47 protein-coding genes and 1 pseudogene (2 of these 48 cut by a window edge) are annotated in these 57,671 nt (G+C 45.9%); all 48 read left to right on the top strand.

What is annotated here, in order from left to right; genetic code table 11:
* Positions 1-2,600: the final stretch of a hypothetical protein gene (locus P364_RS36150; protein WP_024630455.1), read on the top strand. 2,608 nt of this gene lie to the left of the window's left edge; the window shows 2,600 of its 5,208 coding nt (coding positions 2,609-5,208); its start codon lies off the left edge, out of view; the stop codon is at positions 2,598-2,600.
* 58 nt (positions 2,601-2,658) lie between these two features.
* Complete coding sequence (locus P364_RS0112495; RefSeq protein ID WP_024630454.1) at positions 2,659-3,279, top strand: S-layer homology domain-containing protein; 621 nt, start codon at positions 2,659-2,661, stop codon at positions 3,277-3,279.
* Positions 3,280-3,282: 3 nt separating this feature from the next.
* Entirely contained in the window at positions 3,283-4,326 is a 1,044-nt protein-coding gene (locus P364_RS0112490) for an S-layer homology domain-containing protein (RefSeq protein ID WP_024630453.1), read from the top strand.
* A gap of 14 nt (positions 4,327-4,340) precedes the next feature.
* A complete protein-coding gene (locus tag P364_RS0112485) occupies positions 4,341-7,829 on the top strand; it encodes a peptidoglycan DD-metalloendopeptidase family protein (RefSeq protein WP_024630452.1) in 3,489 nt (1,162 codons plus the stop codon).
* Between the two features lie 85 nt (positions 7,830-7,914).
* Positions 7,915-8,331: a hypothetical protein gene (locus P364_RS0112480; RefSeq protein ID WP_024630451.1), complete on the top strand. Its 417-nt coding sequence runs from the start codon at positions 7,915-7,917 to the stop codon at positions 8,329-8,331.
* Between the two features lie 3 nt (positions 8,332-8,334).
* Positions 8,335-8,721 (top strand): hypothetical protein, encoded by a 387-nt coding sequence (locus P364_RS0112475; protein ID WP_024630450.1) that lies wholly within the window; start codon positions 8,335-8,337, stop codon positions 8,719-8,721.
* Between the two features lie 15 nt (positions 8,722-8,736).
* The gene (locus P364_RS0112470; RefSeq protein WP_024630449.1) at positions 8,737-11,397 is read left to right on the top strand and encodes a PKD domain-containing protein; all 2,661 of its coding nucleotides are present in this window, start codon (positions 8,737-8,739) and stop codon (positions 11,395-11,397) included.
* A 48-nt stretch (positions 11,398-11,445) separates the two neighbouring features.
* Complete coding sequence (locus P364_RS0112465; protein ID WP_024630448.1) at positions 11,446-12,924, top strand: hypothetical protein; 1,479 nt, start codon at positions 11,446-11,448, stop codon at positions 12,922-12,924.
* An 88-nt stretch (positions 12,925-13,012) separates the two neighbouring features.
* Complete coding sequence (locus tag P364_RS0112460; RefSeq protein ID WP_024630447.1) at positions 13,013-14,833, top strand: major virion structural protein; 1,821 nt, start codon at positions 13,013-13,015, stop codon at positions 14,831-14,833.
* 26 nt (positions 14,834-14,859) lie between these two features.
* Positions 14,860-18,729 carry a hypothetical protein gene (locus P364_RS0112455; RefSeq protein ID WP_024630446.1) on the top strand — a complete coding sequence of 1,290 codons (3,870 nt, stop codon included), beginning with the start codon at positions 14,860-14,862 and terminating at the stop codon, positions 18,727-18,729.
* Positions 18,730-18,739: 10 nt separating this feature from the next.
* A complete protein-coding gene (locus tag P364_RS0112450; protein ID WP_029880952.1) occupies positions 18,740-19,822 on the top strand; it encodes a hypothetical protein in 1,083 nt (360 codons plus the stop codon).
* 14 nt (positions 19,823-19,836) lie between these two features.
* Positions 19,837-20,676 (top strand): hypothetical protein, encoded by an 840-nt coding sequence (locus P364_RS0112445; protein ID WP_024630445.1) that lies wholly within the window; start codon positions 19,837-19,839, stop codon positions 20,674-20,676.
* Positions 20,677-20,780: 104 nt separating this feature from the next.
* Positions 20,781-22,013: a hypothetical protein gene (locus P364_RS0112440; protein ID WP_024630444.1), complete on the top strand. Its 1,233-nt coding sequence runs from the start codon at positions 20,781-20,783 to the stop codon at positions 22,011-22,013.
* Between the two features lie 171 nt (positions 22,014-22,184).
* Positions 22,185-22,658 (top strand): hypothetical protein, encoded by a 474-nt coding sequence (locus P364_RS0112435; protein ID WP_024630443.1) that lies wholly within the window; start codon positions 22,185-22,187, stop codon positions 22,656-22,658.
* Between the two features lie 38 nt (positions 22,659-22,696).
* On the top strand, positions 22,697-23,311 hold the full coding sequence (locus tag P364_RS0112430) for a hypothetical protein (protein ID WP_029880951.1): 615 nt from the start codon (positions 22,697-22,699) through the stop codon (positions 23,309-23,311).
* Between the two features lie 33 nt (positions 23,312-23,344).
* A complete protein-coding gene (locus P364_RS0112425) occupies positions 23,345-25,384 on the top strand; it encodes a hypothetical protein (RefSeq protein ID WP_024630441.1) in 2,040 nt (679 codons plus the stop codon).
* A gap of 17 nt (positions 25,385-25,401) precedes the next feature.
* Positions 25,402-28,320 carry a LamG domain-containing protein gene (locus P364_RS0112420; protein ID WP_024630440.1) on the top strand — a complete coding sequence of 973 codons (2,919 nt, stop codon included), beginning with the start codon at positions 25,402-25,404 and terminating at the stop codon, positions 28,318-28,320.
* A 25-nt stretch (positions 28,321-28,345) separates the two neighbouring features.
* The gene (locus P364_RS0112415; RefSeq protein ID WP_024630439.1) at positions 28,346-30,664 is read left to right on the top strand and encodes an RCC1 domain-containing protein; all 2,319 of its coding nucleotides are present in this window, start codon (positions 28,346-28,348) and stop codon (positions 30,662-30,664) included.
* Between the two features lie 101 nt (positions 30,665-30,765).
* A complete protein-coding gene (locus P364_RS35280) occupies positions 30,766-37,332 on the top strand; it encodes a DNRLRE domain-containing protein (RefSeq protein WP_024630438.1) in 6,567 nt (2,188 codons plus the stop codon).
* A 410-nt stretch (positions 37,333-37,742) separates the two neighbouring features.
* A complete protein-coding gene (locus P364_RS0112400; RefSeq protein WP_024630436.1) occupies positions 37,743-38,054 on the top strand; it encodes a hypothetical protein in 312 nt (103 codons plus the stop codon).
* 1 nt (position 38,055) lies between these two features.
* Positions 38,056-38,397 (top strand): hypothetical protein, encoded by a 342-nt coding sequence (locus P364_RS0112395; protein WP_024630435.1) that lies wholly within the window; start codon positions 38,056-38,058, stop codon positions 38,395-38,397.
* A 17-nt stretch (positions 38,398-38,414) separates the two neighbouring features.
* Positions 38,415-39,194, top strand: a complete 780-nt coding sequence (locus P364_RS0112390) for a peptidoglycan recognition protein family protein (protein WP_024630434.1) — start codon at positions 38,415-38,417, stop codon at positions 39,192-39,194.
* A complete protein-coding gene (locus tag P364_RS0112385) occupies positions 39,194-39,496 on the top strand; it encodes a hypothetical protein (RefSeq protein WP_024630433.1) in 303 nt (100 codons plus the stop codon). The genes P364_RS0112390 and P364_RS0112385 overlap by 1 nt, the downstream gene beginning before the upstream one ends.
* Positions 39,497-39,573: 77 nt before the next feature.
* Positions 39,574-39,822 (top strand): DUF3846 domain-containing protein, encoded by a 249-nt coding sequence (locus P364_RS35275; RefSeq protein WP_024630432.1) that lies wholly within the window; start codon positions 39,574-39,576, stop codon positions 39,820-39,822.
* A gap of 587 nt (positions 39,823-40,409) precedes the next feature.
* Entirely contained in the window at positions 40,410-41,384 is a 975-nt protein-coding gene (locus tag P364_RS0112375; RefSeq protein ID WP_161634211.1) for a helix-turn-helix domain-containing protein, read from the top strand.
* Complete coding sequence (locus P364_RS0112370) at positions 41,384-42,160, top strand: ATP-binding protein (protein WP_024630430.1); 777 nt, start codon at positions 41,384-41,386, stop codon at positions 42,158-42,160. The genes P364_RS0112375 and P364_RS0112370 overlap by 1 nt, the downstream gene beginning before the upstream one ends.
* Before the next feature lie 528 nt (positions 42,161-42,688).
* Positions 42,689-43,972: a DnaB-like helicase C-terminal domain-containing protein gene (locus tag P364_RS0112365; protein WP_024630429.1), complete on the top strand. Its 1,284-nt coding sequence runs from the start codon at positions 42,689-42,691 to the stop codon at positions 43,970-43,972.
* Between the two features lie 19 nt (positions 43,973-43,991).
* The gene (locus P364_RS37545) at positions 43,992-44,171 is read left to right on the top strand and encodes a hypothetical protein (RefSeq protein WP_024630428.1); all 180 of its coding nucleotides are present in this window, start codon (positions 43,992-43,994) and stop codon (positions 44,169-44,171) included.
* On the top strand, positions 44,164-45,252 hold the full coding sequence (locus P364_RS0112355; protein ID WP_024630427.1) for a toprim domain-containing protein: 1,089 nt from the start codon (positions 44,164-44,166) through the stop codon (positions 45,250-45,252). The genes P364_RS37545 and P364_RS0112355 overlap by 8 nt, the downstream gene beginning before the upstream one ends.
* A gap of 104 nt (positions 45,253-45,356) precedes the next feature.
* Positions 45,357-45,887, top strand: coding sequence for a sigma-70 family RNA polymerase sigma factor (locus P364_RS0112350; protein WP_024630426.1), 531 nt, complete (start codon positions 45,357-45,359; stop codon positions 45,885-45,887).
* Between the two features lie 490 nt (positions 45,888-46,377).
* The gene (locus tag P364_RS0112345) at positions 46,378-47,034 is read left to right on the top strand and encodes a hypothetical protein (protein WP_024630425.1); all 657 of its coding nucleotides are present in this window, start codon (positions 46,378-46,380) and stop codon (positions 47,032-47,034) included.
* Positions 47,035-47,146: 112 nt separating this feature from the next.
* Positions 47,147-49,732, top strand: a complete 2,586-nt coding sequence (locus P364_RS36610; RefSeq protein WP_063870637.1) for a DNA polymerase — start codon at positions 47,147-47,149, stop codon at positions 49,730-49,732.
* A gap of 103 nt (positions 49,733-49,835) precedes the next feature.
* A complete protein-coding gene (locus P364_RS0112330; protein WP_152532701.1) occupies positions 49,836-50,249 on the top strand; it encodes a hypothetical protein in 414 nt (137 codons plus the stop codon).
* A 106-nt stretch (positions 50,250-50,355) separates the two neighbouring features.
* Positions 50,356-50,739 (top strand): hypothetical protein, encoded by a 384-nt coding sequence (locus P364_RS0112325; RefSeq protein WP_024630423.1) that lies wholly within the window; start codon positions 50,356-50,358, stop codon positions 50,737-50,739.
* 220 nt (positions 50,740-50,959) lie between these two features.
* Positions 50,960-51,163, top strand: a complete 204-nt coding sequence (locus P364_RS0112320; protein ID WP_024630422.1) for a hypothetical protein — start codon at positions 50,960-50,962, stop codon at positions 51,161-51,163.
* 10 nt (positions 51,164-51,173) lie between these two features.
* Positions 51,174-51,356, top strand: coding sequence for a hypothetical protein (locus tag P364_RS0112315; RefSeq protein ID WP_024630421.1), 183 nt, complete (start codon positions 51,174-51,176; stop codon positions 51,354-51,356).
* Between the two features lie 178 nt (positions 51,357-51,534).
* Positions 51,535-51,939, top strand: coding sequence for a hypothetical protein (locus tag P364_RS0112310; protein ID WP_024630420.1), 405 nt, complete (start codon positions 51,535-51,537; stop codon positions 51,937-51,939).
* On the top strand, positions 51,939-53,057 hold the full coding sequence (locus tag P364_RS0112305) for a hypothetical protein (protein ID WP_024630419.1): 1,119 nt from the start codon (positions 51,939-51,941) through the stop codon (positions 53,055-53,057). Before P364_RS0112310 ends, P364_RS0112305 begins: the two co-directional genes overlap by 1 nt.
* Positions 53,058-53,254: 197 nt before the next feature.
* The gene (locus P364_RS0112300; protein ID WP_024630418.1) at positions 53,255-53,473 is read left to right on the top strand and encodes a hypothetical protein; all 219 of its coding nucleotides are present in this window, start codon (positions 53,255-53,257) and stop codon (positions 53,471-53,473) included.
* Positions 53,470-53,781, top strand: coding sequence for a hypothetical protein (locus P364_RS0112295; RefSeq protein WP_024630417.1), 312 nt, complete (start codon positions 53,470-53,472; stop codon positions 53,779-53,781). Before P364_RS0112300 ends, P364_RS0112295 begins: the two co-directional genes overlap by 4 nt.
* An 88-nt stretch (positions 53,782-53,869) precedes the next feature.
* Entirely contained in the window at positions 53,870-54,226 is a 357-nt protein-coding gene (locus P364_RS0112290) for a hypothetical protein (RefSeq protein WP_024630416.1), read from the top strand.
* The gene (locus P364_RS0112285) at positions 54,204-54,533 is read left to right on the top strand and encodes a hypothetical protein (RefSeq protein WP_024630415.1); all 330 of its coding nucleotides are present in this window, start codon (positions 54,204-54,206) and stop codon (positions 54,531-54,533) included. The genes P364_RS0112290 and P364_RS0112285 overlap by 23 nt, the downstream gene beginning before the upstream one ends.
* A gap of 626 nt (positions 54,534-55,159) precedes the next feature.
* A complete protein-coding gene (locus P364_RS0112275) occupies positions 55,160-55,657 on the top strand; it encodes a hypothetical protein (protein WP_024630413.1) in 498 nt (165 codons plus the stop codon).
* Positions 55,658-55,964: 307 nt separating this feature from the next.
* Complete coding sequence (locus P364_RS0112270; RefSeq protein ID WP_024630412.1) at positions 55,965-56,147, top strand: hypothetical protein; 183 nt, start codon at positions 55,965-55,967, stop codon at positions 56,145-56,147.
* Between the two features lie 165 nt (positions 56,148-56,312).
* Positions 56,313-56,606 (top strand): hypothetical protein, encoded by a 294-nt coding sequence (locus P364_RS0112265; protein ID WP_024630411.1) that lies wholly within the window; start codon positions 56,313-56,315, stop codon positions 56,604-56,606.
* Positions 56,603-56,845, top strand: a complete 243-nt coding sequence (locus P364_RS0112260; RefSeq protein WP_024630410.1) for a hypothetical protein — start codon at positions 56,603-56,605, stop codon at positions 56,843-56,845. The genes P364_RS0112265 and P364_RS0112260 overlap by 4 nt, the downstream gene beginning before the upstream one ends.
* A 138-nt stretch (positions 56,846-56,983) precedes the next feature.
* Positions 56,984-57,226, top strand: coding sequence for a hypothetical protein (locus P364_RS0112255; RefSeq protein WP_024630409.1), 243 nt, complete (start codon positions 56,984-56,986; stop codon positions 57,224-57,226).
* 429 nt (positions 57,227-57,655) lie between these two features.
* A pseudogene (locus P364_RS38710) lies at positions 57,656-57,671 on the top strand (hypothetical protein); its annotated part runs 104 nt beyond the window's last position; the annotation flags it as partial.

Genomic DNA, 57,671 nt, shown 5'->3' with positions numbered 1-57,671 from the left:
TGATGCTGCTTAAGGGAGTTAAGTGGGGCGCTGGGAAGATTGGTGCAAACTTCGAGAGGGAGTCTGCACGTACTTCATTTCTGGAGAACGTATCGGGCATGAATGTTGATAATTCTATCAAGAACATGACGCGTAAAGAGGTCGGGGAGATGCAGAAAGACCCATTACTTGGTGGTTATTTACGTGATTTGAACGGATTGACGGAAAAGCAACGCAAGCACTATGAGAACTACCTGGATTCTAATAAGGTAGAGGTTAAAGACTTGCCGACTCTATTTAGCACGATGGACGAAGCTAAAAATTGGAATCCGGGCAAGGAGTTGACGGATGATGAAAAATTCGACCGGACGAAGCAGTACAACAGCCGCCTAAGTACCCGAACTGAATTGGCTTCCGTCATTACCCCTACCCTCCTGACCACCCTGAACAGCAGCACCGCCAGTCGGGGAGTGTTTGATACACAAAGAGCAAGCGATACCAATTACTCTGAACTGTCCAATAGGATGTCCCAAATGTCTCAAGGAGAATTCCAGGGCTTTGAAAACCACTTGGTGGACAGGCAGCGGAACGGATTACCTCCGATTGACGATATCCAAAAGCTGAATAATGCGATGGATGATTACGAGAAGACCCAGCGGGAAGCCGCTGCTTCTGCTCGACAAGCCTCCCCTGCCTTCGGAGATTTGTCCAATGCTGTACGAGGCATGAACTCTGGAATGTCTTCTACGGCGTCCCTCAAGAATGGGTTCAAACAGTTCTTGAAGGATATTCCAGACTTAAGCAAGGGGGCTCTGGTTTCTGTTAAAAACTTGGCGGGAGGTTTCGCTAAGATGGCTATGGAGATTGCCGGGGCAATCGGTCTCGCTCAAGCGGCTAAAGGATTGACAGAGTCCTACCTGTCAACAGATGACGAAAGGTTACTTGCTCAGGCTGACGACCGTGACAACGACCTGAAAGGCATGTCTAACAAGATTAATGCGCAGGCTGAAGGCGAAGCCTCTTGGGCTTTGGCTCGGAATACCGCGACAGGGCTTTACTACTCCGCAATGAACGGGATATCTTCCGCATTCGGTGGAACTCCATCCAACTTCGGTTACTTTGAAGGCGACGACATGATGGGCGAGATGATGGATTTTTTCAAATTCTCGGGAAGTCAGGTGGATTTTTCAAAATGGCTCAAACAACGGGAAGCCAGCGGCGGACAGACAGTAGAGGAAGCCGTTGCTGAGTTTAACACCAAATCCGGACGTTCTGCGGAAACAGAAAAGATCCGTCAGAAAGCCATTACCAAGCAGTACGAAGCATCAAAGCTTGAAGAGGCAGAGCAGAAGAGACTCGAAGAGATTGCGAAGAAGAATTATGAGGAGAAGTACAAGAAAGGTGCGGTCAACTCCCCTTCCATCGACTCTGACTCTGTTCTAAGCCGTGTCTCTGACCGTATCAATGAGATTAAGGACACTAGCCAAATTGACACGCTTCGTGCCCTCATGAGTGGAATGAAGACTGACTCTGACGAGTACATTGCACTGCGTAAGAAGCAGACTGAATCCATGCGTCAGGTATTGAATGAAGAACTGGATATCATTGACAAGTATATCGCCAACGCCAAGACGGTCATGGACAGCGCTGACCCTGAGTCGCAAGAGTACAAAGATGCCAAAACTGCTTACGATAACCTTACTTCGACAAGAGATAAAGTGGCATCGGAAGGGGAAGTTGACATTCTTCGGGAAGAGTGGAACACAAAACAAGATTCGTATCAAAGTCAGGTTCGTAAGGTTAACAACAGTTTGTCTCGCATTGACCTTATTGCTCAAGCAAAGGAACTGGCGGCGGCGTACAACATGGACACTCAGTCTCAAGAATACTTGGACACCATGAAGAAGATTACACTGACTAAGCTATCTCAGATGAAAAATGAGTTGGCGAATCTTCAAGCAATCCAAGCCATCGGAGACCTATCCGAAGACCAAGCAACGCAGGTTTTACAGCTTCAGAATGAAATCGCCAATGAGCAAGCCCTTATTAAGGAGTACAATCTTGCTTCCATCGGAATTGGCAGGGCTAAGATTCAGGACAACAGTTCTGAACGTGAGAATGAGTTGCTGGAACTCAAGTTACGGACTGGAAACCCTGACGACTCCTCGCCTATTCTTCGTAACAAGCGGATTGCCAATGCCAAGGAAGAGGTATCTGAAATCAACCAAGTCATTGCCGATCTGAAAGCTAAACTTCCTTCGGCTGGAGCGGACGAAACAACTAAGATTAACGCTGAAATTCGAGACTTGCAAAAGCAATCTTTACAGGCTCAGTTGGGCATCTTGGATGAAATGAAATCCACAGCGGGAACGTTCAACATGCCTAATGGAGTAAATGCTATGAGCCGCTACGAGTACCTTACCCGTGGCAACACTCACAACACGACAACCATCGGTACAGGGGATGTCACCGTCAACATCACGCTTCCTAACATCACCAACGGCATGACAAACCGCCAGTTGCAACAAGTCGGACAATCCATTGGACAAGGCTTGTCTGTAGGGCGGGTAGGAAACCTTCGTAGCCAACAGGCTATGAATCCTAGCAACTATAGAAGTTAGCGAAACCACTCCCCGTCTTATAATGAGATGGGGAGTTATTTTATAAGGAGGTACGACCATGACACAACAAAATAACCTCTTGTCAGAGGATTCGGTATATAAGAAGAAACTGTTTTACGACAACGGAGTCCAGTTTAATCAGGTCAAAGCAAAGCTGATTACGGAGTACAAACCGCCGGCGCCTTACCTGAAGACCCATGTCAACCAGACCTTGGCATCTTCTGCGGGACTTGTGCAGAACGGAACGTCTCATTATAACGCTACCCTAACCATGCTGTTTTATTCTAAGAAGGAATATGCCGACTGGCTTCAGTTCATCGGCTCTCAACATAAGTATTACGACGAGAAGGGTACAGTTTACATCGGCATCGTGACCGGAGAACCCGATATTAAGACCGCTGAGATGGAAACGAAGTACATCGTAACCATCGGCATGTCTCTTGTCCGCAAGCAAGATTTTGAATACAAGTACATGACAGAGTTCATTGATATCGAAGATCATTGGGCAAACAAGTATATCGACAATATGCAACAGCTTGGACTTATCGCAACGAACTGGGAAGCAGACGGGGAGTCTGTTGTTTACTTCCGTCCGGACGAAGCGGCTACAAGAGCAGAATCCATTACGTTCCTTATGCGGACGTACCGACACGTAGACAAGTTGCTGAGGGGGTACTAAGAAATGAAAAGATGGATTGACGTAGATCCGCTGGATTGGTATTACCGTGACACACTTGAGATTACTCGTATGAGAACGGATTTGACAGGTGACGTAGAAGTCTTAAGCGGCATGACGTACAACGTGTTCAAAGAAGGGTACGAGAGAATGGTTAAGCGCTTCGTGACCGTAAGCGGACAGCAAGAGTTTCTTGTACCTGATTACAAATACCACATGAGTAATCCGGTGTTCGTTATCGTGAACGGGGTAGAGGTTCTTCCTGAGAAGGTAGAGAACGGAAAAGTCACAATGACCAACCCACTGTCGGCGGGTATCGAAGTCGTGGTCATTGCTTATGGCATCCCTGACCGGAAAGATATCGGGTGTGTCAATACCCCATACAATGGAGTAGGCGACTACCGGATGCCACACGCAACCCTGAAGTACGCTTCTACATACTACTTCAGCTACAGCAACCAACCGGAGTCTTGTACAGTCCTTGGGGTTAAGCTGAAGAGACTTTTCGTTACTGTTGGCGCAGGAAGTGATGCAGGCGTGGTCATCCGGAACGCTATCGGATTTCAGCGTGACGTGTTTGTAATTCATAAAGGTGAAGTTTACCTACCATACATGTACAATGGCTTCCCTGCTGTCATAGGGTATAACGCCGTAATTAATGGGGTGAATAGACGTACAAGTGAAACGGTCGTCGTGGAATCAGGGCGGGTGACATACAACGACCGATTTTTCGGAGACGTTCGTATTCGTCGCGGAGACTTCTTCGCACTAATGAGCCGTATTTACGAGAACCTGCATAATCGGTACACCGACCGTGCGTTCACATACAATGATACGCCGCTGAGACCGATTGTGGATAAGGATGTTATCCTTTCCAAATGGTACTCGAACGATGTACTGACCCTGTTAGATGAAAAATTCCATGACGGGTGTTATGTGTTCCCACTTTATGAAGATGGCAAGTTTGAACCGGAAGCATGTATTACAAGAGCGGAAGCGGTAACCTTCCTCAATAGATTTATCGAGTGGATTACGGAGAAATATAGATAAGGTAGGTGGCTTAAGTGGCTTATGTATCTAACGGTAATTACCCTTCAAGGCAATTGCTACAAGGAATTATGGAGCGTGTAAACGCGCTAGGGAACGAGCCGAAGGTAATCGTAGAGTTGGACAAAACATCATACGTGCGGGGCTTCCGTAGAAAATACGATGCAGTCCAGTACGTGGTAGACAGTGCAGTGAATGATATGCTATCCATCGACAAAGCGGAGAAGATTACGAATTACGTTGACGGTACGCTGGTTGATACCAGCACCGACCTGAGAAACGCAGACTTCTCAATGCCAATAAAAGCTAGTTCAACGATGCATGGGAAGGAGAATGGGGAGCGTACCATCAACGGGATGTATATCACCGACTGGTTCGAGACAGACCCTCGCTGTTCCCGGAAGAAGCATAAAGGGATTGACCTTGACCTTGCGATGAACGACCCTGTATACGCTGTGTGGACAGGTACAGTAGCCATCGCCAGCACCTTGAGAGGGTACGGTAAAGTCGTCTACGTCAATCACGGAAACGGATGGCAGACAAGGTATGCCCACTTAAACAAAATCAGTGTCAGTGTGGGGGACAAGGTTAACGCAGGTGGTCTTGTAGGTCTTGGAGGTAATACCGGACACTCCATCTCCAGTGGTGGCGGTGACGGAACACACTTGCACTTTGAAGTACGATTTAACGACGTAGCACAGAATCCTGAACCGTACCTTCGGGGCAAGAAAACTATTCAGACAGCAAGCAAGAAAATTGACCCAAGGAACATTCAGGATGCTTCTGTTCTAATGGACGCTTCAGGGGTAATGGCAGACTCGACCTCCTACGTGGAATACAACATGGAAGCAACGGCATATGTAGCAGACTGCCCCGGCTGTATTGGAATCACACGGGGCGGTACAGACGTTCGTACATGGAAGAGCTGGAAGATTATTGCGGTAGATCCCTCTGTCATCCCTTTGAAGAGCAAAGTGGAACTGATTGTCAATGGAACGAGTTGGGGAGAGTATCTTGCAGATGATACGGGCGGGGATATCAAAGGCAACCGAATTGACATTCTTTATGATACGAAGGCGAATGCCCTCAAGTTTGGAAGGCAGCCCGTTGTTGTAAGAGTCAAGTCTTGGGGCGATGGTAAACCAAGAACGGCAGACTCGACTGGAGATGCCAGCATCGATAAGGAAATCGTCACGTACCAATACAACAGGACAACCACTAAACAAACCTACTTTAAGGATTTTACGACCAAGAAGACTACGCTTGATGTCAAGAAGTACACAGAGACAAACGGTGCAGTGCAAATGACCGTTGTTGATGACAAGACTTCGATGAACGTTCTCGGATTTAACGGAACGGGCGGGGCAGGGCAGGCAAAAACGCTGGTTTTCGAGCACGATTGGTTTAAGGCAGGAAACCTTGGCTGGGCATACTTCTCTGACCTTGAACTGGATGACACAATTATTGTCACAGTTAATGATTACGAAGTAGTTCGTATCAACGGGGTTAGCGCTAAAAACGGAGTGGCATACCCACCTTCCATCCCGATGCCCAAAGGACATAACGTGGTGAAATTCACTTTCGCCAATTCCTCGAAAGCATCGAGAGGAAAGTTCGGTATCTTGTGGCTCAGAGCGAAAGAGTTCGATGTAGAGACCATTGAGTCGAAGGCGATGTGGGACTTTGAAGATGAAATGAACAGTGCCAACAAATGGACACCGTACAGCACAGTTGTACAGAAGGACAAGGGAGATTATCAAGCAATCTCAACCAGCGGAGGCGAAGCAGGTATCGAGCGGTTAGGTAAAATCAAGAAGTTTCCGTTTACGATTAACTTTAGCCTGAAGACAGCCGCCGGTACCAGCGGCAAGTTAGTTATTAGTAATGGAACGAAGGGGTTTCTTCTGAACATCAAGGATGACCAAATTTATACATCTGGTGGCGGCACGTATAAGCTAAACACGACTTCTGATTTTATCGAGTACACTGTAGTCTGCCATGACCAAACGGATATCGATGTATATGTGAAGATAAATGATGTCTGGGTTAACACCGGAATCCGTGGGGCGGCATTCGACTATCCGTACCAAAGCAGAATTCTGTTTGCAGTGACGGATGGAACGATGTATCTCGACAGTGTGAAGTACGCTGCCAACGACTATGCCATCGAGCAACTAGCTACTGCCATCGGTGACACGTATGACGAGAAGTGGTATGAAGTTGGGGACTTCGTTTATGAAGACATGTACACCATTGAGAAAGATGTAATGAGTTGGGAAATCAACACCCACCTTGATACGACTATCAGCACCGCACGGCTAACGCTGGACAACTCTTCGGGTATTTATTCTCCATCTTGGGAGCGTAGACCAGAGTTCCCTGACTCATTTAAGACGGACAAGTCTCCGTTGAGCTATTACGAAGAAGGAGAACTGCGACATGTTATTAGCGAGTACACTCCAATCAGGATTTATGCGGGATACGGGGAAGAAGTTGTCCGTGTATTCACTGGAATGATTAAAGGCGAAATTACGGAGAACTCTGACGAGAAGACCGTCTCGTTTATCTGTGTGGACAGGTACGACATGCTTGAGGAATTTATCTTCTACAAGCCTATGCATTACCCGCCGGAAGAAGCTTATGCAGGAGATGGCGGGGCATTCTCCTGGATTAAATCAAGCATTGTAGAAGACATTGTTGTCCATGCAGGAATGAGCGCTTGGAAGTTTCATTCGGAGGATATGAGCAACCCTGACTACGTGATTGAGGACACAGTTTACATCGACGTGAACAAAGGGAAGAACACCTTCATGAAATTTAATAAGGAGAGCGGAGAACTTGAGGCCGTGACTCAGGAGAATATTATGGAAGTGGGCGGCTGGCAGAATCCGTTCGTGGCAAGTGTATCCTTCCCAATAGGTACGAACGCTTCAGATGCCGTACAGTCCCTTATTCAAGATATTCCTTACCGTGCCTACTGCGACAGGTATGGGACGTTTCGAATGGAGAAGATGGACTTCCTCGATTCACCAGACTGGGCTATGGTAGCGGGCATGAAGTGGGAGTTCATTGATGGAGAGAATCTACTGGAAGTTACTTCTTCTACGGATTACTCGCGTGTCAGAAATCACTTGATGATTTCCGGTACAGCGGGTATCGTGGAACACTTCTTCGACAAGTCTCTGATTATCGCAACCAAGGGTAATATCCGCACGGCGGGCGCTCAGTTGGACTGGATTGAAGAGATCGATGGAAACTCCTTGAGAGACTTGAAGGAGGACGTAGCCAATAAGATTTTCTTTGATTACAAACGTCAGGCAAGGACGAAGAACGTAGTCGTCAAAGGTAATCCGTTAATCGAACTGCTTGACTCTGTTTACGTATACGATTCCAATACGTTCACTGCCAATTACTTCCTGGTTAAGGGGAACAGAATCGTCGGTAACAGCGATGGCATCGTCAATTACCTCGAGTTGACGTGGCAGTCTTTATCAGAATTAGGATAACCACATAGGCAGGGAGCACTTACGCTTACGGCGCTAATTGTTCCCTGCTTTTTCTTATAATGCTATTGAAGGTGAGGTGTATACTTTGGACACTAGGAACTTTGTAAACTCGAATGAAATCTATCCCATACTCGATTTAATTCGTAGGGAGATGAAGAAATCCGGTCTTTACACTGGCGGCGATGAATTAACTGTCATGGATGCACTTGTAGAACCGAATGTAATTAACGTGGAAGCCCGCAGAGAATTGGCAGGTTATTCTGCTCTCGTAACTTCTGTGGTATACACATACGATAACGGTGTAATCGAAATTCTGACCCTTGAGAGGGATGCCAATTTAATTGTGGAAGGCTTCCTGATAGAGATTACATATCCTGCCTTGGTCAATGAGGAATTAGAAGAGGAAACAGATATCGCATCTTTCAGCACAGTTAGAGGGACTATTATTAGAGAGAACGGATTATTTAAGAATCTGGAACTCGAATATATTAAGGCGGTGTAGTGAATGTCTAGCGGAGCAAATTTTGCGAGTTATCTGGTAGGCGGTAGACTCGACCCTCCTTTTATGCCTACCAAAACGAACCCGTACATTGAAGGGATTATGATAGAGTCCCCAATGGCGGGCAAGGTCGAACACAAGTTGACCATTCAAGAGGATTGTGAGTTGCTTTCCGTTGCAGTCGGCGTATCCAACTATGAAGCAAGAGACTATTGGAACTTGTACGTAGGGGAACGGCTGGTATGTAAGAACATTTACACGAAGGATTTACCGGAGGGGATGTACCTGACGGCGATTATCCCATGTAAGCAGGGAACACAACTTCACTTTGAGTTCTTTAATGAGGGCGGCAAGCCTAAGGTAGTATGGGCAAACTACCAAACGCTCAAATAGAAAGGAGGTGATTAAATGGCAGATACGTCATACCAGCCAACGCCTTGGCTCGACACGACCATAAATGAAGAGTTTTTGCTAGAAGGGCTTGCTGGTATCATGACAACCAACGGCTGGTCAAAGGTAGCTGAGTTTACTAAGGTAACCTACTCCAACAAGCTGACCAAGCCAACAATCAAGCGTTTCTACCTTCCGATGGCTAACCCTGAAATAGACTTGCCTAAGGTACTGAACGATGATTACTACATCTTCCTTGATGGAGAGATTGCTCCAACATCCTATTACATAGCGGTCAAGAACACTGACGAAACCATCACGATTACCTTTGAAGCAGGGGTATCCGGTCAGGTAGCAATTTACTACAGCACGGTCGGGTCAGCAGACACCTTCGACTTCTATGTGACCAAGCACATCGTCGTCAAAAATATATCGGGAAACCTGTTTGGCATGGCAATGCTGGCTCACATTAATGAGCAGATTGGACGGACGGACTGTAAAGTACCATTCGCAATCTATGACAAAAATGCCGATTACGGTACTCAGTTAACACCGCAGGACAGCGGCGTATTCTCTTGGGCGATTCAGAAGGCTAACGAAGATGCCCTCTTTGAGCGGCATACGCTTTACTTCTACCAGCTTGAGAAGTGGATTGGAAACGGGAAGATGTTGGTTGGGTGGGAGAACGTCAATGAATTGAAACGGGTGGCTTTGGATGTTGAAGTGCAGACAAGCATGTGGGGGCTGGACGATAATACAAACGCTCTTCAGTCACGAATTACTGATTCCTTCCCTCAGATGTACCAGTCGCCAATAGTCACGTCCCATACAAGAATCCCTCAGCTTGAGCACACAGAGAAGATTGCCTTCGTTGACGTAAAATTTACGAACTGGTGGGACGACAGTAAGGTGTTCGTCAAAGGGTTCGTGGACGGTAAGTCGCTCATGCTGATTATAGTTGCGGACACTGCTCCCGTTTGGGATGACAACGCCGTACCTGCGATTCCTCTCTACATGGGAGACTTCGATGTTAACGGCTTGACAGAAGAGGTTATTAATCGGGATATCACGTTCGACTTCTACCGGAAGCAGACGAAGACTTCCACAATTATCTCAGGCAAGCCAATGGTTAATGCGGGGTCATATGTAAAAGTATGGCTAATGGGTGACACGGACGGCGACATGCCTGACGAAGCTGTCACGCTGACCATCGCAGGACAGGAGATAGGGAAGTTCAATACCATCGGGGCGGTAGAGCCGACAAGTAACAGGAACGATGCTCAGTTGATGGGGCAATTCGATATCACGGGAATCGAGGGCATGTCCTCTGTGACCATTGAAGCAGTGAGTGGAGATGGAGTGAGTGGCTACACTCCGGTATCCGGTCGGATGTTTCTTGAGATTCATATCGAGACCAATCGAAACGCTGAAGGCACACCTTCTGCCTTATTCTCAGGGACGGCATACAACAAGGACGGGGCTACTGTAGAAGACGCTCTCAAGCAGTCTGGTAAATTTAATTATGACGATGCAAGCATCAAGCAAGAGGTTTTGCTTCCTGTTATGAAGGAGTATCCGCACTTCCCAAGTAACGGTATTGACTCCATTATGGTCAAGCGAAATAAGTTCGGTGCAAGGTATCAGGCGCATTACCTGTCTTGGAATGTTCCTTCTAATTCTATGCCACCGCTAAGGGAAAATGCTGACAACCGTAAGCACCCAAGGGCTTGGAAAGATTACATGAACGAGCAATACAAGTACCAGTTCAGTCCGTCAAGGTACAGCGGGAAAGCCCATTCATCCCGTGCACTTCTGGTTCATCCTGAAGATGGTACGTTCGGAACACTGCGAAACGTTATTTTAACCTCTCCCTTAACTATAATGAATGGTGACGAGTTAAAGGCTGTGAGAGATTACTGTGACGACGAGAATAGGTATGAGGTTTACTCTTACTACTTGGTCGAAGGAATTTCGCCACTGACAAAGAGGCCTGCAACGCCATACAGACCTGCCGCTCTCGGCATTCTAAAGGCGGGGTACACTCTTCCTGAGATTCCTCCTGCACCGCCTGAATCTCCAGCTCTGATTCTGTCAATCGACCCTGGTTATTCAAGCATAGAAGAGGACACGTCAATCAAGTTCACATCGCTGTACAGTAAGCACTCCCCTATTACGAATTACAGGTGGGAAGTGACGAGTGACGTGAAAAAGGGCTTGTATACAGTCGATAATGCAACGTTTACGTTCAGCAATGTCGGCACGTATTCGGTCAAGCTTACGGTGTGGAATGAAATAGGTCAGCAGGCAACGGCTACGGCAACCATAACGGTAACTGCCAAGTACGTGCCCCCACCACCTCCACCACCCCCACCGGCTAATACATTGCAGTGCGGTAAGCTGAACGATTCTGGCGGCGGTGCTTATACGGAGAAACTGCATGAGATGGGCAATTCATCTGGACGAGTCGTTATCACCTACAACATGTATGGGGTAGCTGACCGTATGGATGTTTACTATCAGAACCAGTTGCTTGCCAGCACCAACATGGAAGTATCTAACGGAGGTTCACTCCAATTTCAATACAGTCCTGTTGGCGGCGTAACACAAATAAAGGTGGTCATGTCCTCCAGTTCGGGGTCAAGTTCGTCGTGGGAATACCTGGTAAACTGTCCTGTGTAACAGCAGGACTTGCTATATAAAGCTAATAAGTAAAGGGGTGCTATTTAAATGCCATTTATCGACACAACTCCTGCATCGTTTACCCCGAAAGTAACGGAACAGGATATTCAACCTCGGTTAGGAGACCTACTTGCTACTCAAGGATGGGATACGGTCGCTAATTTTAAGAAAGTGGTTTTTGATGCAGGTATTATGCGAAGCACGTACACCGGTCTTGATTCGGCCGACATTCCAATCTACGTGGCGGAGCACTTCATTTACAAGAACACTGCGGGCAAGATGTTTGGCGTTGCTGTTCTTGGTACATGGAATCAGAACCTTGGTCAACTTCGGAAGCTAAACAAGTCACCTGATTCTAAAGCTCCGGCTCCTGCAACACTTGCGGTGTTCTCAGAATGGGCTACAAACGAGTTCCGTAAGTATCGTTCCCCTCAGACTCTGTACTTCTATATGGTCGAGAATTTGGCGGGACTTATGCCTAACTACTCTGACGTAACACTGCCTTGGATTAACTCGGGCGACCTTAAACGGGCGGCTCTGGATATCGAAGTAGAAGCGGCAGGTTGGGTAGGCACAGGCTCGACGGCTACCTTCACTGTATCTAAAGCTGAAGGGAATCGGATGCAGTCTCCAATCATGCAAGCTGGTCTTCGCACCAACCTTTTGGAAAAATACCACGACGACGATATCAACTATGCGATTCAAAATACGAACTGGTGGGCTGACTCAGAAATCTCTATTAAAGGTCACTTGAACGGAGATAGCCTGTTTTTCATCATCCAATGTGACAACGTACCTGCACCGGAAGGAAACCTTGTTCCAATCATTCCTCTCTACTTCGGTAAGCTGGATGCCATTGAAGAAGGTGATGATGCCTACGCAATGTTCGCAGGTAGTGTACCTATCGTGACACAGACAGGTTCAGCGGGGTTGACTGCTATCGCTGAGTACGACTTCGATGATACGACGAAGAGACAACCGAACATCATGCCGCTGATGAAAACCTACCCTAAGAATCCTGCGAACGGATTGGACAACGTTATGGTCAGCCGTGGTAAACTCGGTGCTCGATATCAGGCGTACTACCTGTCTTGGAACGCACCAGCCAATGCCATCCCTCCAATGCGTACTTCGCAGGATGGCAAGCGAGACTATCCGCGGGCTTGGAACAACGCTGAGAATCCTCTTTACAAGTATTCCTTTAACCCTTCCCGATACAGCGGTAAGGTTCACACTTCCAAGCTGTACGTGGTTCATCCAGAAGAAGGGGTGCGGGGAGCACTGAAAGACACCATCGCATTATCGGCGCTGTCCTTTAACGCAAACAAACTGCGTGTGAAGAAGGATCACTGCCCAGATGAATTCGATGTATTCCGTTACTTCTTGGTTGAGGGTGTATCCCCACTGACAAGTAAGCCGGGAACTCAGTACCGTCCAGCGGGTATTGGATTGTACTTAAATACTGTAGATGATGAAGGCGTGGAGGTCACTCCGACACCTACACCGACACAGCCTACAACCCCATAACAATATAGCCCTGGCATAAATTCCTATTAAATAAGTATATTTAGTCAGGATAACCGGCAGGGTAATTCCAAACGAGAGGTGATTTATCGTGAGTTGGTTTGATGGAGATTCCACGATTCAGCTATTCCCTAAAGACCTTGAAGCACTGTTTAACTCCAAGGGATGGGATACATTCATAAAGTACCGCTCCGTATCTCAAGACGGTCAGAAGTTCGCAGATGTCCGCTTGTTCCGGTCTCTCGGCTCGGACAACCAAATGCGGAACTTCGGCATGGTTTACGGATACGGCAAGAAAAGCAATCCAACCTTGGGCGAGCAAGAGTTTATTTCTCAGAACTCCGTACTTGGTGCGTTGATTGAAAACGAGACATTAAACACGAAGTTCCACTTCCAAGTGTTCCCTGTACTCAGAGATTCTGTCATCGTCTATAAGAACGGTAACGCTGTTGCTTCTACAGACTACGTTCTTGATGAAACGAACGGTATCATCACATTCACGTCTGCACCATTGCCGACTGACGCAATTACAGCAAACTACTCCCCATCTCCAATTGCACCTCAGCCAGTGAAGCGCATGTACTTCTTCACATTCGATGATGTGCGGGGCGAACGAATCGTACAAGGTGTTAGCGGTTCTGTAGTCGTTGGTGACCCTGAATCCATTTTACCGGATGGTGATGGAACTCGTAAGTTGTTCCAAATCCCAACGGTGGCGACGATTAAAGCGGACACTGTAAGGGTTTATGTGAATCAGGTTGAACAGGATTCAACGTTATACACAGTTGACTACACTAAAAATAGTGTAACGTTCGTTGGCAAAGCACCAGACGCAGGCGCAGAATTACACGCATCCTACATCAGAATTCTGAATGCCACTGGAAACCAAACGCTGAATTACGGTGACATCACAGTCAAGAACTTTGACCCCGATAAACCGAATGATCTAATGAATGCTGTTTACTCATCCATTTATTACATCTATCCATCCCTGCCAACGGCTCTGTCCTTCACTCCGTTGCAGAACTTTGATAGAGGATGGCAACGTGATAGTACGATGTACTATTGGGGGAATGTGACCAAAGACCGAATCGTAATGTTTTTCCGTCCAGATCCTACTCCGGGCGCTGAGAATACTTACTTCGCTCCATTGTACATCGGGCGGCTAACGACTCTTGGTAAGTCCCCTCGCAAAAACAATGTCATTATCTCTGGTTGTCGGGAAGCAGACGAAGTTGTATGGAAGAAAGACATGAAGTTGGGTGCGATTTACGTCGACTACGGTAACAACACATCCAACGGAAACCGCGGGGTACAGCTTCAACAGTCCATCGGTGGTACATACTACCAACAGCATTACCTCGCGTTCATAACGCACGATAAGAACGTTGATGCGGGTGAGTCCCGATTTAATCCATCGGTTTATAGTGGTAAGTATCACATCTCCCCGATGTACATTGTTCACCCGAATGATGGTTTTGTAGGTAAGCTGGATGAATGTTACGCCGTACACCCTAAGAACATTTCCCAACTCGATGAACTTGAAGTAGTGGAGACATCCGACCATGAAGAAGTGGGCAAGGGCACAGGCGTAAACAAAGTCTTCCATATGGCGCACTCGCCTTCTCTGAAGGATGACGGAACTCCGTTTAAGTTGGAAGTTCAGGTGGATTGCGTAGACCAAGTGCTCGGCACAGACTACACAGTTGATATCGAGACGAAGACAATCAACTTCCTTGACGGAAAAGCACCTGTGGCTGAATCGGAAGTCCTTGCTACTTACGAGTACAAGCAACTTTACCGCTACACGTTGGCAGACACACCTGTCAGTCCGTTCACATTGGCTAACATGTCGCCGTTTGCCCCAATTGGTCTCGGCATCCTGAAAGAAACGTTGAAGAAGAACTCGTAATAAATAGCAAGGGAGGTTGGCGGTGAATGATGAACGGTAAGAAATCTTACCTGATCAGCTTCACCGCCCTTTTTTCTAAAAAGGGCTATGAACTGACAATTGGGTTTGAGCAGATTATCAATGCAAACAATCAATATCACCTGACCGCTCCCGTTAACAGTACCTATCGAACACTGATTGAAGATACCATGAAGGGCGCAAATAAAGTGCCTCACTCGGCTACTGGATTATTCGGGCGGCTAGGGAGTGCTGAGTACGTCACTCAGTATGACGGTTTTGAGGTGGAGACTGTAGTCGCATCTATCGTATCGTATTTGTCGGGCATACATAAGTATTTTAACGGCGAAACAGTCACGGACGTAACAACTGGAGAGCAACAGAGCGTACGCAGGCTAGAGCAGGTACTTGATGCTGAAGGTGCGGCGGTGAGAGAAGGCAGTCGAACAGACCATCTGGCACTTCTTGACGAATTATCCTCCGGTGATCTTTATGACGTGAAGGTCTCCATTGAGGAAGGGAACAGAGTATCCATTTCACTATCTAACAAGCAGAGTGTTATTCATGCCTTGGAGTCCAATACCTCAGGAATATCAGCGGACGCTCAAATGTCAGGCTTCGACACGGCTGAGAATGGGGTTCGCCTTAATGCGGAAAAAGGTCGGGCGGTTTTGTCGAACATTGTAAGAAACATCTTGGACGGGGAGATTGCTTTACTGAGCACTGCTACCCATGACCCTAACATCACGATGCAAGGAGAAACTGCCCGTTTCAAGTCAGCAGAGGTTGGTATGTACAGGGCAGACAGAGAATCCTATCCGGTTGAGTATGCAATCATTGTGAGTGAAAGTAAGGAGTTCGGTTACGAACTTGCTGAGATTAGTACCAAGGATTCTTCCCTTAAAGCGTACGAATTGGCTGATACAAGGCAAGAGGGACCTCTTGAAAATATCGAAGAAGCACGGCGGCTGGAAGTCACGGAGGACGCATTTCTGTCACAGACAGAGAACGCAGTATCCGACATGGCTTTTGATGCACAAGACGTAGCGTATATTCATGCAGAGAAGCAGAATGAAGCAGACCTGACGCTAACTACGCTGACAGATACTTACGGCGGCGGGGATGCAGAGGTAAACGAGCGCACTGTAACAGAGACGCTTTACCATGACCCGACGATGCTGAGTGAATTTATCATGGTAGACACGCACAAGGATACTCACCTTGAGACTTTTACCCAAGTGTACACCTATCAGAATGTTGACGTGCAGGAGTTTGGGCAGACAGATACGGTCATGCAAGCCAGCCAGCAGGATACGATGACAGGTGACCTCATTCAACCCGTCTATGAAGGGGGTATTGATGGGGTGCTCACTCAAGGCGAGACCGTACACGATTCTAATTTACATGAGAGCATTGCCTACGAAACGTTGGTTCATGAGCCTGCACACCTTGACTTGTATACCGAATCGACAACCCGTGAGGACGTTTACATCATTGAGTCGTCCAGTCAAGCTACCAAACATGTCAAGGATGCTAGAATCGAAACCACGCAGACCGTGGACAAAAGGGCAACAGCAGAACTTCAGGAGTTCTTTACGTATGAGACAAGGCGGGACGGGCAGTTTGAGACCATTGAAGTAACTGACAGCCAGTCGGGTTCGTTTCTGGAAATTGACCGGATAAGCACTGCTGACACTCTGCAGGAGGGCGGGGTCATCCCTGCATTGGAGAGTGGCAAGGTAGAGATGGACTACGATGCAAGAACAGATGTATTAGAGCAATCGTTCTACTTCGATAAGGGCGGTGAAATCTCCTTCTTTACAGGCGCATCGAGCATTGCAAACGGTGCTGAGAATCGTCTTGAGTCGGCAGAGTACACTTCGGACGCATGGGGAAATGAGAGCATTACAAAAGCTTCTAGCGACTCTGAAGCCGAAGGTAGACTAGAGTTCTCTTCACAGGCAGTGGTCAATCAGGCGTACGCCGCTGACGTGGAGACGGCGACAGATGCCGGACACCTCATAAGCAGTAGTAGTGATATCCAACTTGTGACCAACGCTGAGATTTATGTGGGCGGTGACCCACTGGTAGATAGATTCATGAGCGCAGATAATGTCAGCGACCGGACGGACGCAGAGGTAGAAGAGATGACGGATGCAGAAGTCACGGAGCGTATGCAAGCTGAAGTCCAATCCTTGGTTACGTTCGAGCAGATACAAGGCGTGATTGCGGAGTCTCCTGAAATCCTTAAGGCTGTGCGGCTCATGGAGATTATGTATGGCTCGAAAGCTGTCGATTTAATCGAAGCTGGCATGGAGCACATCATCCAAGACAGCATCACTCAAGGCTTTACTCAAGCCGACTTCCCTGCCATCACACAAGCTGTGATTGAAAGAATGAAACAGGCGGGCGCAGGTGTGACAGTCGTCGCCACCAATCAGGATGAAGTACAGGCAGAGCATAACAAAGGGGCAGAACTTGCTGTAGAAAATCCTTCTACTGGACGGTACATCAACGAACCGGAAGGAACGATGCCGCAGGAAATGTCAGGAGCATCTTTATTCGACTTCCACCGGACAGCAGACGTGTCTGAGATTGGTCGGGCTATCTCTGAAGCGAACAAGCACATCGGCATTATGCAGACGATTGAATCGGCAGAGCAGACCACATTCGGAGAAGGGCTGAGACCGAACACGTTGACTGCCGCAGAGTCCGACATTACCAAGGACGGCGTAGTACATTTCCCTGAGACAGCAGTATCCGACCCAACCGCTGAAGGCGTGGTCGCAGGGATTGAGACAGGTTCGGCGGGCATGGAGTATGACGGGGTGATGGAAAGACCAGAAACGGCTGACCATATGACCAGTGCTGAAGGTGTCATGCAGGAGACGGTGACAGCAGAGCAGTCAGATGCCAAGCAGGTCGGCTATGAGCACAAACCGGAGACCGCAGTCAATGAAACAGGCAGAGACGGAGTATGGTTCGGCATTGAGTTAGCTGAACAGCGGGCGGACAAAGAAGGCGTGACCCATGAAATCGAAGGCGCTCGAATTAGTGACGGAAACTCTCCATCTATCCTCCATAAAATTGAAGGTGCTTGGCAGAGCGATGTGGCAAGAGAGTCCGTTTTACACGAACTGGAATCAGTAACCTACGGTGACAGAGAGTACGAGATGGAAGAGACCAAACTGGAAGGGGCAACGCAGAACAAGTCTGCAGATGCAGTGCTGTCTGAGATTGAAGGGGCAACATCCTTTACTTCAGAGGAAGCTGGCGTTCTCGGGTTAGAATCCGCAGATTACCCTGACGGTTCTACAGAGGGCGTTATTCATGAGGTTGAGTCAGCTTATCTTGATGATAGCAGGAAAGTCGGAACTATCTCGGAAATGGAGACAGCAACATCGACAACCAATGCTGAAGCCATCGTCCATAAATCTGAGCAAGCTACGAGCGGCAAGGAGATGAACGCAGTTATTCAGGAAGAAGAACTCGCTGACTACAGTTCGTATCAAAACGAATCGGTCATTGAGGAACTGGATTCTGCCACACGGAAGAGAAAACAGCTTGTGACCGATATCCATGATGACACTGAATCTGTGAATAACCGTGAACCTATCGAGACGCACATCGCTGAACCGGAAGAGGCCGCTAGACCAGCCAGGGCAGTAGAGGTCGGTATTGAGAAGTCAGAAGAAGCCGACAGACCTAAGCGTGTCTTTGAAGTCGATATTGAGAAAGCGGAAGGCGCAACACGACCTAAACGTGAAATTGAGACGACGATTGAGAGACCGGAGGGCGGCATCCTGAAGACTCCTGAAGAACCAAAGAAACCTCGCATCTGGCTCATTCTTGGTAAGATAGCTTCTTGGAGTATCTGGAACTGGAAGAAAACAAGGTAGGTGATAATAATTGGGAGTCTATAAAAAGTCGAGTGGCTTAATCTTCGATGATAGGTTCGATAGCGGGAGCATCCATTCCCGCTATGCCCTTTCACCTAGTGATGCTATTTCAATCGACAATCCTTTGGGTCAGGTCATTATGCCGCACACAGACAACGATACTTCTATTATGTTTGACGTTCCTGAAGAGCAGACCGTTTTAATGGAAGTGACAGCAGACTATGTGCCCACGGAACTTCTCGATGAAGGCGGTATTATCATCTGGCAAGATGGATACCACCGCTTGGAGTTTCTTGAGAGTAAGGACACCACCACAAGAGAATACAGCAAATGGCGGGCTTTGAAGAAAGGGAATAAGTGGACGTTCTATGCAGACCGCGGAAGTGGATGGGAGATATTCGACACCGCTCCTATGGTAGCTGAGAAGATGGGAGTCATCCTGAAGAACCGTGAGCAGGATAACTTCGATACGATCAATCTTGATAGAGTCGTAGTCTGCAAGAGTGACAAGATTACAGTAGGTAATCTACCAATGGGGTACTCAGTTTACCTTTGTGACCCTGATGGTAATTCGGTGGCTTCGGCTGTAGTCGAACCAAACTGGACGGGGTGCGAGATTGAACTACCCGCTGTCCCGTACAACGGCATTATTAGAGTCTATGATACGCAAGGGACGCTCCTGTCCAGCCTTGGTGCTTTCGATATCTATGGTGGCGACATTTACCTGTTCGGTACAGAACTGAAGGTCGTCTGGAATGGTAAAGAACTTAACAAGGAGACCGACACGTATCTTGGAACTATGTACGACAATCAGATTCTTGTTCAGATGGTACTACAGAACCCTTCCAAGGAGAAGCCTGCAAATACTATATCCCTTGGTATCCTAAAGTATATGGAGACGTTTGGGTACGAGTGGGCAGATATTTGCCATGATGATGGAGCAGATATGCCGACTGGGGATTTCTCAAAGCTTCTGGACATGGACAGTTTGCCACCTCTTGGGGAACGAAAGTTCTGGATGAAAGTCGAGAAGATGGAAGACCGTTTCCAGATTAAACCTCTGCACTTTATTCTGGATATTAACCACACGTAAGGAGGTGAGAGTGAATGGCAGGAACTAAGATGACCCTTCGGCGCTACGGTGGAGGGGTGTTTCAATATTGGGACGAGCAGGAAATCATTGTAGACGAGCAGTACCTTGCGTTAGAGCGTGGGCTGTTTCTTCACCTTGACCATGAATACCGGGAGGGCACTAAGCAATTAGATGTGTACTTTAACGGAGCACACTTGCTGGAAGGCGGTGGCTACGAAGAGATTGACCCTACAACTATCCGTCTGGACCTGGGCAAGTATCAAGGAGACACGCCGTATGCTGGACAGACTGTACAGCTACAGGTTGGCGATGAAATCCTTATCAGGACTTGGAAACCGGAATACCGCCAAGGAAATGACAACATTGATGGGCTCAGGTTCTTGGCTCTGGAAGAAGAGGTACATAAGGCTAGGCAATACAAGGACGGACATGCTCCCTTCAATAGCCTTGACGACCGTCTCGATTCTATTGAGCGGCGGGCTGAATCAAAGACAATAGTGTTCGTCCTGAGTCGGGTATTTGATGGTATAGCCAAGCTAGTCATGAGATTCCCGTATGAGGGAGATATCACTGAGGTTTATGCTTCCACTTCCCGTGAAGGGATAGCAGACACCGCATTCCAGATTGAAAAGTGTTCTCAGGAAAGCTACGACAGCGCAACCCCTGTGTGGGAGACAATCTTCCATACCAACCTTGTCGTGGATGGGGATGAGCGTTCTAGTAGAACGTCAAGTAGACCTTACGCTGTATCCGTTCCTCGAATCAACAAGGATGACCACTTCCGCGTTAACGTGGTCGAACGGGGCGAAGGCATTGAAGGTGTCACTATAGAACTAGTGATTCGGCTGAGGTAGTACCTCAGTCTACCACCTATCAGGTAAAATATTTGATTTCTTGCTTATAATGTATCTGCGGTAAAGGAAGACACCGCAAAATGATAATAAGAGAGGTGAAAAATATGGCAGGAACTAGAGGTATTGCTAGATTCCGTGGTGAGCAGTTGAACAACAAGTTGATGCGTAACAACCACTTCGACGTTGCTAACAAAATCAATGAGAAGTACTTGGATATTGATTTCCACGCTCATCGTGAATCCCTTGAAGATACCAAAATCGACGTGTTCGTTCAAAAGAATGCAGTTGCAGTAGGTGAGGGTCTCAACACCATCACAATCACGTCTGACATTCTGAACACTGTCGTAGCGGTAGATTCCAACACCGAAGGAACTGTGATCGGTAAGGAACTCGAAATACGTAAGAATGGGACGCAAGACTTCCCGTTCATTGATGATGACGGCGATCGAGTTTACGCTAAAGTTCGTGAGGATGCAGGAGAGTTCTACCTCGACTTCTTCAGTGAGGTTGCAGGAGCAGAAGTTCCTTACACATTCGTTGACGCTGTAACAATCGACTACAAGTACATCACTCGTACTAACTTGTCTGTAATCCCTGTTGACGCTATTGTTAGCGGTGGGGCAGGTCTTGTAGCCGATGCTGTTGACGCTAAAGCCTACATGAACCTTAACCAGTTGATGAAGGATATTTACGGCGGCTCTGGAACACTGGACAATGATGGTAATGCTAATCTTGCGACTAACATTGTACAACAAATTGCCAACGAGATTCAAGCACGTACTGATGCTGATACAGCTATCCGTAACGACTTGGCATCCACAGCGGCGACTAAAGGAGCAAGCCTTGTCGGTGTAGTCGTTGATCCTAACTACGATGGTGCTAATGTACAGGCTGTCCTAGCTGACCTTGCACAGCGTGTGATTGACGTTGAATCACTGACTGCTGGTATTGCTGACCGTGACGCTGACTCGGCTAATGGTTACTTTAAAGCAGGAGACTTCGGCACTGCTGAGGGGCGTATTGTTAACCTTGAGACTGTCGCTGATGCTGAGTTTAAGGCTCAGAACGACCGCTTAGTGAATCTTGAAACTGAAGATGAAGAAGAAGTGTTTGAAGCGGCTGGCGGCGAAACTGAGTACGTGTTCCTTAACGGCTTGGCTAAACCTAAGACTGTCCTTCTGTCCATCAACGGTCAAGTACAGACACCTGCTATTAACTTCGAGTACCTTGTGGACGGAAACGGAGGAATCCGTGGTGTGAACTTCGCACCTGAAACTCTCAAGGTTACTGACGGAATCCCTGATGTTCTGTACGTCAAGTACAAGAAGATTCTGTAATAAAAAGACCCCGTTAAGGGTCTTTTTATTTTGCAACGCTGCTAGATAACATAGCAACTACTCTACTAGATTCTTTACACGGCAATTGTTAAGGTTTCACCTGCCCAACTTATATTGTTTATAGCTTGATAAGAACAATTCTAGAACTAAGCAATTAAGGGAGGAAATACAATGCCAGCACCAATAGTTTCTTGGTATACATCCGATAACTCTTCGCAAGTAACGCAATGGGATATCGGTACAGTTGACGCAGGTTCGTTGTCCACTACCTTTACGGTACTGATTTGGAATAACCGTGGCGGTTCGACAGCAGTCTCCGACATGCAGAACTGCACACTTACAACTAAGGATAGTTCGGGCGGTAACACAGGCGAACTTGTAACAAATACTTGGATTGAGGTTAAAGTTGACTCGCTATCCGAATCCTCGTTTACGGCTGTAGGTGGGACGGTTACGAAAGATATCCGTGCTACGAAGTCCGACACTCCTGCGAAAACAATCAAAGGGCCAGCTAATGACGGTAACGTTAATACAGCTAACACAACCGCAAACTTCTCGAAGGTTACTCTTCGTGCAAACGTACCACCAACGGCTACAGCAGGTTTGGTAACATTCTTGACACGTGTGTCCTACCAGTACGTGTAAGAAATTGACTTCAATACAATGAAGGAGGAAATTGTATCATGCTTTCGATTTTCAATGAGCACAACGGGGTCTCTCCTGTAGGACAAGACTTTATATGGGTGGGTGAGTACGATGACGGTACTTACCTATCCGAATTTAACTTTGACACACTAAAAGAGAACAGCTTCTACGATATTCAACGGGACAGGCTGGTTCGATTTGGTGTCATGGGTCACGGTAGCAAGTTTTTCTTCGAGAGTGACGGGGTATTCAACCTTGACGGCATCGGCATAGAAGTTATTTACAAGGACGGAGACAAGGAGTATAACCTTACGGGTCACTCCGGAAAGTTTAATGATATCATCACCTACAAAGATGCTGAATCAACTGTAAACTTTGCAAGTGGTCGGGGCGGCACAATCACTGACACTACTATAACTCAATATAACTTCGGGTATAAGTCCGTTATTGAAATTGACGGAATAACATTCCAGTTCAAGGCTACTTGTAAAATCCCATTCGGTCAGCCGATACACATTAACTTCTGGCTAGTCGCAGACCAAAAGATGGACGGTGTGCTCCTGATTAAGAAGAATAATCGCATTGCTACAGAACTCAAAGCACCACTCAGAAAAGGCGTGGGCGGCGAAGTCAATTTCGGACTGTCTTCCTAAGACAGTCTTTTTCTATATAAGGAGGAAACGTTCATGCCATATCAAATTGGTGACTTAGTTTTTACAGGTCAGGCGACTTCCCAAACACTTACGGGGAACATTGCTGACGTTATGGTTGGAGATAAATACATATACGTTGCATACCAAAACTTGAACAATGTATATGTTTACAATAAAAACTCTGACGGCACTCTCGGTTCATATGTAAGAAGCCGAAATTGGGTCAGTGATGACAGTTATATTTCGTACATCTGTAGAAGTGGAAGTTCTGTCCCTTACGGATACGCCGTGTTCACAGAGAATGGTCAGGACTACATTGTTGGGTGGTCGAGTAGCCACAACCTTTTGTTTATGTGGACTATTAGACAGAGTGACCAAGCAGTTGTTAGCCGTGTCCAGTACAGCGCACCTAGTACCATGAGTAGCTATGGTCGTGGTGGATGGGATGGCGGGCAGTACGTATGGTTCTGGAACAGATCTGGCAACGGTCTTTATAAGTGGGACTTAAATAATAAGACAGCGGCTATGGTAAAGACATGCACCATCGAAGGTGGTGGTTACTCGTTAGACTCAAGCTACACAGGGAGCGGTCTGTACGTTGCGGGAGACAAGGCTTATTGGGGTTCAGGCTCAAACGAAACCGATGGTCTCCTTGGTTGCTTTGATGTGAATACAGGGGCACTCGTAGGAAGCAAGATGACAAACTCCAACCTACCCTCGTTCGGAGTAACAGCAATCAACGGGGCGGCTGGATGTATTCAGCCTAACCCTACACAACCCGGCATAGCTTACTACTTTACCTTCGGCCCTACACTCAAGACACTATTCCTCACCACTCTTGATGTAGCTAACACAACCATCCCTACTACGACTCACGCGAACGACCTTGCAATAAAGTTCGATATTACTGGTGACTCAAGGGGAAGCACCGTTTCTGCAACGTTCCGTGCCTTAATAAACGGGACTGAGTTAAATAACTTTGCACCTTTACTGCCACTTCCAGTGACTAATAATAGTGTGATAGTTCCTATCTCTCTTATGAACATTGGGGCGAACACATTCACCTTAGAGTTAAAGGATAACTATGGCGGCATAAGCACAAAGGTATTTACTATCACCGTAACCAATGACCAACCTAGTATAGTGACTTCCGTATCAAGTGCCACTACCCACAAAGAGAACGTTGTTTTTGAAGCAATAGTGACGGACGAACCAACAGACTTAATGACTTACAGGATTCTCTTGAACGACGTTCCTTTGGACGATTGGACAGTATCGGGGTACAACTCCCCGCTTATTGTTAGACGTTCGTTCAGGTCTGACCAATTAAATATGGGTGCTAACGAAGTTAAGATTGAAGTGAAAGATAACTTTAAGACCAACACTACCGTAGTGTCCGGTCAAAGCACAATCACAAAACTTAACAAGAAGCCAGTGGTCAGTGTAGTCATGAAAGGTAACACGCTTTACATGGACTTTAATGACCCTGACGGAGACCAAGTAAGGTTCAGAGTGTTACTGAATGGGAAGCAGGTTATTCCAGAATCAGGCTACTCCATTCCCTTCCCTTCTCCAACGTCAATCATGTACACGTTACCCAAGAAAGAAGTAATCACTAACCAATCAAACACGGTTGTTGTGGAGGTGGTTGATTCGGCGGGCGATACAGATATGTGGACAAGTACAGGAGCACTAGGGTACAGCGGATTGATGTTTAAAGATACGGAAAGTAACTTTTACACGACTGACTTCGGTACTCTTCTTAAATACCTAAACGTTGGAGTCCTTTACGCAAGAGAGCAGTCAGGCATCTATGAAATTACTGTAGAGAACACCCTAGGGTATCCGGTGAAGAACATTAAGCTGACACCCATTCAAGGAGAACTTGATCCTGTATCAGAGAAGGTTGAAATAAGCCAAAGTAATGCACCGTTTTCTCCTGAGAGTGAGCTTCTTTACCCTGACTTATACGACACAGGAGACACACTGAAGTTTTACGTTCGATTGACTATGAACGATGATGCGGTTGGCGGCGGAAACTTCAAGATTAAAGTAACAGGCAATGCCCTGTAGGAAGAGAGGTCAATATAATGGCTAATCTAAAAGGTCAACGTGTTCAGATTGATGCGACAGGGGTTAACCTTGCGTCGGGGGCGCAAAACACTGTTGAATTTTGGATGTACTGGCGTGGAGTAGAAGGCGTTATGCCGTTTGGTTGGAGTAACTATGACCTCTATTTTTCTGGTGGCGGTTTTGGATTTAACACAAACAACAGCGATGTATTAGGAATCCCTAGCGCTTCCCTGGCCAACAGATGGGTACATGTAGCGGGAGTATTCTACAATGGAATACCCAACGCAACGAACGTGGAACTATACGTCGACGGAGTGAAGCAAGTCATATCCAACCGAAACGCATCCAACGCTAACCGTTCAGTCACTAATGTTGCTTGGATTGGTGGCTTTGGGGCTAGTGGTAGTTACTTGTTTAATGGCTATATACGCAATTTTCGTATTTGGAACAGAAAGTTATCTGCAGCAGAAGTCTCGTTAGCAATGACCACGCCAGAAGGGCTGCCCGCAGGTAATGGACTTATCGGGCAATGGTACACAGATTCTATTGAGAATGTTGCCCCTCAGTACGACTACGCATTTGCCAGTGGGTACAGTGGGTGGAATCCTACCGCCTTAATGACCGGAAGTACTTCTTACCCGTTTGACGACAACGGAGACCTGTACGCAGGGTTCATGTTCCAGTGGGACACGCCAATTAGGTTTACTCAACTGAAGTTCAGGTCTCACGTAAGCTTCCCTATGTATAATACTTCCATATATATAGATAACCTCAAGGTAGCGGACAACATAACTATTACAGGGACCTACACTACGTTAAATGGTAATTGGTACGGAAAGAGTGTAACCCTTGTCAGGAAGGGGGCAAGTAAAGACCAAACGATTCAGCAAGTGGAGTTCTACGGAGACGTTCTAAGCAAGGGGTTTGACAGCTCTATTAAAAATATGGGGAGTATCCCTGCTTGGTATACGTACAATATGCAATTGGTTCAGATTGACAATACGCTGGACGTTATCGGGGATACGGGTCACGGCGGTAATGATATCTGGCACATGACTAGGGCCACCAACATCCGTGGCGCTGTTCAGGGCGTAAGATCTTACCAAATAACAGGGTGGCGACAAACCACATCATACCCTGACTGCTACGATTACAACCCCTTCAACGGACACCTTTACACCGTCCATAATGAAGACCCGTTTACGATGCATAAATACCTAATCACTAAGAATGGTATGTCGTGGAGTGTCTCTCTTGTTAAGGCTTACAGTATCGTGAATAGCGTGGCTAGTGGAGACACGCTAAATAGTTGGGCGGGCGTAAAGTTTGCAATCAACAAGCAGACAAATGACGGGTACGCCTACGTATTAGCTAACCACCAATCGGCCGGAAGTATCGCCAAGCTTTACAGGATTAAGCTTGATACGGACAACGTTGTACCTGAGTTCGTTACAGATATTCCTTGGTATTTCCCAAACAACCTTTGTAGCTTCGCGGTGACTGATGACTATGTGTTTCTTCCTACTTCAACAGGGACGCACGTAGGAGCGTTTGGTGTTAGAGATGGGCATTTAGCTAATGCCTACCCGATTGCAAATAACGTTAACAGCTACTTCAACGCTTCAAGTTATAACTATGACGGGGAAACGTTTGTAACGGCTAACGGCTACCAGTACGCTCTGACCCAACTGAAAATTGGAAACAGGAAGCCATATTTCAACGACATGAAGGTAACTCCTGCTACTGTGGCTAGGCAAGACTATACTCTTACAGGTAGTATATCCCATATCGACAATAAGCCAATGTCTTATAAAGTCTTCGTGAATGGTGTGGAGAAGGTATCGGTAACTACACTGCCTTCTCCAATCGCAGTAAATCATCTACTAATGAACAAAGATTTAGAAATCGGAATCAACACCGTGACCGTGGAAGCACTTGATTCTAGCGGGAGCATTTCTGTTTTTGTATTAAACATCGCCAAGATAAACACAGATACTAACCTTAACCTGACGGCTTCGACTCTGACTTGCCACAAGGAAAATGTGACCCTGGAGGTTGCTGTGTTTGACGCTGAGAGGGATATGACAAAGTTCCGGATTTTGATAAACGGGGAGGCGGAATATCCAGAGTCAGGTTTCACGGAAAACCTCAAGACTCCTTACACATACGTTCACACCATTAGGAACAGCAGACTCTCCATTGGTGACAACTTAGTAACGGTCAATGTTGTGGACGAGTTCGGCTCTACTGTGACAAAATCCTTTACGATCAAGAAGTTCAATGCAGAAGCCAAAGCTGAAGAAGCATCGGTCAGGGGGCAGATGTTATATGCCAATATTACTGACGGTGACGGAGACGCTGTAAGGTACAAGATTCTAGTGAACGGGAATCAAGTATACCCTCCTACACTTGGGACAATGACTCAATACCTCCCAACACCAATTAATGTCCAGTATAGACTGCCAAAAGAATCAATTATTTTGGGTAACGTGCATGAGGTAAAGATTGTCATGGAAGACGACATGGGAGTCACATCTAGTTGGGTGACTAATCCTCTGATTGAATACGCAGGGCTGATGTTCGTCTCTGAAAGTAACCAATTCTACTCTACCGATATCGGAGAGGTTCTTCGTTATCTTGAAGTCGGTACTGTCGTGGCGGGTAACACCTCAGGTACTTTCAAGGTATTCCTAAAGAATACGGTAGGGTACAAGGTCAAGAATATTATACTAACCACGGCACAGAAGGACTTAGACCCCGTAGACGAAGAAGTGCAGTTGAGCCTGACAGACAAACCGTTCACACCAACGCACATGCTGGAATTAAGTTCTCTTGAGCACGGTGAACAAGCTACGTTTTACGTAAGAATAAGCACTTCAAGAAAAGCCATTGGCGGCGGCTTCTTCGATGTCAGAGTCGTAGGAGACCCCGCTTAATAGGCGGTCATTGGGAGGTTAAATAATGAGTACACAGTCGGCTTTCCATTCATCATATATCAAGAACAACGGTGATGCTTATACCTTCGGATATAACAGCCACGGTCAGTTAGGATTTAGTAGTGCTTCCGTCTACCCTATACAGACAAGATTAACTTCACTGTCCAACGTGAAGATGGTCGCTGAAGGGTACTACCATACAGCAGTACTTCTAATGAACGGCGACTTGTACACGTTCGGATACGGGTACTATGGGCAGTTAGGGGATGCTAGAGGTTGGAGGAACGGTAACTCTAACTATTCGCCTGTAAAGGTCATGTCAGATGTTAAAGAAGTAGCTTGCGGCTACCTGCAAACCGTTGCCTTAAAGAACAATGGTGATGTATACACGTTCGGGTACAACGCTCACGGGGAGTTAGGCAATGGTGGGACTTCAGACACATACACCCCTCAGAAGGTCGCAACGGGTATTCGGAGGGTAGGGGCAGGATACACTCACTCGTTTATCATAGACCAACAAAATAAGCTATACGCAACAGGGTACAATGGGTACGGTGGTTTAGGGATTAATAACGCAAGCAATAAGCTTTCGTTCACATTTGTAATGGATGACGTTCGACAGGTAGATGGCGGCATATACCACTCGCTATTCCTGAAAACTGACGGTTCTGTGTGGGGTACGGGGTATAACTACCACGGGCAGACGGGTAGAAGTCTAGGAAATGGTACAAACAACTTCTATGGAGTACCGCACAAGATTATGGATAACTGCCGCTCTGTCGTCTGCGGCGGCTACTTCTCAGGCGTGATAACAAACGATTCAAAGCTGTACACATTCGGAAACGATGACTATGCGCAGTTAGGGATGGGGTATGTATCTGGAAGTATAAACTACACTCCAAGGCTTGCCACAACCAACGTTAGGCAAGTAGCTATGGGTTACTACTATACTCTTGTACTGGACAACGATGGTAAAGTAAGGGGCGTAGGGTACAACTATTACGGTATGTTGGGAACTGCTACGAACAACAACAGTAGCACAGGTGTAGTTGCTTGGCAGAATGTGGCTAGTGACGTTCGTAGGCTTATGGGCGGCGGTGAGGTTTCATTCACTTTCTCAGACTCAAGTATCACACCGTCATTTCATAAGGAAGACTGTCAGCTTGTCACTACCATCGGACATATAGCCAATGACCTGGTGTCGTATCGGGTTTTGGTTAACGGTACACAGAGATTCCCTTCATCTGGATGGACTTCTTCGCAGTTGACGGACTTCATTCTTACTAAGGATTTATCGCATACGTACTTTAATCTCGGAAGTAACATGGTAATGTTAGAGGTGCAGGACTCACAAGGGCTTACAGACTCCATTGCTTGGACTACAACGAAGACTAATGTTGCCCCTGTAGCTTCTCCTGAATTATCTGCGGCTCAGATTCACAAAGATAACGTCATGATTGGCGGTACAGTATCCGACCCTGAAGGGGATAGAGTACAGTACCGTGTGCTACTGAATAACATACAGAAGTATCCGATTACAGGATTCACAGAACTAACCCCTCCACCTGTTGACATTGGGCTAGTAATCAACAACGCAGACTTCAACGTGGGGGCGAACACTCTCAAGATTGAAGTGCAGGATGACTTGGGCACACTAACCACGTGGACGCAGGTAATCATCAAGACAAACACCGCACCTACAATCACAGGCACAGTTCTTGGTAACTTTATCAACGCTCAGGTCACAGACCCCGACACAGATAAGGTGCAATACAGAATCCTCCTGAACGGGACACAGCTTTACCCTGAGAATGGGTACACGGGCTACAATCCAGTACCATTGACAATCCAGTATGTCATTCCGAAAACGAAAGTAAATAAGGGCAAGAGCAACACTGTCCGTATTGAAACGTTGGATGAATTGGGCGGCTCGAAGTCGCTGGACATTACCTTCATGGGCGTGTACTCAGGGTTGTTGTTCTGTGATGCGGCAGAGTCGTTCTATTCAGACGACTTCGGAGATGTGCTAAAGTACCTTGACTTCGGTACAATGGTGGCGGGGCAGACGACAGCGGCAGAGAGGGTGTACGTCAAGAACACCCTTGGATACCCCGTAGAGAACGTCAGGCTTTGGGTTGACCAAAGAGAACTTGATGGGGTCAACGCCAAGGCTGAAGTAAGTAAGCTGGACGCTCCCTTTGAGCCACGTCCTCAGCTTGTCTATGTAGAGCAGTTAGACCACAATGCAAAGATTAGCTTCTATGTTCGTATAGCTACTAATCGTCAAGCAATGTGGGGCGGGATGTTCGATATACTAGTCAAAGCTGACCCAAGAAAAAGCTAGGAATAGCCCTTACTATCTTATAATGGTGGTAAGGGCTTTTCTATGTCTCAATACAATGGGCAGGTAACTTCTCAATACAATGGGAACGGATGTGATAAAAATTGGCAGTCGTCGGTGATAAGTTTAATTTTACGTCCACTACGTCATCTTGGACAGTACCCAATAGCGGACGTTATTTAATAGAGTTAAGCGGAGCAGGTAGTACGAACGGCGGTAGTGGCGGCTGCGTAAAAGGGGAAATAAACCTCACCAAAGGTGAAGTCTTAGCTATTACAGTAGGCAGTCAATCTAATGGTGGTAGCGGCGGTAGTGGCGGCTCAGGTAAAGCTAGTGGCGGTACTGCTAGTCCCGGTAGTAGCGGCACAAACGGCGCAGGTGGGACTTATGTCAAGAGAGGTAGTTCCGTCATAATTGCCGCAGGTGGTGGCGGTGGACGTGGAGGTAACGGAGGGGCGGCAGGGCACAGTGGAGGAACTGCCGCAGGTGGTACTGGCGGCACGGGAGGTAACGCTGGCTCTGGTGGGACAAACGGAGTCGGCGGTAGCATATCATATAGAGGTTCAGCAGGTGCAGGTGGAGCAAGTGGCGTATTTCCACATGGTGGCGGTTCTGGCGGTGTAGGTGGTTCTGAATCCTACTACAACGGCAAGGGCAGTACAGGTTCGGTTGGAAACAGCGGTGCGACTGATTATGATGGCGGTGGCGGTGCAGGTGGCGGTGGCGGTGCTTCTGCTACTCCCGGAGACTGGTACGCCGCATCGGGCGGTGGAGGTGGTGGCGGTGCAGGTGGTCACAACTACATTGACCTTACGCTTTTTGGCAGTACATCAACAACAGGTAGTAACTTAGGTGGTGGTAAGGCAGTCCTTACATTCCTGAAACTCCCGCCTGTTGTGTCATCAACAGTGGACAACGAAGGCAACGTAAGCGGCTCAGTAACAGACCCCGCTAACGGCAACTCCAAATACAGGATTTCTGTCAACGGCGTGGTAGTAATGGATTGGAGCAAACTGCAAGCAACGCCTTACAACTTTTCATACACTGTGCCTGAGAGTAATTACACTTCCCTTATCAATTCCATCACTATTGATGTAATGGATAGTAGTGGTTTAAGTGGCTACACATGGGAAGGCATAATTCCCGTAAGTAATTTAGCAAGTTCTATAAATGTCAAGCAGGTATCTGACGTTACTTCTTCGCTTAATGTGCCTTACCGGAATGAATTTAGTGCCTTCTTTACAGTCAGTGAAAGTGGTAGCAGTGACATGGCAGGGGTTATACAGCCTGTCGTAAGCTCTAGCCTGGAGAGTACATTAGCAGTACCTAGTCATTCCTATCTACCCTCTAAGATTTCCGTAACTGAGACGAACACAATGGACGGTACATCGTTTATATGGGGCGTGAGGGAAGCTGACCTCGGCTCGAAAGTGAGCGTCAAGAGGAAGGGCGACAGCTACCTTAAATCTCAGATTGCCGTTCGAGAGTTGAACACAATGGAAGGCACGGTCGATATCTTCGGTCAGGGAACAGAGGAAATAGGCGGCAGTATCTTCACAATGGGTGTTAGTGAGTCCGCTATTGGTGGTAGAATTGGTGTCCGCTTACGGAACTCGATGACAGGTAGAACTGACATTTGGGGCACGGGGGATAGTGACGTAACCTCTGAGGTGAACGTAAAGCAAGTCTCTGACCTGCCGATGACCTTGGGTGTAACTCCTTCCAATAGGATGACCGCAATCGTAGACATTCAACAGCCTACGAGAGTAACAGACACACTAACTGCGAAACGTGACGCTTTCATTCGTGAAGCGTACCCTAAGCTGAACTATGGCGGGGAACAGACGTTGGTCGCAGGGTACAGTGCCACTCGTACAGAGATATTCCGAAGCCTTGTAGGTTTCGATATCACGAATATCTTGGGCATGTCCGACGATTACAAGATTGAAAAAGTCTCAATGAAGCTTAAGCATTCCATCGGTCGTACCCCAACATACCCACTCGAACTAAGAGCCATAACAGGCGATTGGTCAGAGTTCGGAGTAACTTGGAACAACCAACCCAATGCTGGCGATGTAGTAAGCCAAGGAGACTTTACAGCAGACGTAGAGAAAGGCTTCATCACCTTTGATATCACCGAATACATCCTGAAAGCTAAGGCTGAAGGTAAGAACATCGTAGACTTCTACGTTCGGGCGGTAAACGAAGCTGACGAATCGTCTCAGTTCTTCTCAATGGATGCAGGGGTATCTTTAGCACCATCCATCGAATACACGTACTTTGATGAAGTAATCCGAAGCACCGGACGTTCTGGAATTGATACTAGCATCTTGGTAATGTATCCACGTACAAAAGATTGGTCGTCCAAGATTAATGTATTCAAGAAATCCGATAAGAACGACATGTCCTCGAAAATAACGGTCACACCTTCAGGTAATCGGTTCGAGAACCTTCCTTCCCGTTTGATGCTTTCCAGACCAAACCTGCAAGGTAAAGGTATCGTAAGAGTAGGGACTTGGAGCGACCTGACTTCCAAAGTGGCGGTACGGGAAGCAGACCTGAACGACCTTGAGAACTGTAGCATTACGGTATCCAGACCAAACCTGAAACAGACTCTTTACGTAGCCAACAGAAAAGACACTCCGTCGAAGCTAGGTGTTCGAGTATGGGGTGACGACAACCTTTACGGGTGGGCAATTGTAACCGTTAAAGAGCGTCCTGCCACCGTCTACGTAAGACCGTACATCGACAAAGTTGGTACAATCAAGGTAATGCGTACAGTGGACGAAGACCTGACAGCGCAGTTCATTGTAAGTGAGCGTAATAAACTTGGTACGATTGAAGTCCTGAATCGTAGTGACCTAGACTCTGTGATGATTGCAAGGGGCGGCGAAGACACTGACATTGTTTCAAGCATCGTTGCCAACCAGTACCAGTTACTCGGCACGATTGAGGTCAACCCTTACATCGACTACAAGGGTAGCATCTCTGTAAGGCACACGAACGACAGCACAAAGGATTCTAGCCTGACGGTATCCAGACCTGACCTTAACTCTTCAGTTTACGTCAGATTCCGCAGTGATTTGGATGGCATGGTTACAGCAAGACGGGCTGACAGAAGTGAACTAACAGGACAGGCGGCAGTATCCAGACCTGACTTGAAAGGGTTAATCTTCCCGATTATCCACAGTGAGATCACAGGAAGTATCACAGTCAGACGTACCGTTGATAAAGACCTTAAATCCAAAATCATCGTACCGTTCAGAAAAGACATTTTGGCTGAGATGGACATTGTAGGGGCAAGCATGTTGCCGTCCAGCATCCAAGTAAACTCTGGATACCTGTTTAGTAGGATTGAAGTCCCTGCCTACGGGAACGTCGATATTGACGGTGAGTTTACCGTTAGGGTGCGTATGGCAAGTGACCTTGACTCTGCCATCGAAGTTGTTCAATACGACACGATTGACGGAAGTATTACAGTACGTCAGTTCTTTGAAAAGTCCATAGAATCTAAGATTACGGTAATGAGAACCGAAAACGAAGACCTGACAGGTAAAGTCAATGTTTGGATTGTAAGAAACCTGAACGGTAGAATCTCCGTCCGTAGAGAAGCACAGTCCGATATTGATTCTAGTATGTTCATTTTGTGGCACGATGACCTAGCGGGTAGCGTTATTGTCCCAAGTCGCACAGACCTGAACAGTAAAATCAAAGTCATGTACCCTGCACAAAGCGAAATCCCTTCTAAAATCCTTGCTAAGATTCGTGTTCACAGCGACCTCGAATCCGAAATCGACGTAGTGAAGGGCGGGGCTAGAGACCTCCTTAGTATCATGGGAGTCACGCCTACGAACAAAATGACAGGTATTGTGGATATCACTTTACCAATCCGTGAAGAGGTTGTTCTGGATACTGTCAAAGACGCTTATGTAAGGGAAGACGTTCCGACTCTCAACTACGGTGAAGAGACAACTTTCGCAGTAGGTAGTTACAAGGACAAGGTGCTTCGCTCCCTGTTAGGATTTGATATCTCTAGCCTGAAATCAAGCTATGATATCGACAAGGTTGAACTCCGTATGGTTTACGGTCAAGTACCGACTAAGAATCTGAAGCTGTTCGCAGTAGACGGAAGCTGGTCGGAAACAGGAGTGACATGGGACAACCGTCCGAACATTGGGACTGAAATCTCCAACTCCTACACGGTAAACACTGTAGACGGACACGTAACATTCGATGTGACAGACTTCATCGAACAGCAGTACACAGTAGGAAACAACTTAGTTGACTTCTACTTGATGGCGGCTGACGAATCCGAACCTAACTACGAGTACTTCTTCTCCAAAGAAGCAAGCCTAGCCCCTCAGTTAGTGGTCACATACTTTGACCCTGCTGTATGGAGTTTTGGACGTTCTAATATCGACTCTAGCGTTCGAGTACCTTCCCGTAAGAACTTGTCGTCTAGGATTAGAGTTAGAAAACCAGCTTGGTTGGAATTAGGCATTCCTGCATCCCTTGAGGTAACTCGTAACAATGAGTTCACAGGCGTAGCTAACGTGAGCAGACCTGATATGCTTTCGAGTATCACTGCCATGTACCGTGACCAACTTGATATCCCGTCTAGCTTGGGAGTATCTAACAAGTCTCTTAGTAAGGTTGACGGCAGAATGTCAGTAAGCAAGCCTGACCTCCCAATCAGCTTTTACGTTAAAAACAGAGTAGACCTTCCTTCGACGGTCGGCGTAAGAGTTTGGACGGAGCAAGACTTCTTCTCTTGGCTGGTAGTCAATGTAAAAGAGAGACCTGCATCCCTGACTGTTCTCCCGCACAACGATATCGAATTGCGCTTTACGGTTCGTGGGGAGAATGCTGAAGACTTAACCACTCAGGTAACGGTTTCCAGACCGAACTTGGGCGGCTCGATAACAGCCAAACCTTCTGAGAATGGTGACCTGCCTTCCAGCATCACAGTTCGTCACAACGTGGAAGAGGGCATAGACGGAAGCGTTACGGTCAACGTAGGGGTCAACAGAGACCTTTACTCTGAAGTAATGGTAATGGGTATAGGGCAAGCTGAAATCCCTTCTGCGCTCGTCGTAGTAGGTTACAGCTTGGGCAGTACGCTTTACGTATCCAATGCGGAAGTACTGCCATCGAAACTAACGGTCAATCCGACTTGGTTCGAGTTCCTGCCTGTGACTCTCGAAGTAAGCAGACCTAATTTACCTTCTAGCCTTGAAGTTACTCTCCCTGCCGACATTGACGCTTCTATTACGGTCAACGCATTCGGTCAAGGTGAACTAGCGGCGGGTATTACGGTAAGTAGGGACATACTTCAGTCAAGCATTAAAGTCACTGACCGCTCAGACGTTACTTCTATTGTTAAGGTCAAAGTCGATGCAGAGCAATCCCTTGGCGGCGGCTTGATTGTAAGCAGACCTGAACTTGCGGGCGTAGTTAACGTAGTGCTTAACAAAGACCTGCGGTCAACCATTAACGTAATGTTCAAGGATAGCAAAGACTTAGGTTCTAAGGTATTCGTTAAGTACATGAATGAAATCGTTTCGACCTTAGATGTAGTAGGGGCAAGCATGATTCCTTCGAGCATTCAAGTAATATCGGGTAACTTGGCTTCGGTAATCGCCGTACCTGCTTACGGAAACAAAGACCTGAAAGGTACAATCGGAGTAAAGAATCGTTTCATCTCTGAGATTCCAACTACACTGCAAGTACAAGAATGGTCACAGTTCGTCGGGACTATCGGAGTAAGGAATTGGGCAGACCACGATGTGGGCGGTAGCCTGACGGTCGTTAGACACGGAGTTAGTGACCTAGTGTCCGTCATTGTCCCTGTAATGAGATATACTATCCCTTCGACAATCGGTGTACGATTCGACAACACGATGACAGGTCACGTTGACTTCATCCCTGTTGGACAGACCGACCTTGACGGAAGTATTGAAATCTCACCTGCATCTGATATCGTGGGAAGCATCCAAGTTGTACTGAACGCTGAGTACAACATTCCTTCTAGCCTGAAAGTGCGGGCTAAAGGGAAGAGCGACCTTCCTGCGAACGCAAGCATCGTCTACAGAAAGAACGAAGACCTGCCGAATACGTTAGGTGTACCTGCATTAAATAAAATGACAGGCAAGGTATTCATTATTCCTGTTGCTGATGCTGACCTTGATTCCAGCATTTACGTTCTCTTCAGTTCTGACCTGAACTCGCAACTAGCCGTAAGGCGTTCGAGCATGTCCGAAAAGACCTGCAAGATTACGGTACGGAGAAGAGACAACAGCGACATTGGAGGTAGGATCAACACCATCCAGTGGAAAGTCCTTAATTCCAAAATCACTGTACGCAGAAGTGCTTTCTCTGAAACCCCTATGCGTCTTGAAGTCTTGGAAAAGAGTGACTTGCTAGATTGTACAATCACCGTAAGGAGAACTGAAAAGGCTGACCTGAAGGCTACAATTACTATCAGAAGAAGTGCTGACAAAGACCTCAACGGTAGAATCGTAGCAAGACGGAGCGATAAATCAGACCTCCCTTCCTTCATTGAGACATGGCAATTCCGTACAGTCCCATCGAAACTTTATGTACTGTACCGTAACGACCTTGTATCCACAATTGATGTAGTTGCTGACTACGGATATTGCTTCATTATGTAATTATGAAGCCCCTACCTTACTTGGTAGGGGTTATTTTTTGCCCGAAATTACCTATATTGTAGTTGCAAGAGGATGAAACTTTCTTATTTTTCCTACTCATTTTTCTGAGATACTTTGGCATAAATCTTGGTTGCGGCTATTTCTGTGTGAACGAGATAATTCGGAACAAGAGCCATGTCACAACTAGTGTTATGCATGTGGGTGGCGAAATTTGTGAAGGAAGATGTGGGAACAGAGGTTTCTAGGGTCAATTCGGACGAGTTCTTATCTGTTTGGAGGTAGAGTAGGAACGTCCCAACATCATTCATTATTCCATCACATCCCGTTGTCTATAGTCACACAATATACACCGGATTATTATGTGACTTATTAACGTGCCACAAACAGAATGAAAAGGTCAGGTGATAGATATGGACGTAGGTGTAATTACAGCAATCGTTGGCCTCGTTGGTACTGCTGTATCCGGTGTAATCGGCTACGCCAGCGGCAAAAACAATAACAAGGTAACGGATAGAGAATTGCTCTCCAAGGACGAGCAGGCCTTCCGTGAAAGGTTGATTGAACGTCTCACAGCTTCGGAAGAAAAGATTGAGAGACTAAGCAACGAAGTCATCACGCTTCGTCAGGAAAACATGGAACTGATTAGTGAGAACAGGCTGCTGAATATCAAGGTAGAGCAATTAGTGGCTCAACTCTCAAGACGGAGGGGAGACGTGCGCTAAGATGGTGAAGTTTGTGAAGAACGCATTCTGGAACGACAATGACGGCTTCTCCGCTAAGGATTTTCTAATGGTACTGTTTGGCGGTCTGTTTGCACTGTTCCTGCTGATTATATTCTTTGCACCTTTCTTCGGGGTAGCGGTCAGCTCCGTCTCGATTGAGATGATAGGAAGCCTTAGCCCTGTCGTTATGACCATCGTGGGCGGGGTATTCGCAGTACAGACAGTGAGGGAGTTCAAAACTACCAATACAGAAACTACCATGACCGTTCCTGGTAATTCTCAAGTAGAAAGTGTCTATAGTATCGCGGAGGAAAAGGTAGGGGATAGCACCCCAAAGATTTAATAGAAAGGGTGAACTAGATGGCTTTCAAGATGAAGTATTCCATTGTACAGAAATACATACCAGTCAATACGAAGAGACGTTCCGGCCTAAAGAACCGAGGAATTGTATTTATCGTGGCTCATGACACGGGCAATGACGGCAGTACAGCGGTGGGTAACGTGAACTACTATACGAACTCTGCCAACGTCGAGAGTGCTTCTGCGCATACCTTTATTGATGATGAGGTCATCATTGAGTGTGTGCCACTCACTGAGAAGGCTTGGCACGTGTTGTATAACGTCACTACAGACAATGACCTTTACGGCTTTGACTCCAATGACCACGCAATCGGCGCAGAACTGTGTTACTCCAATAAGAAGGGGAGCATTAATAATCAAGAAGCTTACAAACGGTACGTGTGGTATATGGCGTATCTATGTAACAAGTACGGATTGAATCCCTTGAAGCGGATTTCAGGCCACAATGAGCTTGATCCGAACCGCAAGTCCGACCCGTACAAGAACGCTTTGAAAATTATGGGAATCAGTAAGGCTCAATTCCTAAACGATGTGGCGGCTGAACTGAAGAATTGCAGTACGCCTGAATCACCAACTAAAACTGAAGTATCGGAGGACGATGAACCTATGAAGCTTGATAAGTGGGCATTAGACATGCTTGTAAAGAACCTGACAGACTTTAAGGATAAAGGGTTCTTTACGGACGAAGCTTGGATTACCAAAGCCAAGAATGGTACGCTGACTGCTTCTGAACTGGCGTTCCTGAACACAATCCTAATTGCTAGGGCGGTGAAGAAATAATGGTAACTTTAACTGAAGTATTGGCTACAGCAGTAGGTGCAATCGGTCTGTGGATGCTTGTGGCGGGCTTAACAGAAGCAATCACGGAAGTCATCAAGAAAGTAATGCCTATTAAGGATACAGGCACGTATGCAGTTTCTATTATAGTAGGCGTAGGACTGGCATTTGCATTCGGACTTAATCCATTCGGACTTACCGGAATTGCCGCATACTCATCTACAGTAGCCGCTGGCTTACTAGCGTCCCGTGGGGCTAACTATCTGAGTGATTGGCTGAAGAAACTAGGAATTAAAAGGGAATAGGATTGGCAGATCTCTTTGTATCGTCTGGAGGAGAACGGTATACCCAGTGTTAAAGAGCTTGCGAAAGAAATGGGTACATGGCAAAGCAACATTTAATCAGGATGGTGGTGGTCGCACCGGATAAGGTTCACTCATACGTGAAGACGATCAAGAACGAACTAAGTGAACTGCAAGCGATTCCCGGCGGGTACATCGAGTTGGTTCGTTATCACGACTTCGATATCTTCTGCAATGAAAATGGAAAGCTGGACGGGCTAATGCTCAACCGCCCACTGTACGACGAAGACGGCAAAAGGTCGAAGTCCTGGCTGGACAGATCTTTGTAAGCATGGGCGACAGCGAAGGCAACCTTCGAGACCTGACCAACGAGGAAATCAAGAAGGCGACCGAACTCTTTACCTTCACTAACACAACGTACTCCAAATTCATTAAAGAACTTCGAGCAATAGGAGTACACGTAATCGGTTAATAAAGTCCCGCCTTCGAGCGAACATCTTTTTCCATAGATAGATCGACTATTGATAACAGAGGGGTTGAGACATATGCGACATACAGCTATATGCCTAATCCACTGTGCTATCAACGGAGTCATACACGTGAACAACGTGACATCCCCTGCTCTAAAGGAAGCCAGGTGAGACGGTCAATATGTCCAATCTTATTACTGAATACCACAAGTATTATCAGCAAGTTTACGCCTAAGGGTCGCCCGCCGAAGTCCTTCAGGGAAGGGGCTGGACGTAACATCTCCCGCAACTTTGTTAATACTTGCGCCGACCACTTAGAGCAGGGAGATGATTTAACAATGGGGCAATACAAAGGACAAGTGATAGTATCTAGCGAAAAGCAATTCGTTTACCGTGACTCTGAAAACAGAGGGCATGTGCAACTGCCGAACATGGTGGTTTCTTGTTTGGAATTATCGGACACGTCTAAGATAGCCTACGGCGTGATATCCAAGTACGTTTTTGAGAACGGAAGAGAAGCATTTCCTGCCGTATCACGAATTGCTATGGCTTGCAACTGCACCAAGAAAACGGCAATCAAGTACATTGACGAACTCTGCGAGAAGGGGTTCATCCTGAAGGAACGTAACGGTAATCGGAAGACGAACTCCTACTATCTGATGGACATAGACAAGATTGACCATCTACATGTATCCGAAATGTTCTGGCGGACTGTAAATTCCGTGTACAAAGAAGTTGAGGTATGCCTATACGAAGATGTATACGAATGCTTCATTAAGATGCTTGAGAAGCTTGACAAAGAGGGAATCATCTTTCGGGAGATTCCTGTCGATGCTGAGACTGAATCACATATACGTGAGACCCTTTTAAGCAGGGTGAAGAAGGAAGGTGACGATATGTTCAACCCACCGTACGCTGGAAAGGCGAAGCCTGATATCTCCGACCAACCTGCGACAAAGGAAGTAATGAGAAACGTTCTAGGTGGCAATGTTGAAAAAGCGGGCAACTTTGGGGAAGGGAAAAGCAGGTTCTCCCTGCCTGATGACATTGATCGATGGAAGAACGACAACTTCGTTCAATACTTCTACGAGAAGTTTATTGACGCTACAGGCAGAACACACGAAACCGCCCGAAGTAAACACCGTGGAATGATTGGGCGCTTGCTCAAGAATGTTGACGGCAACAAGGCGCTAATTAAGCTAAGAATTAATGCCTTTTTCCAAATTGGATACGACAATCAATCCCTTGAGTGGTTCTGTACCTCAGGACGGGCGGCAGAGATTGATTTGTTCGTCGAGAAAGGCAAGAAACCGTTCTATATCGCGGCGCAAGAGAAGAAGGAAATGGTTGAGACTACCGTACAGACAAAGAGCGGCATGTCTGCTGAAGACTTCCTGAAGAGGATTAAAGGAGGTAACTAATGAGTATATTGACTGAAACAAAGACAGAACTGTTTAGCACATGTGAAACCTGTGTGGTAAAGGACTGGTGCAAACTTCGTAGCGGTGAAGTGAAGTTGCCGCCCGAGCATACGCTCACCTATTGTGTGGGCTACGATAAACTGGAAAAGGCTATCGGCTTGGCTAAAATCCCCAAGGAGTACCGTACTGCCAACCTGCACAACTACGTTGAGGATGCGGACAACGCTGACTTTGCAACCATCCTGAAGGACTTGCTATCTAATTCAGTAGGCTTTGTCACTTCAGGTACGAACCTTGCCTTGATTAACAGGGGCAAAGGTACAGGTAAATCATGGACAGCCAATGCCGTTCTTAATGAATTTATTTACAAAGTTTGTCGTGACCCACAATGGTTTGATTATGAAACCCCTGTGGGAATGTATGTAAAATTTGGAGCTTGGGCTAACCGTCAGCGGGATATTTACACTCGTAGTGACGAGAAGTTTACCTACGAAGCCCACCGAGAACTCAACCACATGAATGACGTTCCGCTACTAATACTAGATGATATCGGGAGCGGTCGAATCACCCCAATCATTCGAGACCTTATCTATGATGTTATTGACTTCCGTAAAGAAGCACAGAAAAGTACAATCTTTACAAGCAATTTCCCTGATTCAATATTACGTCAAGATGACATGCTTGGAGACATGGTTGTATCTCGAATGCTTTACAATACGATGGTCATTCCATTGGGCGGCAGAGACAGAAGAGAAGATAATACCTACAAATACTAAATTTAAGTGGAGCGTTTGTTGACGTGTTTAGTGAAGATTTACCTATTGTCGAGCTATTTGTGAACAACATAGTTGAAAGAGACTCTATATATGTTGTGATACAGCTCATAACAGCTCGATACGAACTTAGAGAGGCAAGCGAAAACAGCCCAAAGGAGCATTTATCAGACAACTTAGTTGCGCTGATCGCATGACCTACCTCAAGCACTGTCGCTACATGAAAACCCGTAAGGATTCACCGAATACAATTACTTTTCTAATTGTATTCGGTGAGTCCTTTTCTATTTCCATAATATAGGATTAAATTTTCCGGCGGAAGAAATATTATGTTTTATCCTGAAATTAGGGGGGGTAAAAATCCCCATAAAGGGTGTTGTTATTGAAAATTGGTCAGGAGGACAAGTCTGACTTGTACATAATCGATGAGGGAAATGAAGTCACATAGAGCCTTAGCTGGAATCACGCCGCACCTTTTTCCGTAGATGACTCGACTACTAAGAGTGTAATCGGAAATTGGGAGGGAACACAATGGCGGCAATCGAAGAACTTCAGCTACTCAACCACATCCTAAACGTTAAAGAGTGGGGCGTTGTCGAGGATGCAGGTATTACTGAGGACTACTTTCAGGTACACAAAGAAACCTTCGAGTACGTCAAAGGCTTCAAAAAGAAAAACGGATACTTGCCAACAATAGAAACGGTAATGAACAAGTTTGATACGTTTGAGTTGGTGGAATTGGAGAACATCGACCACGTTGTGCGAGCGGTGAGGGAGGACTTTCTTTATAGGGAGTTCAAACCGATACTGGTATCTGCTTCGGAGACTTTCGCCAAAAAGGAAACGACAGCGGCTATTCAGCAACTTCAGATGGAAGCAGGAAGATTTCTGAAGTCTATCGGCTTAAGGGGTCAGGGCTACTCCTACATCGAAAATGCTCAACAACGTCTCGATGCTTATGACAAAATCCACGGTAGGGCAAAAGATGAAATCATAGGAATGACTACTGGATTCAAGCCGCTAGATTTAGCGACCAACGGACTTGAATACACAGATGGGGCGGTCGATTACTTTCTCGTGTTTGCGCCAACAAACATGGGGAAGACCCTCATATCATCCTTTATGATGTCAGCGGCATGGAACAGTACATTAGATGATGACTATCCAGCCTACTTCGCCTTGGAGCAAAGAGCGTCAGAAATTGCCCATAACTGGGACAATACACTTGCCAAAGTGTCACGGCTTGCTCTAACACGCGGTACGCTCTCTAACGAAAAGAGAGATGCTTATGCGGAGTTTATTGACCGCCTTAAGCAGAAGAAGAAAGACATGGTAATTTACGACCTTAAGAGTAATGGAGGCAAACCTTACACGCTCGACGAAATCCACCGGATACTCGAACGAGAAGGACACAATCGTTGGACACTCGACCAATTATCAAAGTTACGACTTCCCTCACGGGGGAGCGGCGACCTTAGACAGCGCCTGTATGATGTTTCGGCAGGAGTTCGAGACTTAATTCTCGATACTGGTAAGCCCGCAATAGTTGTCGCTCAAGCGAACCGCGATGCCCTTAAGAAAGTAAAGAAGGACATTACGGAGAACGTTGATGCTGGAGATATTGGGGAAACCTTCGCCATCGTACAGGATGCTTCAAAGGGCATCTCTATCGTAAAAGTGAGTGACAACACCTTTAGAATCTTGGTCATAAAAAATCGTGAAAATGCAAGCGGACAATCGTTCCTTGTGCGCTACGACTTCGACTCTGGTATCGTCTCTCTCCTGGATGATTCCATTAACGAACAATACTTCTAAGAGAGGGAGGGACTAGCCCATGTGGGTACAACTGTACCTTAACTCTATCAGCTTAGAAGCGTATAAGGAGAGTAAGGAGTTAACGGCTCACTGCCAATACTTCCCTAACTTTTTCAACGTTCACGTCGATGTTCATGAGGACGAGATAGAAATCCACTCTCCCGGTTTCGCCCAGATAGGGGGAAAGGGAAGTGATTAATCTCTCTCTCAAACAAGAGGATCCCAATATTGAGATTCTTGAATCCTTGTACATTGATCCTGAAGAGTTGACAGATGAACTCAGGTTCTCGTATCAGCATCTCTCGAAGGTTCTAAGTAACCCTAAAGCATTCACAGGACTGAATGATACGGGGGGATGGGTCATGAGTTGCTGTCCATTACATTCCGAAACAAGGGCATCTTTTGGCATCTCTAAAGAACCGCCCTATCACTGTAACTGCTTTTTTTGTGGCTACTTAGGAACAATAGACACTTTAATAGAGAACGCTCTTGACCTGAATGAAGGAGAGGGCATTAAAGTTTTGCTTTCTACCTATATCATCGAGGAAGAAAAACGAAGAACGTTCGATATGGTTGACTTCATAGATAATCGCAGGAACAAGTACGTTATTCCCCATCTTGAAGAGAGCGTTCTTACTAGCATGAAAGATTCGAGGGCTAGTAATGAACTACTCTATCAGACTGGCATAAATTACATGCGTTCTAGGGGATTTAACGACAGAACCCTCGAAACCTACGAAATCTGTGTTGACACTGCAACTGCGACAATTGTATTCCCTCAGAGGACGAGATCCGGAGAACTCCGTTTTGTGCAGAAGAGAAAGATAGGCAACAGCTATCACGGTACTAAGTTCATTAATGAAGGCAGCGCGATAAAGAAAGATATTATTTTTGGTCTCCATTTCATTAACACACTTAGAACCACGAAACACCGAATTAGGCGAGTCAGGATGGTCGAATCACCTATTGACTGTATGTCCAACTATCAGGTGGATATCCCCGCAATCTCGATTAACGGACGTATTCTTTTCAGGAATCAAATTCGGGAGTTGCAGTTGGCTGGCATCGAGGAAATTGATTTGATGCTAGACAACGATAAAGCGGGCGAGAAGGGAATGCAAGACGCCGCAATCTTACTGGATAGGGCAGGGTTCGTTGTGAACCGTGTACGCTACCCTAGCTTTCCTGCGCTCAAAGACAGCAATGAACTGCTTAATGCTTGTTTACTAGACCGTCTCGACACCTACAACGTGAACCTAATCGGGTCAATGTTCCAGTAAGCAAAATTCTATTCAAATTTAGTCGCATCTTACTCAAACGAAGCAACGACCTCTGATATTACTGGCAACACATTACACATGAAACCATTGGAGGAATATTAACTATGACAACTCAAACAACGATATCGAACTTCGATATCGAGTCCTTAACACCTATCTTCAAATTTATACTGAAAGGCGTGAGAAGTGAAGACCGTGAAGAAGTTCAATCAGAAGCTGTGCTTCGTATTCTTACAGCCATCGACAAAGGACAAGTTAAGAAAGATATCTTCACATTCTCTCATACTGTCGTTCAACGTGCAGTATTTGACTACTACCGCAAAAACAACCGTATGATTAGCAAAAACAGCACCTCTGTTAATTTTTGCGATGGGGCAGATGAAGAATATGGTTCAACTATCGATTACTTCTCGTACGCAACTGAAGAGATAGGCTATGGACTGTCTGACGTAAAAACTGATTACTTGAACAACCTCTGTATGTTTACACCGCAACAACGTCGAATCATTGATTTCATGCTCTTCACAGAGGAAGGGATAGATATGAAGCCAACAGAGATTTCTAACTTACTTGGCTTGAACAAGTCCCATGCTTCCCGTGCGATGAAAACGTTAAAAAAATTATGTCAGGGGTAACACCCTAATTTACCTACCTTAGAAGATATACATACATAGATAGATATTAGTAAGAGTGTCTTGGGAGTTTTTAGCTTCAGTATTTCTCTCTTTTAAAGTATAACATACTTTGCCTAAAAAACCTTTAACTGTTCCTATATATGTTTCAAATATCTCATAGAAACATTCTACAACTGCACTTAGAGTAGTGTCAATACACTATGTTGTAAAACAGTGCAATTAAAATAGGTTTTGTAACAAATCTATAATTTTACAGATCATATTAATTACCCAATCCTTTAGTAGTTGAAGCAAATGACACAGATTTCCAAAGAGATACATCTACTACTGATATTAAGGAAGAAATATTAAAAGAAGATTAAATCGCTTTTTAATATATCCTATCCAATTTCTTGAAAAGTCATTCGCTCCTTTTTGAAAAGATGGAACGACGACTAATAGTAAGAGGTCAGCGAACCTCAAATACAAAATACATTGGAGGAAACACATTATGTCTAACACAGTCGTTCGTGGTCTTGGAGCAATTCTCTCTGGCGGTGCAGAATTCATTACTTTTGAAGAAGGAAAGCCAATGACTATGCTCTTCATTGACTGGTTTGAAGACCTGTTCGGTATCCGTGAGCACTATGAATCCGGTCTGACACCTAAATACATTCGTTGCCCCGGCAAAGACATTTGCCCACTTTGCAAAGCAAACCCTTTTAAATATCCTGCATTGCGGATTAAGTTCCGTGTGTATGACCCTATAGAGAAGAGAGTCAAATTCGTCTCTTTGGCTAAGTCTCATGTTCAAAAGTTGAACCAAGAATTCAATCTTGACGAGTGCGACCCTACTAAGAACTTCGTAACCCTTTACCGCACTGGTAGAGGTGCTTCCGACACTGCCTATAGTGCCCGCCGCTATGTGACAAACCCTGAAGCTGGAAAACCTGTTCTGGACTTCCCGACGCAAGAATTAATCGACCAGATGCCTGATATTACACCGCAAGTTACACCACATAGCCCAGACGATATTGCAGATTTCATGCAAGCGTTAGTAGCAGGTGCCCAGACTCAATCTAACGTTTATAATCATGCACCACAAGGTGTTCAGCCAGCCTATGAGCAACAAGGAGTACCTGCAACACAACGCAAACTTCCATTCTAATCTGTAATGAGTGAGGGGCTGAGATGGCCCTCGTTATTAAATACCCTATTTAAACACGACAGTCAATAATATTCATTACAACGTTATTTTCATATCGATAGGGAGGGCCAGTATGTCAGATAACGAAGTCATCAACATTTTAACTAAGGGCGAAAAGAAGTCTGCCCGAACCACACGCACTAGGAATACAGAAATAGTTAAAAAGGCGAAGAAACTCACTAAGAAAGAACAGAAAATCTTAGACGTAGAAGCATCGATCGTCATGCCTGACAATTACACGCTCATCAATACTCCTGAGTTACTTCAGCGATTAGTCAACTACTACAAAGCATATAAAACGATGTATCAAGGCGATGCCTATGTCTATCTCGACACTGAGACTTATGGACTAAACAACTGGCGGGACACTTTAATCTCAATTTCCATAGGTTTTGAATCAGAAGAGTATTTTAATATACCCATGCGCCCTTTTTTACATGAAATGTCGATAAATGTTGAATGTTTGTCTTTTGATACGGTATCAACCGCTCTTAAACCGTTGTTAGAAGAAGAGGAAATGATTGTCATGGCAAACGCAAAGTTTGACATTCACGCACTCAAGAATTGGGCAGATATTGACATTACGTTTAATATCTATTGGGACACGATGATTATGGGCGGTTTATTAAACGAAAATAAACCAAAAGGTCTGAAGGAATGGTACAACTCTTACGCTCTTCCTTGGCTAATCGAGCAAGGTAAATTGAGCCATGATGAACTTAGCCGCCCAACTTTTAAGTTCGGTAACATGTTCGACAAGATTCCATTTGATAGTATACCTCACAGGCTTGCTAACTACTATGCTTGCCATGACGTATTCATGACTCATTGGGTGTTCAGATATCAAAAAAGCATTGTGGAAAATCCATCTTTTGGACTTGACGGAGTTTACCGTCTTTTCCGAGAAGTTGAGATGCCATTGCTGGCTGTTTTTGCTACAGCAGAACGACGGGGAGTAGAGCTAGACTCCAAGTTTCTGAAAGATATTATTGGTAAAGTTCTACAAGAGAAATTGGACGAACTTAAGGCTGATATTTTCGCCGTCTTAGGCGGAACGATTACTCTTATTAAGTCACGAACCCGACAGCGACAAGGGATTAAGTTTAAGGAAGAGTACGAAGTAGTGGAAGAGTTTAACCTAGGCTCTCCCGCACAACTAGCCAGCAAACTATATGTAGAGCATAAGATTCTTGAGACTGAAATGGTTTACGACAAAGACCTAAAGCGTAAAGTACCTAAGCTGTCTACAAGTAAGAAGGTACTTACAAGGAATAAGAAGGTAACCGTGACCCTTGGTGATAAGACTCACAAAATTATCGACTATATTCTAGAATACCGTGGGCTGTCGAAGCTAATTGATGCCTTCTGTAATAAGCTTCCTGACGATACGGTAGAAGGAATCATCCACTGTTCCTACAACCAACTGGTAAGGACTGGACGTGTTTCCTGTTCAGCACCAAACCTTCAGCAAATTCCATCTAAATTTGACCTGATTCGCTATGCCTTCCGTGCCCCTAGTGGGAGACTACTGGTCAGCGGAGACTTCTCGCAACAGGAATTGCGCTGGTTGGCTATCTTTACTCAGGAACAAACCCTCATTGATATCTTCAAGCTAGGGCTTGATATGCACAGTCGGGTAACATGCCAGATTCACAGCTTCGACTATGATATGTTCGAGACGATTCGGGGTTACAAGGGGGATTCAGAAGAAGAGACCAGCATTAACGTAGATGAAGCGATTACGAAATATGCAGGTTCTCATGAACTTATCTATGCAATAACTTATATGAACAGTAAAGAACAGGGCACTAACTCTTCTACTACGGAGATTGTCCGTCCGACCATTGAACGCCTTTCCACATTTTTTGAGTTACTTCGTAAGAAAACCAAGTCCGTAGTATTCGGTGTAATTTACGGTATTACGGACTTGGGCTTAAGTGACCAAATTGAATCCAGTAAAGAGGAAGCAAAGGAACTGATTGACGGCTTTAAGTCCTCCATGCCTAACTACCTTAGGTGGGAAGGAACAACCCACAAAGAGGTTATGGAGAAGGGCTACATTGAGACTGTTCTTGGACGCAAACGCAGATTCGGTGAGACCATTGCTGAAGCTAAACAGGAGGATCTGTGGAAGCGTTCTGGTTGGCACTGGAAAATTGAAAAGTGCAAGCGGCAGAGTTGTAATGCCAAAATCCAGGGCTCAAGCGCTGACCAATCCAAGAAGGCGATGGTGGAACTGTTCTACCCTAAACGACCAGACGGAACTACGTGCTTAAACCGTCGTGAGTGGGTAATTAACGGCTATGTTTCTCAACTTGAGAAGGATGATATCCACCTTGTCCTTCAGGTACACGACGAGTTGATTTTCGACGCCCCTGAGACCGTTGATCTAGCCGTACTAAAGGCGATTACAGATACGATGGCTAATGTTATCCCTAACGATGCAGGAGTCCAATTCAAATCGGATATTGAGGTATCTCCTTATTGGGGCGGCAACTTCTCGCAAGAGCAAATCCGTCTTATGAACGAAGGTGCTTTGGATTGGAGAGATATCTTCGAGGAAGAGGTTAAGAAGAAGCTTTCCAAGTTCGGTATCGAGTATGAAGTCGGTATGTTTGCTGAGAAGGCTGACGAAGAGGAAGAAGAGGAGGCCGCATAATAACGGCTTCTTTGTTATTTGTTACTAACTAAAGTAAGTACCTTATATTGAAGATAACTAGTCTGAAAGGAGTGATAACATGGCAACAGCTTCAGGGATTAGGGTGTGGGGAAACGTTTCTCTTGCCCAAGAAACAGAGATTAAAACTGGAGCTAATGACAACATCGTCGTTACTGTCAACGGAACGGATTACCCCATCACATTAAACGCAGGGGAGTATAAGACCAGCCATACGCATGTAACCTCCGAACTGGTTCAGCATATCGCAAGTAGATTAACAGCGGCAGGATGCCCTGTTTACGCCAAGGTGGGCGGTATCCACGACGATAACCCAAGAACGGTGCTTGTCATTGAGGCAGTAGATAAGGAGGCAAACGTAACAATAGCGGTGTCCGGTAATGGCGCTACTGCCTTTATAGGAGACAAGCCATACCAAGTCCAGCCGCCCGTTTCGGCTTCTGTACCTACTCTGGCGATGGTTAACTTAACCTCAAGAGTCCAAGCCAAGAAGACCTAAAAGATCCTTTCGGGGGTCTTTTTATTTTATCGCACCTTTTTACGTCGATGGCTTGACTACTGTGAGTGTAAGGCAAAACAAACAATCGAAACGGAGCCAGGGACACATGACAACAATAAAATTCAACCCTAATACGCAGAAGCGTACTTCTCAACGAGCGATGGTGCTGAACGCACTGCGTAACGCAGGTTCTAAAGGATTGGCTAACTACGAAATGTACGAAATCAGCCAGCGTTGGGCGGCACGTCTCCAAGAACTGTACAAGCAAGGCTACAAGATTCGTGTTGACAACTTGGGTGACGGTATTCACAGCTACACTTTGGTCGAAGAACCTGCCGCAATCCTGCCGAGACCTGAACGTGCTCAAGATGTTCTGACTCGTGAGATTGAAAGTAAGTTCGGTGGTTCTGTGACAACTGCTCAACTCCTTTACATCCTGCAATCTAACAAGCTTCAGGTTGGACGTAAAGCGGGGACATTCAGCGTATGAGAACCGGAGACATTGAACGGAACAAGGAAGACCGTCACTACGGAGCGGTCGAGTATTCGTCCTTTGGATTTTCCATCCACTCTTGAGTTGATTATGAAGGGCAGTTAGGTCTGAGCAAGAAGATGGGCGTTTCTGCTTTCGCACTCCTTTCCTTGAAAATTTGATTTTGCAACTATCCGAGACTATGTAGCGACCACTATAGAGAAAGGGGCGACAAGCTTTGAAGATGACAACAGAACAATACGCAGAAATCATCGCAGGTAAGGTTGCTCACACGGCAAAGAACATCGCTAAGAATGGCGGTCGGCAAGAGGAAGTCGATTCTGATATAGCCGCAGCAATGATTATCACCTTCGCTCAAGAGATGATGCAAGTCATGAATCAAGTTGAGCAGATGAACGGCGAACCAACTATTTTACACTAGGAGGAAACACATGAGTGCTGAGCCATTGCAAGAGATTCTGCTTACCATGGGCGGTAACACCATCAAGGACGCAAACAAGATGAATGCCCTTTGGGATGACTCGAACGATGTAGCTGAGGAAAAATACGCTGGTTTAAGATACGTCTCTGTTGGCGGTGTTTTTCTGAAGAAGGGCGTCAGTGAAGACGATTAGTTCCATCATCTTCAGTAAGTATTATGGTTAAGGAAACTTGGTCAAGGTTGGAGAATGCTCAGAGATTACATAGGAATTCGTAAAGATATGAGAACAAAGCCAGCCATAGGAAAGAGAAGGTATCTTCACCCTCCGTACTTGGCTATACAAACTTCTCCGACAGATGGGAGTAGATAAAGTGATACCCAAAATTTCAACTATTAATTGGTCTAACTTGACAACTGACTTTAAAAAAATAGGGGGTATGACCTTCGTTGCGCCTTACAAACCCAGAGTAAAACAGGATTTTGTTTGCAAGAAAAGCGGTAAGACCTTCCAAAAAATATGTAGCAGTAATCATCTATTCACTTGTTGTGACCAGAGAATAAGGGGGATTAAGCAATACCACGAACACAGGGGTAAGCATCTTGCTGGAAAGAAGGCCAGATACCGTGAAAACAAGGATGCTTTTACGCGCTTGGCACTTGTAAAACATCACAAGGATAAATTTATGGAAGAGTTCCAGGACCTCAAAGCAACCTGTGGGTTCCGTCTTAGGGTGATTACAGAGATAATGGATTCCAAGACTGAGGAGGGTCAGTAGTGTTCGATCGTTATGCTGTCGGTGGGCGACTAGACCCACCCTACTACCCTACCAAACCTCACCCTCATTTTGTGGGCAGGGCAATCACGGTTCCTGCTAAGGCGAACGGGGATAGGATGATCAAAGATACCTTTACAATGTCCCATGACCTTGAGTTCTATGCGGTATCCATCAGAACGAACATGAATACCGTCGAAGACTACTGGAATTTAACTGTGGACGGAAAGGTACTCGCCAAGAACATTCATTGCAAGAACTACGAGGAAGGCTTGTACTTACAGGTAGCGCATCCAGTGGTGGCAGGTAAAGAGTTCCTGTTCGAGTACCACACACCACACGGAGACGGAAAGAACCTTGAGTTGATGTTCCACTTCCTTACTGAGCCTGACGTTAACCTTGTACTCACCGGAACAACTGACTTAGGTAACTACCCTGACCCGCCCGAAGAGCCAGCCGAAGACCAACAACCACCGGACGCACCGGAAAGTGGCATACAGCTTCCTGTTACGTGGCAACCGTTTACTTCCGTTGTTGAAGCTGAGAAGTGGGCAAGTAACTTAGGAGTGTCAGTAAACTTCGCTAAGAAGATTGATGCCGCTAACTATGTGACCGAAGCATTGGCGTTACTCCTGAATACCTGCGGCGGCTTCGCTGATATGATTCAGAAGCATAAGCTAACAATTAAGATTGAGAACGGTAATGGTGCGAATGGATACTTTGACCCTTCCTCTGGAAAGGTTGTTGTAAGTAAGACGTATGACTACGCCAACGCGGATGTCATCGCTCAGATGGAATACGATACTGGACAGAAGTCTTCTCCTAATAAACTGAGGACGGTCATTCATGAGATTGGGCACTGGCTTCATTATCACAACATTGGAGCACAACAGTTCTATACGTACTCTGCCCTTGACCCTGACAACTACGGAGCGAAGACAATCCTCACCAATGCGGAATCGACGTATATTGCGAACCACCTTTGTAATTATGCGACCAAGTGGTTTCCTATTGAAATGATGCCTGAAACATTCACCGCCAAGATAACCGGAGTGCCTATTGATGCGAAGATATGGGAGTGGTACGAGCAGTACGGTGGATTCAAATGTGAGGGGTGGTAACAATGTGCCAACATGTGTTTCATAAAATCATCTCTTTAATAACGAGCACTATATCTCTGTAAGAGGGAGCAAACTTCCTAAAAGCGTCTTACGTTGCCTTGCCTGTCCTGAGTGAAGCTCCTTTATATAGAAGAAACTCAATCAGTCACGTATACGAAAGAGATGGAATTGGCAGCAATGGAGAGGGGATTTTTATAATGGATATTACAATTCCTTGCATATTCTGCAAGCACTTTAATAGGGACGAACGGGAGAACATGACCTGTGCGGCTTACCCTAATGGAATACCTAAAGAGATTCAGGAATTAAAAGTAATTCACACTGAGCCATATCCCGCCGATAACGGAATCAAGTACGAGCCATTAAGTGATGAGCATGACTACTTCAAATACTTTAAGGGAGAGATTCGACAATGAAAAAAGTAGTCGGAGCGTTATTGGCAGGTTTGGGTATTGGTGCGGCAGGAGCAGTCGGAGTTGCAGGAGCGTTAGCAATTATTATTAGTATTATTCTACTTAAAACTTTGTTTGCTCTCTTGGTAGGTTGGGTTATCGGCTTCGGGTTAAAACTCATTGCGGGTTCATTCGTGGCTGGTACGCTGAGTGCTATTTTCCACACAACAATTCCCGCTTCCGCTTTACCGCAAATCTTTGCAGGTATTGCATTGCTTGCTTCCTTCATTAAACCTTCCCACAGCTTAGCAGACAAGAGCGCAAATAAGTAAAAGGTTTAAAACTAGTTTTGAAGACCTGAAGAAAGGACTTTGTAACTCCCGCTAATCATACGCTGACCATTATAGAGAGGTGACATAAATGATAGGATTCTTAAACAAGTGCCCCCACTGTGGGGCACGTTCTTCTTTTACACCTGAAGAGATGGAATGTGATAAGGCGTTGGTGCTGTGGTGCAGTCACTGCGGAAACTTCATCAATCAGACATTTACTATCGAGACTGTCCGCAGGTGGTGGGTTCGGTACGACGAGGGCGAGGAATCTATCGTTCCTCCGGTTAGCAAGTACAACCTTCAGAAACTCATGGAGATCGAACAGATGCTTAACGAGCAAGGTGAATGGATGGAGGGCATTGAGATTCACATTAAAGACTTTAAAGACTACCAGTATATAGACGAAGAGGGTGACTTTAAGAATGAGGGTTCAGATAACAGCTGATTTTTTCCTTGACAATGGTGAAGTTAAGAGGGTCGATTGGTTCGAGATTGACCCTAAGCTTAAAGGTAAGATTATCGAGGATGGCGTAGACAAGCCTGTGGAAATAATCCTCAAGGCGGCTAAAGACGTACAGGATGAATACAAGAAAATATTCCGTAAGTATCAAAAGGAAGGTGAAGTATTCGCCGTAGAAAACATCTTGGGTGAGGTATCAGGGGTTCACTTTACAAAGGTGGCATACTGGACATTAAAAGCGGAAGAAGTGAAAGAGGAGGCAACAGAGCCTACCAATAACACAACTATTTAATAGTAGCCTGGATAGGTTCTAATCCTGCCCACTAAGGTTCTTTGATGTACTTCTTTGCTGAGTTTTACCCCCGCACGAATTTCTATCGAGACTTACTCTTTTCTGCGGCTACTCACGTTGATGACCTACGTTCCAAGCCTATAATAGCTAATATTCAGGCCTTCTAGTAGTTGTTCGTTAACTATCTGGGAGGTCTGGTTTGTGATGGACATGTCATCGATAGACAAGGGAGAAACACCTGATTGGCAGAAGCTACTCTAGTAGAAGTAGACGGGCGGGTTTCTGCTAAGACGGATGTGGACATGCTTAGTGCTAAGGAGCGACGAATATATTGAGCTACGGGAAAGTGACAAAGTATATAATGATAAATACTTTGGTGAAATGAGAGATTCTTACAAGAACAAAGCTGCAGCCGAGGGTCCGAATGCCAGCTTCACACGTATTACTAACGGCGAAGTCGAATGCTTTAGCCGCAACACTAAACTAGCTTTACTTTTGACCGAACATAGTACGAAAATGTTGTCATGGGAACGGAGCACGACGAAGTTACAGAATCAATCGCAACTAACAACTGGTATGGAGCGACCACTATAGGGACAGTAAAACAAACAACGGAGGTAACAACAATGACAAAACAGATTTCCTTTAAGCCTTTCGGTTTCCCTGTAGTGCCTAGCATGAACGGTGGTGACTTTCTTGCCATCATCCAAAAAGCCGCGCGCTATGACGAGACGGTCAAGTTAAATAAAGACTTATCGAAACGTGTCGAGGAATTAGAAAGCACTTTAGCTCAACAAACGCTTAAGTCAGAAGAAGCCTTCGCAGTCCCTTTGTTCCCGCAGGGTTTTGAATACTTCGGAAATGCCGGACAACTTACCGACGGAGAGATTCAGGATGGTCTGGTTTCTGCCGCACAGGCAGAACTAGAAGCAGGTAAGTTCCACTTCATCGGAGCAGGAGATTCAGCCATCATACGTATGCACGATGAAGACCGTATCATCACGGTCGTAGCTCAAGGGTACTATGAGCACCAAGAGATCCTTCCTGATCGGAACACTAATGCTAACGGATGCGATGACCCCGACTGTATCTGCCAAATTTTTAAGTTCGCTCCTTCCATCTAGGTTACACTGTCCCTCTTAATTAAGGAGTTTGCACACCATACATTAAGAAGTGATTCCATTGTCAAAAGGATAGACCAAGGTTGAAGGACTCAACAAACAAGTTGAGAACGACTACCGATGAAGTGAACGAGAACGGACAGAAGAAACAAAAAGTACGAAAAGTAGATCCACCTGTACGTCATTAAACTCGTACCTATTGTGCTCCGTGGTGAGGATAGCCCCGCATGGAAGGGTGGCATGTTCTATCGTGAGAAGGGCGGCAAGAAGTAAAGGTACAAAGACTCTCAAGCGAAAGAAGGTAAAACTGATGATGGACAAAAACGAAAACGCAATGATTCTGGGAAATAGCCCACTGTTGATATCTGATGTGGCTTCTTTGATTAAAGCAGGGGAGTTGGACAAGTCTATCCCCTTTATGGCTTATAACCGAGCCACCCGTCGTACCGCTCAGAAGCAAGCAAAGAAGATGATTCGTCGCTCGAAGGACTAGATCTATAAGAAAAAAATGCAGGTACGCCATGAATGGTGTTTTAAAAACTGACTCTATAGATGACTTCGTGTTTTGGCAAAAAGGTAAATGGAAGTCATCTATTAACGGTGGAGTAAATCTTTAAATGCTAAGACATTTTAAACGCATATTACTAGGAGGGATAAAATGGAAAGGACTTATTTTTACACTCTTGGAGTTGTAGTAGAGCAAGTAGAGATGATTGAGAGTGCTATCCGGAATATGGAGCAAGCCATGCGGCATGTGTCGCCCGCCACGGTAGACGTAATTCGCAGGAACAAGAATCAGCTTGAATCATTGCTAGAACGCATCATGGACGCTAACGTATCTTCCACCCCTGGGCTTCAGGCTTCTATTGAAGGTAACAAGCAGTGTCTTCAGGACTGCTTCTCAGCAGACTACACAAACCGTCTCAGCACGATTAGGAGGACAAGACGATGAAAATTAAGTTCAGGGACGTTTATGGAGTTCTTCAGAACAACAGGAAGGCTGTTTCTGATATGGGACTGGATTATACCAATGTGCTTGAAGGGGAGGGCAAGTGCCTTATCTCTGCGGAACTGGATGCCCTGAAAGAAAGCTACGGAGACCTGTACAATTCGGACATCAAATTGAACGAAAATATCGACGCTATCAGGAAAAAAGCTAACTCCTGTTTTGCCTGTTTAGACCTAATTTAGCTACGCAACTACGCCAAAGTATCCTCTTCCAATGATTGAGGTGAATTGTAAGAAATTCGAGACCTTCGGGTCTCTTTTTCTTTCGCATCTTTCTCCCTACATAACTCTACTACTGAGAGTAAAGGGAGAGTGATACAGATGAACATTGACCACAGAATAGCCTCAGGTTTGCTACTTAAAGAAGTTCCTGAGAAGCACACGAAGGAGATTCACTTCCAAGCGAACGGGAAGAGTATTTTCCTGAGTTCCATCACTGAAGAGAAATTGGTCTCTGAAGATAAGTTCGATATGTTCCAACACTGGATTGAAGAGACAGTAATCAACCTGCCTTCTTACGAGACCCTGTTGGAAGTTCTTGAAGCTGAAGGGAACATTGTCTAATGACAACTAACGTAAGAGACATGACGAACAACGAGTTCGTGACCGCCCATCAAAATCTTGTACACAGCGCATGCAAGCAGTATACGCCTTACTTGATGGGATTAGACATTCTTCCGGCGAGTCTAACGTTAACAAGTTTGCTGTACTTATTGTAAAACACAGCAAGACCTACGGGGTCAGTCCTTATACTATTCTAGCGATGATTCAGGTTGAGACGGGTACTACCTGTACTCACGGCGACACAGGGTTGCTTCAGGTACTCCCCGCCACAACAGAGATATATGAAGATTAAGGGTAGCCTGAAAAACCCTTCAGTTAATATCGAGATTGGCCCTACATACTATTCTCGAAAACTTGGTTCAAGGTAGCAGAATCTATCTTATCAATTCCTTTAATCTCGAACCCAAGGACTAAGACGCAAAGCATGTCAAGAATCCTCAGACCG

This window comes from Paenibacillus sp. MAEPY2 (assembly GCF_000499205.1).
Taxonomy (GTDB): Bacteria; Bacillota; Bacilli; order Paenibacillales; family Paenibacillaceae; genus Paenibacillus; species Paenibacillus vandeheii.
Note: the sequence above shows the minus strand (reverse complement) of the source record. Positions and strands in the feature narration are given on the sequence as shown.

Coding starts and splice junctions, on each gene's coding strand:
- P364_RS0112495 (WP_024630454.1), top strand. CDS start 2,659: ATGACACAACAAAATAACCTCTTGTCAGAGGATTCGGTATATAAGAAG.
- P364_RS0112490 (WP_024630453.1), top strand. CDS start 3,283: ATGAAAAGATGGATTGACGTAGATCCGCTGGATTGGTATTACCGTGAC.
- P364_RS0112475 (WP_024630450.1), top strand. CDS start 8,335: ATGTCTAGCGGAGCAAATTTTGCGAGTTATCTGGTAGGCGGTAGACTC.
- P364_RS0112470 (WP_024630449.1), top strand. CDS start 8,737: ATGGCAGATACGTCATACCAGCCAACGCCTTGGCTCGACACGACCATA.
- P364_RS0112465 (WP_024630448.1), top strand. CDS start 11,446: ATGCCATTTATCGACACAACTCCTGCATCGTTTACCCCGAAAGTAACG.
- P364_RS0112455 (WP_024630446.1), top strand. CDS start 14,860: ATGATGAACGGTAAGAAATCTTACCTGATCAGCTTCACCGCCCTTTTT.
- P364_RS0112445 (WP_024630445.1), top strand. CDS start 19,837: ATGGCAGGAACTAAGATGACCCTTCGGCGCTACGGTGGAGGGGTGTTT.
- P364_RS0112440 (WP_024630444.1), top strand. CDS start 20,781: ATGGCAGGAACTAGAGGTATTGCTAGATTCCGTGGTGAGCAGTTGAAC.
- P364_RS0112435 (WP_024630443.1), top strand. CDS start 22,185: ATGCCAGCACCAATAGTTTCTTGGTATACATCCGATAACTCTTCGCAA.
- P364_RS0112430 (WP_029880951.1), top strand. CDS start 22,697: ATGCTTTCGATTTTCAATGAGCACAACGGGGTCTCTCCTGTAGGACAA.
- P364_RS0112425 (WP_024630441.1), top strand. CDS start 23,345: ATGCCATATCAAATTGGTGACTTAGTTTTTACAGGTCAGGCGACTTCC.
- P364_RS0112420 (WP_024630440.1), top strand. CDS start 25,402: ATGGCTAATCTAAAAGGTCAACGTGTTCAGATTGATGCGACAGGGGTT.
- P364_RS0112415 (WP_024630439.1), top strand. CDS start 28,346: ATGAGTACACAGTCGGCTTTCCATTCATCATATATCAAGAACAACGGT.
- P364_RS0112400 (WP_024630436.1), top strand. CDS start 37,743: ATGGACGTAGGTGTAATTACAGCAATCGTTGGCCTCGTTGGTACTGCT.
- P364_RS0112395 (WP_024630435.1), top strand. CDS start 38,056: ATGGTGAAGTTTGTGAAGAACGCATTCTGGAACGACAATGACGGCTTC.
- P364_RS0112390 (WP_024630434.1), top strand. CDS start 38,415: ATGGCTTTCAAGATGAAGTATTCCATTGTACAGAAATACATACCAGTC.
- P364_RS0112385 (WP_024630433.1), top strand. CDS start 39,194: ATGGTAACTTTAACTGAAGTATTGGCTACAGCAGTAGGTGCAATCGGT.
- P364_RS35275 (WP_024630432.1), top strand. CDS start 39,574: ATGGCAAAGCAACATTTAATCAGGATGGTGGTGGTCGCACCGGATAAG.
- P364_RS0112370 (WP_024630430.1), top strand. CDS start 41,384: ATGAGTATATTGACTGAAACAAAGACAGAACTGTTTAGCACATGTGAA.
- P364_RS0112365 (WP_024630429.1), top strand. CDS start 42,689: ATGGCGGCAATCGAAGAACTTCAGCTACTCAACCACATCCTAAACGTT.
- P364_RS37545 (WP_024630428.1), top strand. CDS start 43,992: ATGTGGGTACAACTGTACCTTAACTCTATCAGCTTAGAAGCGTATAAG.
- P364_RS0112350 (WP_024630426.1), top strand. CDS start 45,357: ATGACAACTCAAACAACGATATCGAACTTCGATATCGAGTCCTTAACA.
- P364_RS0112345 (WP_024630425.1), top strand. CDS start 46,378: ATGTCTAACACAGTCGTTCGTGGTCTTGGAGCAATTCTCTCTGGCGGT.
- P364_RS36610 (WP_063870637.1), top strand. CDS start 47,147: ATGTCAGATAACGAAGTCATCAACATTTTAACTAAGGGCGAAAAGAAG.
- P364_RS0112325 (WP_024630423.1), top strand. CDS start 50,356: ATGACAACAATAAAATTCAACCCTAATACGCAGAAGCGTACTTCTCAA.
- P364_RS0112315 (WP_024630421.1), top strand. CDS start 51,174: ATGAGTGCTGAGCCATTGCAAGAGATTCTGCTTACCATGGGCGGTAAC.
- P364_RS0112300 (WP_024630418.1), top strand. CDS start 53,255: ATGGATATTACAATTCCTTGCATATTCTGCAAGCACTTTAATAGGGAC.
- P364_RS0112295 (WP_024630417.1), top strand. CDS start 53,470: ATGAAAAAAGTAGTCGGAGCGTTATTGGCAGGTTTGGGTATTGGTGCG.
- P364_RS0112290 (WP_024630416.1), top strand. CDS start 53,870: ATGATAGGATTCTTAAACAAGTGCCCCCACTGTGGGGCACGTTCTTCT.
- P364_RS0112285 (WP_024630415.1), top strand. CDS start 54,204: ATGAGGGTTCAGATAACAGCTGATTTTTTCCTTGACAATGGTGAAGTT.
- P364_RS0112275 (WP_024630413.1), top strand. CDS start 55,160: ATGACAAAACAGATTTCCTTTAAGCCTTTCGGTTTCCCTGTAGTGCCT.
- P364_RS0112270 (WP_024630412.1), top strand. CDS start 55,965: ATGATGGACAAAAACGAAAACGCAATGATTCTGGGAAATAGCCCACTG.
- P364_RS0112265 (WP_024630411.1), top strand. CDS start 56,313: ATGGAAAGGACTTATTTTTACACTCTTGGAGTTGTAGTAGAGCAAGTA.
- P364_RS0112260 (WP_024630410.1), top strand. CDS start 56,603: ATGAAAATTAAGTTCAGGGACGTTTATGGAGTTCTTCAGAACAACAGG.
- P364_RS0112255 (WP_024630409.1), top strand. CDS start 56,984: ATGAACATTGACCACAGAATAGCCTCAGGTTTGCTACTTAAAGAAGTT.